This is a genomic window from Streptomyces solicavernae (genome assembly GCF_029968095.1).
Lineage (GTDB): Bacteria > Actinomycetota > Actinomycetes > Streptomycetales > Streptomycetaceae > Streptomyces > Streptomyces solicavernae.
On sequence record NZ_JASCIR010000005.1, the window covers coordinates 230,384 to 287,608 of the forward strand.

The 57,225-nt window shown below is 71.8% G+C and carries 49 protein-coding genes and 3 pseudogenes (2 of these 52 only partly in view); 28 read left to right on the top strand and 24 right to left on the bottom strand.

The genetic code is table 11. The annotated features are described in order from the left end of the window. From QIS99_RS09175 to miaA, 5 genes are all read right to left on the bottom strand, one after another. On the bottom strand, positions 1-1,394 hold the 5' portion of the coding sequence (locus QIS99_RS09175; protein WP_282512222.1) for a M1 family metallopeptidase. Its footprint begins 187 nt before the window's first position; the window shows 1,394 of its 1,581 coding nt (coding positions 1-1,394); its start codon is at positions 1,392-1,394; the stop codon falls past the left edge of the window. A 329-nt stretch (positions 1,395-1,723) separates the two neighbouring features. Then, complete coding sequence (locus QIS99_RS09180; RefSeq protein ID WP_282512224.1) at positions 1,724-3,913, bottom strand: RelA/SpoT family protein; 2,190 nt, start codon at positions 3,911-3,913, stop codon at positions 1,724-1,726. A 142-nt stretch (positions 3,914-4,055) separates the two neighbouring features. Beyond that, positions 4,056-4,940, bottom strand: coding sequence for a diaminopimelate epimerase (gene dapF, locus QIS99_RS09185; RefSeq protein WP_282512226.1), 885 nt, complete (start codon positions 4,938-4,940; stop codon positions 4,056-4,058). Positions 4,941-5,073: 133 nt separating this feature from the next. Further along, complete coding sequence (locus QIS99_RS09190; protein ID WP_408909510.1) at positions 5,074-5,697, bottom strand: hypothetical protein; 624 nt, start codon at positions 5,695-5,697, stop codon at positions 5,074-5,076. A 101-nt stretch (positions 5,698-5,798) separates the two neighbouring features. Next, entirely contained in the window at positions 5,799-6,737 is a 939-nt protein-coding gene (gene miaA / locus QIS99_RS09195) for a tRNA (adenosine(37)-N6)-dimethylallyltransferase MiaA (protein ID WP_282512228.1), read from the bottom strand. 133 nt (positions 6,738-6,870) lie between these two features. On the opposite strand from miaA, the gene QIS99_RS09200 reads away from it, so the two are divergent. After that, entirely contained in the window at positions 6,871-7,188 is a 318-nt protein-coding gene (locus QIS99_RS09200) for an antitoxin (protein WP_282512230.1), read from the top strand. 16 nt (positions 7,189-7,204) lie between these two features. Here QIS99_RS09200 and QIS99_RS09205 read toward each other — a convergent pair whose 3' ends face one another. Both QIS99_RS09205 and miaB read right to left on the bottom strand, forming a co-directional pair. Then, positions 7,205-7,924 carry a class III extradiol dioxygenase subunit B-like domain-containing protein gene (locus QIS99_RS09205; RefSeq protein ID WP_282512231.1) on the bottom strand — a complete coding sequence of 240 codons (720 nt, stop codon included), beginning with the start codon at positions 7,922-7,924 and terminating at the stop codon, positions 7,205-7,207. A gap of 223 nt (positions 7,925-8,147) precedes the next feature. Further along, a complete protein-coding gene (gene miaB, locus QIS99_RS09210) occupies positions 8,148-9,665 on the bottom strand; it encodes a tRNA (N6-isopentenyl adenosine(37)-C2)-methylthiotransferase MiaB (RefSeq protein ID WP_408909513.1) in 1,518 nt (505 codons plus the stop codon). A 140-nt stretch (positions 9,666-9,805) separates the two neighbouring features. On the opposite strand from miaB, the gene QIS99_RS09215 reads away from it, so the two are divergent. Next, positions 9,806-10,801 carry a TAXI family TRAP transporter solute-binding subunit gene (locus QIS99_RS09215; protein WP_282512233.1) on the top strand — a complete coding sequence of 332 codons (996 nt, stop codon included), beginning with the start codon at positions 9,806-9,808 and terminating at the stop codon, positions 10,799-10,801. 29 nt (positions 10,802-10,830) lie between these two features. On the opposite strand, the gene QIS99_RS09220 is transcribed toward QIS99_RS09215, so the two are convergent. Continuing rightward, positions 10,831-11,859, bottom strand: coding sequence for a LacI family DNA-binding transcriptional regulator (locus QIS99_RS09220; protein WP_282512235.1), 1,029 nt, complete (start codon positions 11,857-11,859; stop codon positions 10,831-10,833). A gap of 209 nt (positions 11,860-12,068) precedes the next feature. Between QIS99_RS09220 and QIS99_RS09225 the strand changes: the two genes are divergently transcribed. From QIS99_RS09225 to QIS99_RS09250, 6 genes are all read left to right on the top strand, one after another. Further along, positions 12,069-13,475 (top strand): ABC transporter substrate-binding protein, encoded by a 1,407-nt coding sequence (locus QIS99_RS09225; RefSeq protein ID WP_282512237.1) that lies wholly within the window; start codon positions 12,069-12,071, stop codon positions 13,473-13,475. 20 nt (positions 13,476-13,495) lie between these two features. Continuing rightward, positions 13,496-14,491, top strand: coding sequence for a carbohydrate ABC transporter permease (locus QIS99_RS09230; protein ID WP_282512239.1), 996 nt, complete (start codon positions 13,496-13,498; stop codon positions 14,489-14,491). Next, positions 14,488-15,435 (top strand): carbohydrate ABC transporter permease, encoded by a 948-nt coding sequence (locus QIS99_RS09235; protein WP_282512241.1) that lies wholly within the window; start codon positions 14,488-14,490, stop codon positions 15,433-15,435. Before QIS99_RS09230 ends, QIS99_RS09235 begins: the two co-directional genes overlap by 4 nt. A gap of 66 nt (positions 15,436-15,501) precedes the next feature. Then, the gene (locus QIS99_RS09240) at positions 15,502-16,755 is read left to right on the top strand and encodes a glycoside hydrolase 5 family protein (protein ID WP_282512243.1); all 1,254 of its coding nucleotides are present in this window, start codon (positions 15,502-15,504) and stop codon (positions 16,753-16,755) included. A 27-nt stretch (positions 16,756-16,782) separates the two neighbouring features. Then, positions 16,783-18,804 carry an endo-beta-N-acetylglucosaminidase gene (locus QIS99_RS09245; protein WP_282512245.1) on the top strand — a complete coding sequence of 674 codons (2,022 nt, stop codon included), beginning with the start codon at positions 16,783-16,785 and terminating at the stop codon, positions 18,802-18,804. Positions 18,805-18,899: 95 nt separating this feature from the next. After that, positions 18,900-21,920, top strand: coding sequence for an alpha-mannosidase (locus tag QIS99_RS09250; RefSeq protein ID WP_282512247.1), 3,021 nt, complete (start codon positions 18,900-18,902; stop codon positions 21,918-21,920). Between the two features lie 75 nt (positions 21,921-21,995). On the opposite strand, the gene QIS99_RS09255 is transcribed toward QIS99_RS09250, so the two are convergent. Then, positions 21,996-23,396 (bottom strand): sensor histidine kinase, encoded by a 1,401-nt coding sequence (locus QIS99_RS09255; RefSeq protein ID WP_282512249.1) that lies wholly within the window; start codon positions 23,394-23,396, stop codon positions 21,996-21,998. A gap of 8 nt (positions 23,397-23,404) precedes the next feature. Then, positions 23,405-24,130 carry a response regulator transcription factor gene (locus QIS99_RS09260; RefSeq protein WP_282512251.1) on the bottom strand — a complete coding sequence of 242 codons (726 nt, stop codon included), beginning with the start codon at positions 24,128-24,130 and terminating at the stop codon, positions 23,405-23,407. Positions 24,131-24,472: 342 nt separating this feature from the next. Between QIS99_RS09260 and QIS99_RS09265 the strand changes: the two genes are divergently transcribed. The 8 genes and pseudogenes from QIS99_RS09265 to QIS99_RS09295 form a co-directional block, all read left to right on the top strand. Continuing rightward, the gene (locus QIS99_RS09265) at positions 24,473-25,249 is read left to right on the top strand and encodes an amino acid ABC transporter ATP-binding protein (RefSeq protein ID WP_282512253.1); all 777 of its coding nucleotides are present in this window, start codon (positions 24,473-24,475) and stop codon (positions 25,247-25,249) included. Between the two features lie 127 nt (positions 25,250-25,376). Beyond that, a complete protein-coding gene (locus QIS99_RS09270; RefSeq protein WP_282512255.1) occupies positions 25,377-26,297 on the top strand; it encodes a glutamate ABC transporter substrate-binding protein in 921 nt (306 codons plus the stop codon). Between the two features lie 166 nt (positions 26,298-26,463). Beyond that, complete coding sequence (locus QIS99_RS09275) at positions 26,464-27,111, top strand: amino acid ABC transporter permease (protein ID WP_282512257.1); 648 nt, start codon at positions 26,464-26,466, stop codon at positions 27,109-27,111. Then, on the top strand, positions 27,108-28,043 hold the full coding sequence (locus QIS99_RS09280; RefSeq protein ID WP_282512259.1) for an amino acid ABC transporter permease: 936 nt from the start codon (positions 27,108-27,110) through the stop codon (positions 28,041-28,043). Before QIS99_RS09275 ends, QIS99_RS09280 begins: the two co-directional genes overlap by 4 nt. A 197-nt stretch (positions 28,044-28,240) precedes the next feature. Then, positions 28,241-29,821, top strand: a pseudogene (locus tag QIS99_RS09285) (FAD-dependent monooxygenase); the annotation flags it as partial. Between the two features lie 403 nt (positions 29,822-30,224). After that, positions 30,225-30,308: a putative leader peptide gene (locus tag QIS99_RS32160; RefSeq protein ID WP_349017285.1), complete on the top strand. Its 84-nt coding sequence runs from the start codon at positions 30,225-30,227 to the stop codon at positions 30,306-30,308. A gap of 155 nt (positions 30,309-30,463) precedes the next feature. Next, a complete protein-coding gene (locus QIS99_RS09290; protein WP_282512339.1) occupies positions 30,464-31,000 on the top strand; it encodes a cupin domain-containing protein in 537 nt (178 codons plus the stop codon). A gap of 107 nt (positions 31,001-31,107) precedes the next feature. Beyond that, a pseudogene (locus tag QIS99_RS09295) lies at positions 31,108-31,476 on the top strand (rhodanese-like domain-containing protein); the annotation flags it as partial. Positions 31,477-31,664: 188 nt separating this feature from the next. Here QIS99_RS09295 and recX read toward each other — a convergent pair. Both recX and recA read right to left on the bottom strand, forming a co-directional pair. Then, positions 31,665-32,549, bottom strand: a complete 885-nt coding sequence (gene recX, locus QIS99_RS09300; protein WP_408909511.1) for a recombination regulator RecX — start codon at positions 32,547-32,549, stop codon at positions 31,665-31,667. Positions 32,550-32,552: 3 nt separating this feature from the next. Further along, the gene (recA, locus tag QIS99_RS09305) at positions 32,553-33,695 is read right to left on the bottom strand and encodes a recombinase RecA (protein WP_282512263.1); all 1,143 of its coding nucleotides are present in this window, start codon (positions 33,693-33,695) and stop codon (positions 32,553-32,555) included. Positions 33,696-34,177: 482 nt separating this feature from the next. Between recA and QIS99_RS09310 the strand changes: the two genes are divergently transcribed. The 8 genes from QIS99_RS09310 (at position 34,178) to QIS99_RS09345 (ending at position 40,519) form a co-directional block, all read left to right on the top strand. Further along, the gene (locus tag QIS99_RS09310) at positions 34,178-34,327 is read left to right on the top strand and encodes a hypothetical protein (RefSeq protein ID WP_282512265.1); all 150 of its coding nucleotides are present in this window, start codon (positions 34,178-34,180) and stop codon (positions 34,325-34,327) included. Positions 34,328-34,347: 20 nt separating this feature from the next. Further along, a complete protein-coding gene (locus QIS99_RS09315) occupies positions 34,348-34,986 on the top strand; it encodes a LysE family translocator (protein ID WP_282512267.1) in 639 nt (212 codons plus the stop codon). 215 nt (positions 34,987-35,201) lie between these two features. Beyond that, positions 35,202-35,684 (top strand): carboxymuconolactone decarboxylase family protein, encoded by a 483-nt coding sequence (locus QIS99_RS09320; RefSeq protein WP_282512269.1) that lies wholly within the window; start codon positions 35,202-35,204, stop codon positions 35,682-35,684. A 353-nt stretch (positions 35,685-36,037) separates the two neighbouring features. After that, the gene (locus QIS99_RS09325) at positions 36,038-37,267 is read left to right on the top strand and encodes a sensor histidine kinase (protein ID WP_282512271.1); all 1,230 of its coding nucleotides are present in this window, start codon (positions 36,038-36,040) and stop codon (positions 37,265-37,267) included. Continuing rightward, a complete protein-coding gene (locus tag QIS99_RS09330) occupies positions 37,264-37,983 on the top strand; it encodes a response regulator (RefSeq protein ID WP_282512273.1) in 720 nt (239 codons plus the stop codon). Before QIS99_RS09325 ends, QIS99_RS09330 begins: the two co-directional genes overlap by 4 nt. A gap of 125 nt (positions 37,984-38,108) precedes the next feature. After that, on the top strand, positions 38,109-39,416 hold the full coding sequence (locus QIS99_RS09335; RefSeq protein WP_282512275.1) for a cytochrome ubiquinol oxidase subunit I: 1,308 nt from the start codon (positions 38,109-38,111) through the stop codon (positions 39,414-39,416). 8 nt (positions 39,417-39,424) lie between these two features. Next, positions 39,425-40,219 carry a cytochrome d ubiquinol oxidase subunit II gene (locus tag QIS99_RS09340; RefSeq protein ID WP_282512276.1) on the top strand — a complete coding sequence of 265 codons (795 nt, stop codon included), beginning with the start codon at positions 39,425-39,427 and terminating at the stop codon, positions 40,217-40,219. A gap of 60 nt (positions 40,220-40,279) precedes the next feature. Then, positions 40,280-40,519, top strand: coding sequence for a DUF5957 family protein (locus QIS99_RS09345; protein WP_282512278.1), 240 nt, complete (start codon positions 40,280-40,282; stop codon positions 40,517-40,519). Positions 40,520-40,551: 32 nt separating this feature from the next. Here the strand turns inward: QIS99_RS09345 and QIS99_RS09350 are convergent, their stop codons facing one another. Then, positions 40,552-41,718 carry an AI-2E family transporter gene (locus tag QIS99_RS09350; RefSeq protein WP_349017286.1) on the bottom strand — a complete coding sequence of 389 codons (1,167 nt, stop codon included), beginning with the start codon at positions 41,716-41,718 and terminating at the stop codon, positions 40,552-40,554. 317 nt (positions 41,719-42,035) lie between these two features. Continuing rightward, on the bottom strand, positions 42,036-42,254 hold the full coding sequence (locus QIS99_RS09355) for a DUF3046 domain-containing protein (protein WP_282512282.1): 219 nt from the start codon (positions 42,252-42,254) through the stop codon (positions 42,036-42,038). An 80-nt stretch (positions 42,255-42,334) separates the two neighbouring features. Here QIS99_RS09355 and QIS99_RS09360 point away from each other — a divergent pair, with 80 nt between their 5' ends. After that, entirely contained in the window at positions 42,335-43,303 is a 969-nt protein-coding gene (locus QIS99_RS09360) for a hypothetical protein (protein ID WP_282512286.1), read from the top strand. 94 nt (positions 43,304-43,397) lie between these two features. On the opposite strand, the gene QIS99_RS09365 is transcribed toward QIS99_RS09360, so the two are convergent. From QIS99_RS09365 to QIS99_RS09375, 3 genes are read right to left on the bottom strand one after another with little or no spacing between them, the layout of a single operon-like run. After that, positions 43,398-43,703, bottom strand: a complete 306-nt coding sequence (locus QIS99_RS09365) for an AzlD domain-containing protein (RefSeq protein ID WP_282512288.1) — start codon at positions 43,701-43,703, stop codon at positions 43,398-43,400. Beyond that, complete coding sequence (locus QIS99_RS09370; RefSeq protein ID WP_408909514.1) at positions 43,700-44,446, bottom strand: AzlC family ABC transporter permease; 747 nt, start codon at positions 44,444-44,446, stop codon at positions 43,700-43,702. Before QIS99_RS09370 ends, QIS99_RS09365 begins: the two co-directional genes overlap by 4 nt. Positions 44,447-44,475: 29 nt before the next feature. Next, a complete protein-coding gene (locus QIS99_RS09375) occupies positions 44,476-45,435 on the bottom strand; it encodes an AraC family transcriptional regulator (protein ID WP_282512290.1) in 960 nt (319 codons plus the stop codon). 149 nt (positions 45,436-45,584) lie between these two features. Between QIS99_RS09375 and QIS99_RS09380 the strand changes: the two genes are divergently transcribed. The 3 genes from QIS99_RS09380 to QIS99_RS09390 all read left to right on the top strand — a co-directional run bounded on the left by QIS99_RS09380 (position 45,585) and on the right by QIS99_RS09390 (position 52,307). Beyond that, the gene (locus QIS99_RS09380) at positions 45,585-50,243 is read left to right on the top strand and encodes an ATP-dependent helicase (protein ID WP_282512292.1); all 4,659 of its coding nucleotides are present in this window, start codon (positions 45,585-45,587) and stop codon (positions 50,241-50,243) included. Positions 50,244-50,511: 268 nt separating this feature from the next. Continuing rightward, entirely contained in the window at positions 50,512-51,351 is an 840-nt protein-coding gene (locus tag QIS99_RS09385) for an Fpg/Nei family DNA glycosylase (protein ID WP_282512294.1), read from the top strand. An 86-nt stretch (positions 51,352-51,437) separates the two neighbouring features. Then, on the top strand, positions 51,438-52,307 hold the full coding sequence (locus QIS99_RS09390; RefSeq protein WP_282512297.1) for an SDR family NAD(P)-dependent oxidoreductase: 870 nt from the start codon (positions 51,438-51,440) through the stop codon (positions 52,305-52,307). Here the strand turns inward: QIS99_RS09390 and QIS99_RS09395 are convergent. The 7 genes and pseudogenes from QIS99_RS09395 to QIS99_RS09425 form a co-directional block, all read right to left on the bottom strand. Next, positions 52,255-52,623, bottom strand: a complete 369-nt coding sequence (locus tag QIS99_RS09395; protein ID WP_282512299.1) for a hypothetical protein — start codon at positions 52,621-52,623, stop codon at positions 52,255-52,257. The genes QIS99_RS09390 and QIS99_RS09395 overlap by 53 nt on opposite strands. Positions 52,624-52,831: 208 nt before the next feature. Continuing rightward, positions 52,832-53,107: pseudogene (locus tag QIS99_RS09400) on the bottom strand (Dps family protein); the annotation flags it as partial. A gap of 348 nt (positions 53,108-53,455) precedes the next feature. Continuing rightward, entirely contained in the window at positions 53,456-53,884 is a 429-nt protein-coding gene (locus QIS99_RS09405; protein WP_282512301.1) for a helix-turn-helix domain-containing protein, read from the bottom strand. 109 nt (positions 53,885-53,993) lie between these two features. Next, the gene (locus tag QIS99_RS09410) at positions 53,994-54,548 is read right to left on the bottom strand and encodes a CinA family protein (protein WP_282512303.1); all 555 of its coding nucleotides are present in this window, start codon (positions 54,546-54,548) and stop codon (positions 53,994-53,996) included. Then, positions 54,545-55,210, bottom strand: coding sequence for a CDP-diacylglycerol--glycerol-3-phosphate 3-phosphatidyltransferase (pgsA, locus tag QIS99_RS09415; RefSeq protein ID WP_282512305.1), 666 nt, complete (start codon positions 55,208-55,210; stop codon positions 54,545-54,547). Before pgsA ends, QIS99_RS09410 begins: the two co-directional genes overlap by 4 nt. After that, positions 55,207-56,706, bottom strand: coding sequence for a 30S ribosomal protein S12 methylthiotransferase RimO (gene rimO / locus QIS99_RS09420; RefSeq protein WP_282512307.1), 1,500 nt, complete (start codon positions 56,704-56,706; stop codon positions 55,207-55,209). The genes pgsA and rimO overlap by 4 nt, the downstream gene beginning before the upstream one ends. A gap of 148 nt (positions 56,707-56,854) precedes the next feature. Then, a protein-coding gene (locus QIS99_RS09425; RefSeq protein ID WP_408909512.1) for a helix-turn-helix domain-containing protein crosses the window boundary here: on the bottom strand, positions 56,855-57,225 show its 3' portion. The gene runs 520 nt beyond the window's last position; only the last 371 of its 891 coding nucleotides appear in the window; its start codon lies off the right edge, out of view; the stop codon is at positions 56,855-56,857.

Here is a 57,225-nt window from a genome sequence, read left to right on the forward strand (position 1 = left end):
CAGGCCTTGAGGAAGCCGCTCAGGTCGCGGCCGGCGATCGCCGAGGCGAGGCGGGTGAAGTCCGCGGTGGTCGCGGTGGAGTCCGCGTGCCGCCGGACCCAGGCGCGCTCCAGGCGCTCGAAGGCGGCGTGCCCGATCTCCTGGCGCAGCGCGTACAGGACGAGGGCGCTGCCGTCGTAGACGACCGGGCGGAACAGGCTGATCTTCTTGCCGGGTTCGGGGGCCTTGGGCCGGGCGGGCGGGCCGCCGGCGGCGCGCCAGCCGTCGGAGAGGCGGTAGGCCTCCTTCATCCGCTTCGCCATCGGGTGCTTGCCCTTGCCGTGCTGCTCCGCGTACAGCGCCTCGTACCAGGTCGCGTGCCCCTCGTTGAGCCACAGGTCGGACCAGGTGCGGGGGCTGACGCTGTTGCCGAACCACTGGTGGGCCAGTTCGTGGACCATGATCGCGTCGACGTACCAGCTCGGGTACTCGGGCCGGGTGAAGAGCCGGCGCTCGAACAGCGACAGGGTCTGGGTCTCCAGCTCGAAGCCCGTGGTGGCGTCGGCGACCAGCACCCCGTACGTGTCGAAGGGGTAGCGGCCGACCTTCTTCTCCATCCAGGCGATCTGGCCGGGGGTCTTCTTCAGCCACGGTTCGAGCTTCTTGCGGTCCTTGCTCGGCACGACGTCCCGCACCGGCAGCCCGTGTGGGCCCCTGCGGTGCAGGACGGCCGAGCGGCCGATGCTGACCTGTGCGAGTTCGGTGGCCATCGGATGGGTGGTGCGGTACGTCCAGGTGGTGCTCCGCGCGCCCGCGCGGCGTCCGGTCGGCAGGCCGTTGGCGACGGCGGTCAGATGTTTGGGCGCGGTGATCCGGAAGGTGAAGTACGCCTTGTCGGAGGGGTGGTCGTTGCCGGGGAAGACGCGGTGGGCGGCGTCGGCCTGGTTGGCCATGGCGAGCCCGTCGCTCGTACGTACCCAGCCGCCGTCGGACTTGCCCGTCGGGTCGCTGGTGTGCCGCACGGTGATCCGCAGCGGGCTGCCCTGGACGACGGGGCGGGCGGGTGTGACGACGAGGTCCTCGCCGCTGCTCGCGTACTGTGCGCGGGCCCCGTTGACCTCGACGGAGCGGACCTTGCCCTGGGTGAAGTCGAGGTTGATCTGCTTCAGGTGGTCCGTGGCCCGCGCCTTCACGACGGTGACGGCGTCCAACGGCTCGCTGTTGTCGCCCCGGTAGACGAAGGAGATCTTGTACGCGGTGACGTCGTACCCGGGGTTGCCGAGGTGCGGGAAGAGGCGGTCGCCGATGCCGCGCGGGGCGGCGGGCGAGGGCGCGCTCGCTGCAAGCAGCGAGAGGGACACGGCGGTTGTGGTGGTGGCGAGGAGTGCGGCCCTGATGCGGCGCGAGAGCAACATGAACCACCGCTATCAGCACGGGCCTTGGTTCCCGTGCCGACGCGCGACCGGCCCACCCGAACGAGGTGTTCCGCCATCGGCCGCCGCGGCCGGGAGGCGGCGGCCGTGCTCGGCAGGTGGCGACGACGCTCAGGAAGCGGCCGCCGTGCTCAGGAGGCGCCCGGCGCGCTCAGGACGTGGCTGCCGTGCTCAGGAGGTGGCTGCCGTGCTCAGGAGGTGCCCGGCGCGTTCGGGACGTGGCTGCCGTGCTCAGGAGGCGCCCGGCGCGTTCGGGACGTGGCTGCCGTGCTCAGGAGGCGCCCGGCGCGTTCGGGACGTGGCTGCCGTGCTCAGGACGTGGCTGCCGCCGGCTCCTTGCCGCGCCCCACGTCGTACACCCCGGGCACCTTGCGCATGGCCCGCATCAGGCCGGGGAGCTGGGCGGCGTCGGGGAGTTGGAGCGTGTACGAGTGCCGGACGCGGCCCTGGACCGGGGGCTCGACAGTGGCCGAGATGATCGCGGCGCCCTCCAGGGCGATGGCCTCGGTGAGGTCGGCCAGCAGATGCGGGCGGCCGAAGGACTCGGCGATCAGCGTGACCCGGTACTCGGCGCTCTCGTCCGGCTGTGCCCAGTGCACCGGGACCGGCGCGCGCCCCGCGGCCGACATCCGCTCGACCGCCGGACACTCCGCGCGGTGCACGGTGACGGCGCCGCCGCGCACGGTGAAGCCGGTGACGGCGTCGGGCGGGACCGGTGTGCAGCAGCCGGCGAGACGGACCGTGGCGTTCGGCAGGTCGACCACGGCGTTGGCGGCGCCGGGACGCATCGCCTCCACGGTGAGCTGCGGCCGGGGCGCGGCGGCCGCGACCACCGGGCCCTCGGGGTGCGAGCTGAGCCAGCGCCCGATGGCGATGCGCGCGGCGGGCGTACGGGTGTGGTCCAGCCACTCCGCGTCGGGGCCGGAGCCGGTCTCGGCGGGTGCGAGCAGCACATGCACGGTGTCGCCGTCCCGCAGGACCGTACTGAGCGTCACCAGGCGGCCGTTGACCCGGGCGCCGATGCAGGCGTGGGCCTCCTCGCCGTACTGCGCGTAGGCGGCGTCGACGCAGCTGGCGCCGGCCGGGAGGCTGAGCGTGCCGCCACCCGTGCGGTAGACGGTGATCTCGCGGTCCTGGGACAGCTCTTCGCGCAGCGAGCTCCAGAAGGTGTCCGGGTCGGGGGCGGAGCGCTGCCAGTCGAGGAGGCGGGAGAGCCAGCCGGGGCGGGTGGGGTCGACGCGCTCGCCCTCGCCGCCGTCCTCGTCCGTGCCCGTGCCCGCGTCGTAGGGGTTGCCGAGGGCGACGACTCCGGCCTCGGCGACCTTGTGCATCTGGTGGGTGCGGATGAGGACTTCGGCGACCTCGCCGTCCCGGCGGGTGACCGCGGTGTGCAGCGATTGGTAGAGGTTGAACTTCGGGGTGGCGATGAAGTCCTTGAACTCGGAGATCACCGGGGTGAAGCAGGTGTGCAGTTCGCCCAGGACGCCGTAGCAGTCCGCGTCCTCGGTAACGAGGACCAGGAGGCGGCCGAAATCGGCGCCGCGCAGCTCGCCGCGTTTGATGCGCGAGCGGTGCACGGAGACGAAGTGCCGTGGCCTGATGTGGACTTCGGCGGCGATACCGGCCTCGCGGAGCACGCCGCGGAACTCCTCGGCGAACTCCCCGAGCGGGTCTCCGGCGGCGGCGTTCTCGGCGATGAGGGTGCGGGTCCGCGCGTACTCCTCGGGGTGGAGGATCGCGAAGACCAGGTCCTCCAGCTCGGACTTGAGGGCCTGGACGCCGAGGCGTTCGGCGAGCGGGATGAGGACGTCCCGGGTGACCTTGGCGATGCGGGCCTGTTTCTCGGGGCGCATCACGCCGAGCGTGCGCATGTTGTGCAGGCGGTCGGCGAGCTTGATGGACATCACGCGGACGTCGTTGCCGGTGGCGACGAGCATCTTGCGGAAGGTCTCCGGCTCGGCCGCCGCGCCGTAGTCCACCTTCTCCAGTTTGGTGACGCCGTCGACGATGAAGCAGACCTCCTGGCCGAACTCCTCGCGTACCTGATCGAGTGTCACCTCGGTGTCCTCGACGGTGTCGTGGAGCAGCGAGGCCGTCAACGTCGTTGTCTCGGCGCCGAGTTCGGCGAGGATCAGGGTCACGGCGAGGGGGTGCGTGATGTAGGGCTCGCCGCTCTTGCGCATCTGGCCGCGGTGCGAGGACTCGGCGAGGAGGTAGGCCCGGCGCAGCGGCTCCAGGTCGGCCTCGGGGTGGTGGGCGCGGTGGGCTTCGGCCACATGGCCGATCGCGTCCGGGAGGCGGCCGCGGGAGGGCGAGCCGAGGAGGGCGGCCAGACCGAGGCGGCGCAGGTCGATGCGCGCGCGGCCGCGCCTGCGGGGGTTCGCCGGGGGCGTGGAGGCCGCCGGGGCGGGCGTGGGCGGCTCCGCGGTGACGTGCTCGTGCACGGCCTCGCCGCTGTCCGGGGCGGTACGCGCCGCAGTCCTCGATCCGTCCGCACTCATGGGAACCTCCGGCAGCTCGACCGGCGGTCGGGGGCGGGGCGGCGGGTCCCCCCGTTGCCGGTGCTTGATGCTATCGAGCCCATCACGGCCCGCTCACCCCCTCTCGCCCAGAGTGAAACGGATCACCCATTCGAGCGAACGTTCACGCAATTCGGGTTTTGATCCACTCGGCGGTGATCTCGCCTTCGGCGACGATCACGGCTGGTCCTGTCATCTCGATCCCTCCGTCGGTCCGCTCGGTGATCACGAGGGTGCCGCCGGGCAGATCCACCGTGTACGTCGCGGGCTCGCCGGTGTCCGACGGGTTCAGGCCGTCCCGCCGGGCGGCGGCCACGGCGACCGCGCAGGCGCCGGTGCCGCAGGAGCGGGTCTCCCCCGAGCCGCGCTCGTGCACGCGCATGGCGACGTGGCGGGGGCCCCGGTCGACCACGAACTCCACGTTCACCCCCTCCGGGTAGACCGTGGCGGGGCTGGTGGGCGGGGCGGCGAAGAGGTTCCCCGCGTGTGCCAGGTCGGCCACGAAAGCCACGGCGTGCGGGTTGCCCATGTTCACGTTCACCGTGGGCCAGCTGCGCTCGCCGACGGTGACCGTGGCCTGCTCGGCGGGGAGCTCGGCGCGGCCCATGGAGACGGTGACGGCGCCCTCGCCGTGCGCGTCGGCCTTGGCGATGTGCACCTTCTTCACCCCGCCCCGGGTGGCGACGGCGAGGTCACCGGCCTTGATGTGACCGGCGTACTGGAGATAGCGGGCGAAGACGCGGACGCCGTTGCCGCACATCTCGGCGACGGAGCCGTCGCCGTTGCGGTAGTCCATGAACCACTCGGCCTCGTCCGCCAGGTGCCGGGCCTCGGGGTGGGCGGCGGAGCGCACGACGTGCAGCAGGCCGTCCCCGCCGATCCCCGCGCGCCGGTCGCACAGCGCGGCGACGGCCGTGGGGGTCAGCTCTACGGCGTTGTCCGGGTCGGGCACGATCACGAAGTCGTTCTCGGTGCCGTGGCCCTTGAGGAAGGCGGTCCGCGTGCTCATTCCTCGATGTTACGGCCTGCCGGACCAAGCCCTCGCCCGGCCTGTGGATAACTCTCATTCCGCTTCCGCCGCGGGTACGGACGGAGGGCTCGCGCGCACGGACGGCGTCGAGGCCGGAACCCGTACGCGCAGGTCAGCGCAGCCGGGCCACGCGCCACACGGCGAGCACCGCGAGACCGGCGACGACCACGGCGTACAGGGCGATCACGCGCCAGTCGGGGCGGCGGCCGGAGCCGCGGGCGGGCAGGCCGGGCCAGGTGTAGCCGACGCGGCGGGCGGCCATCGTGCCCCAGCCCGCGGCGCAGCTGCACAGCAGCAGCCCGAGCATCGCGACGACCGGGCCGCCCTCGCCGAACTCGAAGGCGAGCGGGAAGGCGAACATCAGGGAGCCGGTGGCGGCGAGGATCACGACGGGGGCGATCTGCCAGATCCGCAGCAGGCGCCGGGGCCGCAGCTCGACCTCGACTTCGGAGCCGGTCAGGCCGTCCGGTGCGTGCTCGTCCAGCTCGTCGGGGCCGTCCGCGACGACGCCGTCCGGGGTCGTGCGGAGGCTGTCGTCACGGGGACCGTCGTCATGGGGACCGTAATCACGGGGACCGTCGTCATGGGGACCGTAATCACGGGGACCGTCGTCATGGGGACCGTGGTCATGGTCATGGGGACCGTCGACGGGCGTGCGGGCAGCGTCAGGACCGTCGGAACCGAGCTGTCCCGGTTCCCCGTGTGCGGTGTTGCGAGGGCCGGCCTCCATCGCCACGCGCCCTCCCAACTCGGCTCCACTGGCTCGATCGAAGCTTGATGATGGCACGCCCCCGGGAGCCTGGATGACCGCCGGAGCGTCCCGATGCCATCACGTGATCAGGCTGTAACCGCTCGTTCGACCAACGCCAGGGCACGGGCCGGGAGTTCCCCGCGGTCCGCGGACGCGCCGCTGAGCCAGTGCACCCGCGGGTCCCGGCGGAACCAGGAGTCCTGGCGGCGCGCGAAGCGCTTGGTGGCGCGCACCGTCTCGGCGCGCGCCTCGTCCTCGGTGCACTCCCCCGCGAGCGCCGCGAGCACCTGCTGGTAGCCGAGCGCGCGGGAGGCCGTACGCCCCTCGCGCAGGCCCTGGCCCTCAAGGGTGCGCACCTCGTCGACGAGGCCGTCCGCCCACATCCGGTCGACGCGCGCGGCGATCCGCTCGTCCAGCTCGGGCCGCACCACGTCGACGCCGATCTGCACGGTGTCGTAGACGGAGTCGTGGCCGGGGAGGTTGGCGGTGAAGGGGCGGCCGGTGATCTCGATGACCTCCAGGGCGCGGACGATGCGGCGGCCGTTGCTCGGCAGGATCGCCCGGGCGGCCTCCGGGTCGGCGGCGGCGAGCCGCGCGTGCAGGGCGCCGGAGCCGCGCAGGGTCAGCTCGTACTCCAGGGCGGCGCGGACCTCCGGGTCGGTGCCGGGGAACTCCAACTGATCGACGGCGCCGCGGACGTAGAGCCCCGAGCCGCCGACGAGGACCGGCCAGCGGCCCGCGGCGAGCAGCCGGTCGATCTCCGCGCGGGCGAGCTTCTGGTACTCGGCGACGCTGGCCGCGACCGTGACGTCCCAGATGTCGAGCAGATGGTGCGGGATCCCGCCGCGCTCCTCGGGGGTGAGCTTGGCGGTGCCGATGTCCATGCCCCGGTACAGCTGCATCGAGTCGGCGTTGACGACCTCGCCGCCCAGTCGCTGGGCGAGGAAGACGCCGAGATCGGACTTGCCGGCCGCGGTGGGGCCGACGACGGCGATGACGCGGGGGGTGGTTGCTGCGCTGCTCACCGCCCCAGTCTCCCAAACCCGCGCGTGTGCTGGTTCCACGGGCGAAGCAATCCGCCGCTCCGGCCTACGCGCGTTTTCACCGGTACGGGTAGTTTGGAGGGGTTGGGCCGGTTATGGCGTGAGAGGTGAACCCATGAGCTTCCTGAACAAACTGAAGGACAGGCTCGCCCCGGCCAGGGACAAGGCCGCGGGCCTCGCCAAGGAGCACGGGGACAGGATCGACCACGGCCTGGACAAGGTCGCGCGGACGGTCGACCAGCGGACCAAGGGCAAGTACAGCGACAAGATCCAGTCCGGTACGGGCAAGGCCAAGGAGGGCCTGCACAAGTTCGCCGACAAGGGCGACGGGCCGGGCAGCGGGCCGGGCAGCGGGCCGGGCAGCAGTCCGGGCAGCGGGCCGGGCGACGGCACACCGGGGCCGGACGGCACCGGCACGCCTCCCAGGGGCTGAGAGTTCCGGCCCCTCCTTACGACCAGGCGGCCGCCAAGTACCCCACCCCGTAAGGCGCTTCGTCGTAAAGGAGCTCTCCGGTGAGACCGGCGCCCTCGGCCGCGCCCGCGAGGACCTGCCAGGGGGCGCGCCCCGCCGCCTTCAGCTCGTACGCGAGTTCCGGGTCGAGAGACGTCAGGGCGGCGACGTCGGCGGCGCCGAGTGCGCGGGCGGCCTCGGTGTCGAAGGCGGCCGCGCGTTCGTCGAGGTAGCCGGGGGCCTTGAGGGTGCGGCAGGCGCTGGCGTCGCCCATGACGAGGAGGGCCACACGCGCGCCCTGTGCGGCGAGTTCGCGTCCCGCCTCGACGCAGCGCTCGGTCGGCAGGGACACGCCCACGCCGAGCCCGGTGACGGGCGCGGACGACCAGGCGGCGCGCTCCAGAAGCCAGGCCCCGACGGCCAGGGACGCCGGGAGTTCCCGGTCGACGGGAGCGTCGGCGTCCCGGACGGGCCCCAGGTGGACGTCCAGGTCCACGCCGAAGCCGCGGAAGCTGCCGCGGGCGCCTTGCGGGTGCGTGCCGCGTCGGCTCTGCTCGGCCGGGCCGACGACGATCAGCCGGTCCGGACGGGCGGCGGCCAGTACGGCGACCGCGTCGGCACAGGCGGCACGGGCCTCGGCCAGTTCACCGGCGGCGCCCGCGGCGACCTCCGGCACTAGGAGCGGTGGACAGGGGCAGACGGCTGCGGCAACGAGCATGATCGGCAGGGTAGCTGGCGCGGTGTGCCGCCGCCCTTACCGGGAGACCGGTTCGTACGCATACCGGGAGACCTGTCCGTACGGATGCCGGGAGACCGGTTCGTACGCATACCGGGAGACCTGTCCGTACGGATGCCGGGAGACCGGTTCGTACGCATACCGGGAGACCTGTCCGTACGGATGCCGGAGACCAGTCCGTACGACGGCGGGGCTCCCGGGCCCGTCAGTCGCAGCCGCAGCCCGAAGGGGCCGGGGTGGCCTGCGGGGCGGGGGCGCCGATGGTCGGCAGGCCCAGCAGCACGCCCGCGGGCTTGGCGGCCGGGGCGGCGTTGCGCTTCTCCCAGGCGTCGCCCGCGCGCGTGCGGCGCACGTCGAGGACGGGGCCCTCGGCGAGCAGGTGGTGCGGGGCGGCGTAGGTGATCTCGACCGTGACGACGTCGCCGGGGCGGACCTCGGCGTCCGGCTTGGTGAAGTGCACCAGGCGGTTGTCGGGGGCGCGGCCGGAGAGGCGGTGCGTGGTGCCGTCCTTGCGGCCCTCGCCCTCGGCGACCATCAGCTCCAGCGTGCGGCCGACCTGCTTCTTGTTCTCCGACCAGGAGATCTCGTCCTGGAGGGCGACCAGTCGCTCGTACCGCTTCTGCACGGCCTCCTTGGGGATCTGGTCGTCCATCTCGGCGGCGGGCGTGCCCGGGCGCTTGGAGTACTGGAAGGTGAAGGCGTTCGCGAAGCGGGCCTCGCGGACGACGTGCATGGTCTGCTCGAAGTCCTCCTCGGTCTCGCCGGGGAAGCCCACGATGATGTCGGTGGAGATCGCCGCTTCCGGCATGGCGGCGCGGACCTTCTCGATGATGCCGAGGAAGCGCTCCTGGCGGTACGAGCGGCGCATCGCCTTGAGGACCGGGTCGGATCCGGACTGCAGCGGCATGTGCAGCTGGGGCATCACGTTCGGCGTCTCGGCCATCGCCGCGATCACGTCGTCGGTGAAGTCGCGCGGGTGCGGGGAGGTGAAGCGGACCCGCTCCAGGCCCTCGATCTGCCCGCACGCGCGGAGCAGCTTGCTGAACGCCTCGCGGTCGCCGATGTCCGAGCCGTACGCGTTGACGTTCTGGCCGAGCAGGGTGATCTCGGAGACGCCCTCGGCGACCAGGGCCTCGATCTCGGCGAGGATGTCGCCGGTCCTGCGGTCCTTCTCCTTGCCGCGCAGCGCGGGCACGATGCAGAAGGTGCAGGTGTTGTTGCAGCCCACGGAGATCGACACCCAGGCGGCGTACGCGCTCTCGCGCCGCGTCGGCAGCGTGGACGGGAAGGCCTCCAGGGACTCGGCGATCTCGACCTGCGCCTCGTCCTGGACGCGGGCGCGCTCCAGGAGGACGGGGAGCTTGCCGATGTTGTGCGTGCCGAAGACGACGTCGACCCAGGGGGCCTTCTTGACGATGGTCTCGCGGTCCTTCTGCGCGAGGCAGCCGCCGACGGCGATCTGCATCCCCGGGCGCTTGGTCTTCATCGGGGCGAGCCGGCCGAGGTTGCCGTAGAGCCGGTTGTCGGCGTTCTCGCGCACCGCGCAGGTGTTGAACACCACGACGTCGGCCTCGCCCTCGGCGGTGCCCTCGGGCGCCCTCACGTACCCGGCGTCCTCGAGCAGACCGGAGAGCCGCTCCGAGTCGTGGACGTTCATCTGGCACCCGTAGGTACGCACTTCGTACGTCTTCAGATCGCCCACTGCTCCACCTGCTGCCTCGATACCGCTCACCCGACCAGGGTAAGGGGTGCGCTCGCGGGACCGGGACGGCGAGCGGGCGGGCGGGCCGGCGGGAGCGCGCGGATCTGCTGAGAGCAGAGGACTCTGGTCGGCGTGCGGGGTCAGCTGGCAGGATCGCGGACATGTCGCAGGCACTCTCCCGGATCAGCAGGCGCCGCGCCCTTCAGGGGTCCGCGGCCGCCCTCGTGGTCTTCGGGCTGCTGGTGTGGTGGCTGCTGCCGCTCGGCGAGGGGTCGCCGGGCGGGAAGGTGGTGTTCAGCACGGGCGTGGAATCGGGCGTCTACCAGCGGTACGGACAACTGCTGCAGGCGGCGGCCGCCGACGACCTGCCCGACCTGGACATCGAGCTCAAGCAGAGCGAGGGCTCGCAGACGAACGTGGCGCGCGTCGCCACGGGCAGGGCCGACTACACGATCGCGGCGGCCGACGCGGTGGAGAAGTACCGCCTGGAGAAGCGCCCCGGCTGGCAGCGGCTGCGCGGCTGCGCGCGGCTGTACGACGACTACGTCCAGCTGGTCGTGCAGCACGACTCGACCGTGACGCGCGCCGCCGACCTGCGCGGCAAGCGGGTCGCCGTCGGCCAGGAGGGCTCGGGCGTACGGCTGATCGCGGAGCGCGTCCTGAAGGCGGCCGGGCTCGACCCGGAGAAGGACGTGGAAGCCAGGCCCAGCGGCATAGACAAGGCTCCGCAGCAGCTGGAGAAGGGGGAGATCGACGCGTTCTTCTGGTCCGGCGGACTGCCCACGACCATCGTGCGGGAGCTTTCGGAGCGCGCGGACATACGCCTCGTACGCCTCGACGACCTCGTCAAGGAGCTGCACCGGCAGGGCGGCGCCTCGCGCTTCTACCGGGCCGCGGTGATGCCCGCCGACGCCTACCCGGACATGCGCGAGAACACCGCGGTGCCGACGATCGCGGTGGCCAATCTGCTGGTCACCACGGACCGGGCGGACGCGGCGCTGGCCGAGCGGCTGACCCGTACCGTGATCGACAGCCGCGATCACATCGGCTCGAAGGTGCACGCCGCGCAGCTGGTCGACCTGCGTACGGCGATATACACCGACCCGCTGTCGCTGCACGAGGGGGCTCGGCGCTACTACCGGTCCGTCAAGCCGTAGCCACGGGCGGGCCACGGGCGCGGGTGCCCTCACCCCGGCCGGCGGCCCGTGCTCTCCCTCGGTTCCAGGTGGGGGAGTTCGGCCTGGATGTCGCGGACGGGCGCGCCGTCGAGTCGGTCGAGGAGCTCCTGCGCGGCGAGCCGTCCGAAACCCGAGGTGTCCCGGACGAGGGCCGTCAGGCGGGGGTGCGTGACCCGGCACAGGGCTGAGTCGTCCCAGGCCACGATGGACAGTTCGGCCGGTACGGCGATGCCGCGCTCGGCGGCGACGGAGGCGCCGGCGACGGCCATCACGTCGTTGTCGTAGATGATCGCGGTCGGCGGCTCGGGCCCGTCGAGGATGCGCCGGGTGGCCTCGGCGCCCTCCGCGTCGGAGTAGTCGGTGGTCACCGAGCGGGCCCCGTCGAGGCCGAGCCGGGCGGCCTCGGTGCGCAGGGAGCTGATCCGGCGCTCGGTGTGGGCGAGCCCCGGCAGTCCGGCGACATGCACGACGCGGCGGTGGCCGAGCCCGTGCAGATGCGCGAGTACGGAGGCCATCGCGGCGGAGTCGTCGGCCCACACCGTGGACAGGGCGGCGGCCTCCTCGCCGGCGGCGGGCGCGCCGATGACGACGGCCGGCAGGCCGAGCGAGGAGAGCAGCGCGGGCCGCGGGTCGTGCGCGCGCGGGTCCACGACGAGGACGCCGTCGACCCGCTTCTCGGCCCACCAGCGGCGGTGCAGTGCGCACTCGGCGTCGATGTCCTCGACCACCTGGAACAGGAGTGCCACCTTCCGGGAGGCGAGCACTTCCTGTACGCCGGAGACGAGTTGGAGGAAGAACGACTCGACGCCCAGGGTGTGTGCGGGCCGCGCGAGGACCAGGCCGACACAGCCCGCGCGTTCGCCGGACAGGGCGCGGGCGGCGCTGTTGGGCTGCCAGCCGAGCTGCTCGGCGACGCGGTGGACGCGGTCCCGGGTGCCCTGCGAGACGCCCGGCCTGCCGTTGAGCGCGAAGGAGACGGCGCTCTCCGAGACCCCCGCACGGCGCGCGATGTCCTTGATGGTGGGGCGACGCGTCATGTTGTGTGCTCCTCGGGCGGCTCTGCGTGTACGGGCTATTTAAGCTAAACCGCATTAGGTCCTCAAGCCCTGCCCAGCCTGAGACCGGTCAACGGCCTGTGAAGAAGCGGCGGTCGAGCCAGAACCATTGACACCGCTAAACCGCATTAGTAGAACTTCGGTTGCGCGCATCAGAGTTGTTTCCGGTCCGAGCAGAGGAGCCGCAAGCCATGCGCATATCCCGTCGAGCAGACCGCCGAGGAGAGCGCCGATCGGCCAGCCGAGGAGACCGTCGAGGAGAGCGCCGATCGGCCAGCCGAGGAGACCGTCGAGGAGAGCGGCGCCGCACAGCCCCCCGCGCCGCCACCACGACCGCGATCGCCACGGCCTGCGCCGCCCTCACCCTGACGGCCTGCGGGGCGCCCGACGGATCCGCCCCGGACAGCGCGTCCGGCAAGGTCGAGGGCACGGTCAGGTTCCAGACCTGGAACCTGCGGACCAACTTCAAGCCGTACTTCGAGGGATTGATCGCCGACTTCGAGAAGAAGTACCCGGGCACGAAGGTCGAGTGGATCGACCAGCCCGCCGAGAACTACGCGGACAAGCTCAGCGCCGACGCCGCCGGCGGCACCCTGCCCGACGTCGTGAACGTCTCCCCCGACCTCGCCGTCCCGCTCGCGAAGGCCGGCCTCGCCCTTGACCTGGACAAGGCGGCGGCCGAGTACGAGGACGAATATCTCGACGGCGCCTGGAAGAGCCATCGGATTCCGGGCATGGAGGGCACGTACGCCTTCCCCTGGTATCTGAACACCGGCCCGATGTTCTACAACAAGAGGCTTTTCGAGGAAGCGGGCCTCGACGCCGAGAAGCCGCCGAAGACGTACGACCAGCTCTTCGCCGACGCCAAGAGGATGGCGGAGCAGAGCGACGGGAGGATCGCGATGCTCGGCAACGCCCCCGCGATCGAGGACTTCGGCCGGTACGGCGTACCGCTCATGGACGAGAAGGGCACGGAGTTCACCTTCGACGACGCCAAGGGCGTGGAACTCCTCAAGGAATACAAGGAGTTGTACCGTGCGGGCGCCCTCGATTCGCAGGCGCTGACCAACGAGGCCGAGGCGACGGGCCGGAAGTTCCAGCAGCAGTCCATCGCCATGAACCCGGGCAGCGCCCTCGACCTGGGCAAATTCAAGAAGGAGGCGCCGAGCCTCTACAAGAACATCGGCATCACGCCCGCCGTCACCAACACCGGCAAGGACAACATGTACGTCCAGGGCGTCATGGTGAACGCGCAGAGCGACGTCAAGCCTGCGGCCGTCGCGTTCGCGCACTTCGTGACCAACGCCGAGAACCAGATGGAGTTCGCGCACGAGGTCACCGTCTTCCCGTCCACGAAAGGCAGTCTCGACGACCCGTTCTTCACCGAGGAGGACGGCACGGACGAGACGCGGGTGCGGGTCGCGGCGGCCAAGTCCCTGAAGACCGCGGTGAATTACACGCCGGTGCTGTTCAGCGACCAGATGAAGACAGTCCTGCGCAATGAGGTCGCCAAGGCCATGCAGGGCGACAAGTCCCCGCGGCAGGCGCTCGCGGACGCCGCCGCGGAGTGCAACCGCCTGCTGAAGGCCGCGGGCTGAGGCGCCGGGACGTACCGCACATGAAACCCACCCGCTCCTTGAAACCCACCCACCCCACGAAACACACCCTCTCCACGAAACCCACCCGCTCCTTGAAACCCACCCACCCCACGAAACGCCCCCTCTCCACGAATCCCACCCGCCCGATCCGCGCCCACCTCCCCACCAGCCCCTGGCTGTTCCTCGCCCCCGGTCTCCTGATCGTCGGCGGCTTCTCTCTCTACCCGTTCGTCTCGACGGTGATCCACTCCTTCACCGACCGGCGGACGCTGGTCGACGGCCGGTACGTGGGCGGCGCCAACTACCAGGAGCTGATCCACGACGACATGTTCTGGACGGGGCTGCGCAATAGCGTCCTGTACGTCCTGGGCGTCGTGCCGCTCCTGGTGGTGCTGCCGCTGCTGCTCGCGCTGCTCGTACAGCGGCAGTTGCCGGGCATCACGTTCTTCCGGTCGGCGTTCTACACGCCGGTGGTCGCCTCCGTGGTGGTCGTCGGCCTGATCTGGGTGTGGATGCTCGACGACCGCGGACTCGTCAACTCCGTGCTCGGGGCGCTCGGCGTGGGCAAGGTGCCGTTCCTCAGCGACCAGTGGCTGCTGCTGCTCAGCGCGATGCTGGTGACGGTCTGGAAGGGCCTCGGCTACTACATGATCATTTACTTGGCGGCACTCGCCAACGTGCCCCGCGAACTGCACGAGGCCTGTTCCGTGGACGGCGCCGGGGCGGTTCGCCGCTTCCTCACCGTGACCGTCCCTGCGGTCCGCTCGACGATGGTGCTGGTCGCCGCGCTCTCCTCGGTCAGCGCCTTCAAGGTCTTCTCCGAGGTCTATCTGATGGCGGGCTCGGGCGGCGGTCCCGGCGGCGCGGACACCACGCTGGTGATGCTGGTCAAGCAGGTCGGCACCGGGCTCAGCGGGCGGGTCGGGTACGCCTCGGCGATCTCCGTGGTGATCTTCGTGATCACCCTCGGCCTGATGCTCCTGGTACTGCGCGCGGGCCGCAAGGAGGACGCATGAGGACGATCACCGCACCTCGGCCCCCGGCGCGCCGCGCGGAACAGCCCCCGACGCGCCGCGCGGAACGCCGCCGCGAACGGATCGCCGAGCAGCGCGAAACGCGGCGGCAGGGCGGACGCCGGCTGCCGGTATGGCAGTGGGTCCTGCGGTACGCGCTGCTCCTCGCGGTCCTCGCCGTGATGATCGGCCCGTTCCTGTGGCAGCTGTCGACCTCCCTGAAGGGACCGACCGAGGACCTCTACAGCTATCCGCCGAAGCTGCTGCCCGGCGACCCCACCCTCGGCAACTACGCGAAGGTCGCCGACCTCATCCCCGTTTGGGACTTCGCCCTGAACTCCCTGAAGGTGGCCACGGCCAACGTCCTCACCAACTGCGCGGGCGCGGCGCTCGCCGGGTACGCCCTGGCCAGGATGCGCTTTGGGGGCCGTAAGGCGGCGCTCGTGGTCTTTGTGACGGCGATGCTGGTGCCGGTCGAGTCGATCATCATCGCCCAGTTCATGACGATGCGGGAGCTGCAGCTCAACAACACCCTGATCGGCGTGGTGCTGCCCGGCTGCATCGGCGCGATGAACGTCCTGCTGATGCGGAACGCCTTCGCCAACCTGCCGTACGAGGTCGAGGAGGCCGCGTACGTGGACGGCGCCGACGCGTGGCAGCGGTTCTGGCGGATCGCGCTGCCCTCGGTGAAGGGGACGCTCGCGGTCGTCGCGATCTTCGCGTTCATGGGGGCCTGGGACGACTTCCTGTGGCCGCTGATCGTGCTGAGCGACCAGGCGAACTTCACCCTCACCATCGGCCTGAACTATCTGCACGGCACGTTCGCGAACGACCAGCGCCTGGTCGCGGCCGGCACGATCATCGCCGTGCTGCCGCTGATCGTGATGTTCGCGTGCCTGCAGCGGTTCTTCTTCCGGGGGGTCGGCGAGGGGGCGGTCAAGGGGTAGCCGCTCGGCGATTTCAGCGCACCGTCGTCCACCGCACCATCGATCGCCCCTCTGGGATTGGACCCCATGTCGTACGTGACCTCCCCCCGCTTCGGCGCCAACTACACGCCCACACGCGGCTGGTTCCACCACTGGCTCGACTTCGATCTGGACGCCGTACGGGCCGACCTCGACTCGATCGCGCAGCTCGGGCTCGACCACATCCGCGTCTTCCCGCTCTGGCCGCTGTTCCAGCCGAACCGCGCCCTGATCCGCCCCCGCGCCGTCGAGCAGCTGGTCGCGCTGGCCGACGCGGCCGCCGAGCGCGGGCTCGACGTGAACGTCGACGGGCTCCAGGGCCACCTGTCCAGCTTCGACTTCCTGCCCGCCTGGACCCGGACCTGGCACCGGCGGAACCTGTTCACGGACGAGGAGGTCGTCGCCGGGCAGGAGGAGTACCTGCGGACCCTCGCCGCCGCGCTCGCCGACCGGCCGAACTTCCTCGGCATGACCGTCGGCAACGAGATCAACCAGTTCTCGTACGACCCGCACCCCGACCCGGACCGCATCACGCACGAGCAGGCAGCGGCGTGGCTGGAGCGGATGCTGGCCGCGTGCGAGGCGGGGGCGCCCGGCGGGTTCCATCTGCACGCCGAGTACGACGCCGCCTGGTACCAGGACGGCCACCCCTTCACGCCCGCCCAGGCCGCCCGGCTCGGCGCCGCGACGGCCGTGCACTCCTGGGTGTTCAACGGCACCGCGCAGCGCCACGGCCGCACCGGCACCGCCACCGAGCACCACGCCGCGTACCTGATCGAGCTGGCCAGGGCCTGGCACACCGACCCGCGGCGGCCGGTGTGGCTGCAGGAGGTCGGGGCGCCCGCGCCGCACATCCCGGCCGGGCACGCCGCGCGCTTCACCGAGGCGACGGTCGCGAACGCCCTGGACTGCGCGCACGTGTGGGGCGTCACCTGGTGGTGCTCGCACGACGTCTCGCGCGAGCTGGCCGACTTCCCCGAACTGGAGTATTCGCTCGGCCTGTTGACGAACGACCGCGCCGTGAAACCGGCGGGCAAGGCCATCGCCGGGATCGTCGAGGAGTGGCGCGGCCGGGCGCACCGGCCCGCTCCCCGTACGACCGCACTCGTCCTGGACACCGGCCCGGTGACCGCGCCCGACCGTTCGGTGTGCGCGCCCGGCGGTGCGTTCTTCGAGGCCTGGGCCGCGCTGACCGCGCAGGGCGTACGGCCCGCCGTGGTCCTCGCCGAGTCCGCGTACGACAAGGACCATCTGGCCGCGCGCGGCATCACCGCGACGGTCACCCCCGAAGAGGTCGACTGACCCTCCCCACCGAGGAGCCCGACAGCCGTGACCCATCACCCCACGCGCCGCACCGTCGTCCTGACCCCGGCCGCCGCTGCCGCGGCCCTGCTCACCCCCGCGACCCGGGCGACGGCCGCCCCGGCGCAGGACGACGACCTGCAGCCGTACGCGTCCTACTGGTTCCCCGACTCGCTCCCGTCCGGCACCCCGGGCGAGGGTGTCGTCTGGCGCTCCCTGCTCGGCTGGACGCCGGAGGGCGACCCGGACCTGGCGTTCAACCGCTCCACCACGCCGCTCGCGGAACGTTTCACCCCGGTCCCGGTGAACGCCTCGGCGCGCGCCGACCGGGCCCGGATCGCCTCCCTGGTGTCGTTCCACCCGACCGCGGGCAACCCGTCGCAGGGCGCCGCCACCGCCGACCACTACGCCCTGACCCACTGGGCGTACCTCGACGAGCTGGTGTTCTGGGGCGGCTCCTCCGGCGAGGGCATCGTGCTCGCCCCGAACGCCCCGGTCGTGGACGCCGCCCACCGCAACGGCGTCCCGGTCCTCGGCAACGTCTTCCTGCCGCCGGCCGCGTACGGCGGTCAGCTGCGGTGGACCCGCGACCTGGTGCAGCGGGACGCGCGGGGCGGCTTCCCGGTCGCCGAGAAGCTGGTGCAGGTCGCGACCGCGTACGGCTTCGACGGCTGGTTCGTGAACGCGGAGACCGACGGCGGGGATCCGGAACTCGGCGCTCATATGCTCGCCTTCGTAGAGGAGTTGAAGCGGCTCGGCGCACCGCACGGGCTGCGTGTCACCTGGTACGACGCGATGACGGCGAACGGCTCCGTCGACTGGCAGAACGAGCTGAACGCCGCCAACCAGGACTTCTTCCTCGCCTCGGACACGATGTTCGTCAACTTCGACTGGAACACCGCGAAGCTCGCCGCCTCCGCGCGGCTCGCCCAGGACCTGGACCGCGGCCGGTACGAGCTGTGGGCGGGCGTCGACGTCGAGTCCGAGGGCCTGCACACCCCCGTGGACTGGGACGCTGTCCTGCCCGCCGGCGCCGACCCGGTCGTGTCGTACGGCTTCTACCGGCCCGAGTGGACCCTGGGCCATCTGCCCGAGGGCCGCACGCCCGGGCAGTTCCACGCCGCCGACGACCGCTTCTGGACCGGCGAGTCCCTCGACCCGGCCCGCCCGGGCGGCAGTTGGCGCGCCCCCGCGTCCGCCGTCGCCGACCGCTCGACCGTGACGGATCTGCCGTTCGCCTGCGCGTTCAACACCGGCCACGGCCTCAAGTGGTACGAGGACGGCCGGGTCCGTTCGGACGCCGCCTGGAACCAGCTCGGCCTGCAGGACCGGCTCCCCGGACGCCGCTGGGTGGTCCGCACCGAGGGCGCCCGCCCGCAGGTCGCCCTGGACTTCGCGGATGCCTGGCGCGGCGGCTCCAGCCTGCTCGTCGACGGCGCCCCGGACGCGCCCGTCACCGTGGAACTGCACGCCGTCCGGCTGCCGTTGAGCACCGCCACGGTCGTCCGGCTCGCGCAGCGCGTGGTCTCCGGCGGGCCGGTGCGCGTCGAGCTCGGCGTGGCCCTGCGGGAGCCGGACCAGGCCGGGGATCCGCAGGCGTACGCGTTCCTGCCCGTGGGGAAGGCAGGCGCCGGGGGCTGGTCCGAGGCGGAGGTGCGGCTCGCCTCGCTCGGCGGCAGCGGCACGGTTCACGGCCTGGCGGTACGGCTCACCGCCTCCGGGCCCGTGCGGTGGCGGCTCGGCGCGCTGGCGGTGCGGGACGCGGAGGAGCAGATCGCGGCGCCCTCGGGTCTACGGGTCGACAAGTCGTCCGGCGATGGACAGTTCCGCCTGTCCTGGCGGCCGTCGCCCACCGCCCCGCGCCACTACGAGCTGCACCGCGTCCTGCCCGACGGCACGCGCCGCTTCCTCACGGGCACCTGCGCGCGGGCCGCGTATGTGAAGGGCCTCGCGGCCGAGCCGGGCGAGAAGGCCGTGACCTTTGAACTGCGTGCGGTGGGCGAGCTCTTCACACCCTCGGAGCCGATTGCCGTCACCCACCCCTGGTAACGCCTACCTGTACGTCCGAAGAGCAGCCGAAAAGCAGCCGAAAAGCAGCCGAAGAGCAGCCGAAGCTCAGCTGAAGCACAGATACGGAGCCCCTCATGCATGACGACCGCGCCCTCGTGGAGGCCCGCCTCAAGCGTGTGCTCGACGAGCGCATCCGTCCCGCCGTGTACCCCGAGTCGGTGCCGCTCACGGTCGAGGCCTGGGTCGCACCCGGTGAGCCGGTGCCGGTGGCCGAGGGCCTGGCGGCCCCGCACACGCCGGTGGAGGTCGGCACGCGGTGGGGGGCTCCGTGGGCGACGACCTGGTTCCGGGTGATGGGCGAAGTCCCCGCCGAGTGGGCCGGGAGGACCGTGGAGGCGGTGCTCGACCTGGGCTTCGACGAGCGGATGCCCGGCTTCCAGTGCGAGGCGCTGGTCTACACGCCGGACGGCGAGCCGGTGAAGGCGGTCAACCCGCGCAACCAGTGGGTGCGCGTCGGCGCCCCGGTGGCGGGCGGCGAGAGCGTCGAGTGGCGGCTTGAGGCGGCGTCCAACCCGGTGCTGCTTGGCGACGACCCGTTCCGTCCCACCGACCTCGGCGACCGGGAGACGGCGGGGGACGAGCCGCAGTACGTCCTGACGCGGATGGACCTCGCGGTCTTCGACGCGGAGGTGTGGGAGCTGGTCCAGGACCTGGAGGTCGTCGGCGAGCTGATGCAGGAGCTGCCGGTCGAGAACGCGCGGCGCTGGGAACTCCTGCGCGCGGTCGGCCGTTGTCTGGATGCGATCGACCTCCAGGATGTGAACGGCACCGCGGCCGCCGCCCGTTCGCACCTCCTGGACGTCCTGGCGTCGCCCGCTGACGCCTCAGCCCACCGCATCAGCGCGGTCGGCCACGCCCACATCGACTCGGCGTGGCTGTGGCCGCTGCGCGAGACGGTCCGCAAGGTCGCGCGTACGACGTCGAATATGACGAATCTCCTGGAGACCGAGGAGGAGTTCGTCTTCGCCATGTCCCAGGCCCAGCAGTTCGCCTGGATCAAGGAACACCGGCCGGAGGTCTATGCGAAAGTCAAGAAGGCCGTCGCCGAGGGCCGCTTCGTACCGGCCGGCGGCATGTGGGTGGAGTCGGACACGAACATGCCGGGTTCGGAGGCGATGGCCCGGCAGTTCGTGCACGGCAAGCGGTTCTTCATCGAGGAGTTCGGCGTCGAGAACGACGAGGCGTGGCTCCCCGACACCTTCGGCTTCGCCGCCGGGCTGCCGCAGATCATCAAGGCGGCCGGTGCCAAGTGGCTGCTCACCCAGAAGATCTCCTGGTCGCAGATCAACAAGTTCCCGCACCACACGTTCCACTGGGAGGGCATCGACGGCACCCGGATCTTCACGCACTTCCCGCCCGTCGACACGTACAACTGCTCCATGCTGGGCCGCGAGATCGCCCACGCGGCACGGAACTTCAGGGACAAGGGCGTCGCGAAGCACTCGCTCGCGCCGACCGGCTGGGGGGACGGCGGGGGCGGCACGACCCGCGAGATGATCGCCAAGTCCCGCCGTCTGAGGTCGCTCGAAGGCTCGGCAACCGTCGAGTGGGAGAAGCCGGCCGAGTTCTTCGCCAAAGCGGAGGCGGAGTACCCGGATCCGCCGGTCTGGGTCGGCGAGCTGTACCTGGAGCTGCACCGCGCCACGCTCACCAGCCAGGCCAGGACCAAGCAGGGCAACCGCCGCAGCGAGCACCTGCTGCGCGAGGCGGAGCTGTGGGCGGCGACGGCGTCCGTCCGCACCACATTCGTTTACCCCTACGAGCAGTTGGACCGCATCTGGAAGACAGTCCTCCTCCACCAGTTCCACGACATCCTGCCCGGCTCATCCATCGCCTGGGTGCACCGCGAGGCGGAGCAGACGTACGCGGCGGTCGCCGACGAGCTGACCGGGATCGTCGAGGCGGCCCAGCGCGCGCTGGCCGGGGACGGCGACACCGAGCTGGTCTTCAACGCGGCGGCGCACGCGCGCGGCGGGGTGGCCTCCGGCGCGGCGGGCCCTCGCGAGCAGACCGGCCAGGTCACCGTGAGCGCCCGCCCGGACGGCGGGCACGTCCTGGACAACGGTCTGCTGCGGGTCGAGATCGACGGGCGCGGACTGGTCGTGTCGGCGTACGACATCGCGGCCGACCGCGAGACGGTCGCGCCGGGCGGGGCGGCCAACCTGCTGCAGCTCCACCCGGACTTCCCGAACATGTGGGACGCCTGGGACGTCGACGCGTTCTACCGGAACGTGGTCACGGACCTGACGCAGGTCGACTCCCTCACAGTGGACGGCGGCGGCGGTTCGGTCACGGTGACGCGCGGCTTCGGCGCGAGCCGGGTCACGCAGACCCTGACGCTGCCGCCCGGCGCGAAGCGCCTGGACATCGACACCGAGGTCGACTGGCGCGAGACGGAGAAGTTCCTCAAGGCGGCCTTTCCGCTGGATGTGCACGCGGAGCGGTACGCGGCGGAGACGCAGTTCGGGCACCTCTACCGCCCCACGCACACCAACACCAGCTGGGACGCGGCCAAGTTCGAGGCGTGCAACCACCGCTTCGTGCACGTGGCGGAGCCCGACTGGGGCGTGGCCCTGGTCAACGACTCGACGTACGGCCACGACGTGACGCGGACGGTCCGCCCGGCGGCTTCCGGGGCGGGCACGACCACCACGGTCCGGCTCTCCCTCCTGCGCGCCCCGCGCTTCCCCGACCCGCACACCGACCAGGGCGTCCACCGCTTCCGCTACGCGCTCGCCCCGGGCGCGACGGTCACGGACGCGGTCCGCGAGGGGTACGCGATCAATCTCCCGGAACGCCGGGTGCCCGGCTCGGCGCCGGTCGAGCCGCTGGTGTCGGTGGACCTCGACTCGGTGGTGGTCAGCGCGGTCAAGCTGGCGGATGACGGGTCGGGGGATGTGGTGGTGCGGCTGTACGAGGCGGGCGGTGGGCGCGCCCGGGCCCGCTTGCGGCTCGGGTTCCCTTCGACTTCGGTCGCAGCGACGGACTTGTTGGAACGCCCCCTCGCGGAGGCACCGGCGTACGAGGTCGACGGCGGTCAAGTGGCCTTGTCCTTGCGGCCGTTCGAGCTGGTGACACTCAGGTTCGTTTGCTGAGTTTCCCTCGCCGGAGGGGCTGAATCTCAGCCTCTCCGGCGTTTGCGGAGCGGGGGTCCGGGGGCGGAGCCCCAGTTACCCACCGGTGCGCGGCACCGTCACCGTCACCCGCAGCCCGCGCGGCTCATTCGGTGCGTACGCGATGGACCCCCCGCCCGCCGCCAGCAACGCCCGCGTGATGGACAGCCCAAGGCCCGACCCCTGCACATTCTGATGCCGCCCGCTGCGCCAGAACCGGTCCCCGATCCGCTCCAGCTCGTCCTCCGTCAGCCCGGGCCCCGCGTCGGCCACGACCACCGTCGCGGACTCGCCGTTCGACGCCACGGTGACCGTGACCGCCTCGCCCGCCGGCGTGAACTTCAGGGCGTTGTCGACCACCGCGTCAAGGGCGCTGGAGAGCGCCACCGGGTCGGCCCACGCGGTCGCCGCCGACAGGCCCTCGCAGCGCAGCTCCACCCCGCGACCCGCCGCCAACGGCCGCCATGCGTCGACCCGTTCGGCCGCCAGCTCCCCGATGTCGGTGAGCCTCAGATCCGCGGGCGCGTGCTCGGCGAGCGCCAGGCCGAGGAGGTCGTCCAGGACCTGCGCCAGCCGCTTGCCCTCGGTGCGTACGGACGCGATCTCCTCGTTGCCGTCCGGGAGTTCGAGCGCGAGCAGTTCGATGCGCAGGAGCAGCGCGGCGAGCGGGTTGCGCAGCTGGTGCGAGGCGTCCGCGACGAACGCCCGCTGCTGTTCGAGGACGTCCTCCACGTGGTCGGCCATCTCGTTGAACGACCGGGCGAGGCGCCGCAGTTCGGGCGGTCCGCCGGCCTCCGCGACCCGGGACTTCAGGCGTCCGGTGGCGATGTCGTGCGTCGTCGCGTCGAGGACCCGTACCGGCTTCAGGACCCAGCCGGTGAGCCGCAGCGCCGCGCCGATCGCGAGCAGCATCGCCGCGGCCTCGCCCGCGATGATGACCCACCAGCCGCGCAGCGTCTCCGAGCGCATCGTGCCGGTGGGCGAGTCGGTGACGACGACCGCGACGACGTCCCCGTCCCGGATCACCGAGGACGCCACGTACAGGCGACGGTCCTGCCAGGGCCAGACCTGCTTCGGGTCGTGGCTGCCGCGCCCGGTGAGCGCCTCCCGGAACGCCTCGTCGCCCTCGCCGCCCTCCGGCACCTGGAAGTTGTCGGCGGTGGCCATGACGTCGCCGTCGCGGTAGAAGACGCCGGCCCTGATGCCGTACACGTCGTGGTACCGGGTCAACTGCTGCTCCAGCGTGACCAGCCGCTCGTCCTTGTGCACCCGCCGCGATCCGGACGGGCGCTCGGTGACGTACTGCGCGAGTCCGGCGAAGCGGGCGGTGTCGTCGATACGGTCGATGACGACCTTCTGCTGCTGGGCCGCGGCGATGCTGACCGCCAGCGGGAAGCCGAGCGCGAGCAGCACACCCGCCATGAGGACGATGAGCAGCGGGAGAAGACGGGTCCGCACGGGGCGGCCTAGCCCTGGGTCGGGGCGACGAGGCGGTAGCCGACTCCGCGCACCGTCTCGATCAGCGCGGGGCTGCGCAGCTTGGAGCGGAGCGAGGCCACATGGACCTCCAGGGTCCGGCCGGTGCCCTCCCAACTCGTGCGCCACACCTCGCTGATGATCTGCTCCCGGCGGAACACCACGCCGGGCCGCTGCGCGAGCAGCGCGAGCAGGTCGAACTCCTTGCGGGTCAGCTGGACGCTCCGCCCGGCCACGCTCACCTGCCGGGTGGGCAGTTCGATGCGTACGGGGCCGAGGTGCAGCGAGTCCTCGCCGGTCCCGGTGGCCTCCTCGGGCACGGTGCGCCGGCTGACGGCGTGGATCCTGGCGAGCAGCTCGCCGGTGTCGTACGGCTTGACCACGTAGTCGTCGGCGCCGAGGTTCAGGCCGTGTATGCGGGAGCGGACGTCGGAGCGGGCGGTGACCATGATGACGGGGGTCGCGGTGCGCTTGCGGATCTTGCCGCAGACCTCGTAGCCGTCCTGGTCGGGCAGGCCGAGGTCCAGCAATACCACCCCGAAGCCGGACTTGGCTGACCTTCCGGGCTTATCGGGATCGTTCCCCTCCGGCGGGAGCAGCGCCCGCAGCGCCTCCTCGCCGTTCCGTGCGTGCACGACCTCGAATCCGTGCCGGGCGAGCACCGCGGAGAGCGCGGCGGCGACATGATCGTCGTCCTCGACGAGCAACAGCCGCATTCCGGCTCCCTTCGGTTCACTCTTCGTTCGGCGGGTTCAGGGACTCTGCGTGCGTGGTCCGCGCGCGCCCCGCAGGAGGCAGGCGCGCTGCATGCGCGCGCCCGCGCGACGCACCAAGGCAGTCACGCCGATGAACGCGCGCCCCGTCAAGGCTGTTCGGGTCACGGCCGGGTTCCGTTATGCAGCCGGTACGGAGCGGGGCGAAGCCGTGGCGTCCCGTTCACGCGGAGTGTCCGGTTGCGGCCGGATCGTTATGCTCAATTTCCCCTCAGATGTAATGACGCTGGTCGTACGGCATTACTACTGTCCTCCTCAACCGAGGAGGATGGAGCCAGAACCCCCATGGCCGAAGTATCAGTGACCAAGGACGCCGCGCCCGCGGCGGACGAGCTGGTCGCGCTGAAGAATGTCAACAAGCACTTCGGCGCGCTGCACGTGCTCCAGGACATCGACCTGACCATCGCCGCGGGCGAGGTCGTCGTCGTCATCGGGCCGTCCGGTTCCGGCAAGTCCACGCTGTGCCGCGCGATCAACCGCCTGGAGACCGTCGAGTCCGGAACCATCACCATCGACGGCAAGCCGCTGCCCCAGGAGGGCAAGGAACTGGCCAGGCTGCGCGCCGACGTCGGCATGGTCTTCCAGTCCTTCAACCTCTTCGCGCACAAGACGGTGCTAGAGAACGTGATGCTGGGCCAGGTCAAGGTCCGCAAGGTGGAGAAGGCGGCGGCCGCGCAGAAGGCGCGCGCCCTGCTCGACCGCGTCGGCGTCGGCACCCAGGCCGACAAGTACCCGGCGCAGCTCTCCGGCGGCCAGCAGCAGCGCGTCGCCATCGCGCGTGCCCTGGCGATGGACCCGAAGGTCATGCTCTTCGACGAGCCGACCTCGGCGCTCGACCCGGAAATGATCAACGAGGTGCTTGAGGTGATGCAGCAGCTCGCCCGGGACGGCATGACGATGATCGTGGTCACCCACGAGATGGGCTTCGCCCGCTCCGCCGCGAACCGCGTGGTCTTCATGGCCGACGGCCGCATCGTCGAACAGGCCACGCCCGACGAGTTCTTCAACAACCCGCGCAGCGACCGGGCCAAGGACTTCCTGTCGAAGATCCTGCACCACTGACGGCCCCGCGGGCGCCCGGGTTCCAGGCCCGCCGCACCCGCAGACGTCCCTGCGCCGGGCCCTCCGCCTGGACGGCCCCCGTCCGCACACGTCTTCTCAGCACCTGACGACACGAAGGATGTGCACCATGAAGCTTCGCAAGTCCGCAGCCACCGCGGCCGTCGTGGCCGCGCTCGCCCTGACGGCCACCGCCTGTGGCGGCAAGCAGGGCTCCGCCGGCGACAAGCCGAAGGGTCCGGACACCTCGGACACCAAGGCCCTCTCGTACGAGGTGAAGAAGAACGTCGAGGTCGACTCCCCGGTCTTCAAGGCGGCCAAGAAGCGCGGCAAGCTGATCATCGGCGCCAAGGCCGACCAGCCGTACCTCGGCTTCGAGGACCAGTCGACCAAGGAGCGCTCCGGCTTCGACATCGAGATCGCCAAGATGGTCGCGGCGGACCTCGGCTTCTCCCCGAAGCAGATCGAGTGGAAGACGGTCGACTCCGGCGCCCGCGAGACCACCGTAGCCAAGGGCGACGTCGACCTGATGATCGGCACGTACACGATCAACGAGGAGCGCAAGAAGCAGGTCGACTTCGTCGGCCCGTACTTCCAGGCCGGCGCCTCCCTCCTGGTCCGCAAGGACGAGAAGGAGATCAAGGGCCCCGAGACCGTGCGCGGCAAGAAGGTCTGCTCGATCGTCGGCTCCACGCCGCTGCAGAACATCAAGAAGCCCAAGTACGGCGCCGAGGTGACCGAGCTGTCCAAGTACTCCGAGTGCGTGGCCCAGCTCCTGCAGAAGCAGGTCGACGCCGTCACCACCGACGACGCGATCCTGATGGGCTACGCCGCGCAGAACGAGGGCAAGCTCAAGGTCGTCGGTGAGACGTTCTCGGACGAGCCGTACGGCATCGGCCTGAAGAAGGGCGACAAGGCGCTGCAGAAGGCCGTCGCGGACGCCCTCACCGCGCACATCGACAACGGCGACTACAAGAAGGCCTTCGAGGCCACCCTCGGCAAGTCCGGCTCCGAGTACAAGGACCCGCCGGCCTTCACCGACCCGAAGTAATGCTCCCCGCCCCGCTCCGTACGCACCCTCGGGCGCTGCGGGGCGGGGCGATCCATGTGCGCCTCGCTGCCGGATCCGTCCCTGTCCGTGTCCCTCGCCCTGTCCCGGGACACCTGGGCCCCGTCGCGAAGACCTGCGACCGTCGCGAACCCCTCGCGGAGAATTCATGAACGTACTGCTCGACAACCTGTCGCTGTTCCGCGAGGGGTTCATCGGGACCCTGGAGTTGACCGGGGCCAGCGCCCTGGTGGCGATGGTGCTCGGCGTGATCATCGCCGGGTTCCGGGTCTCGCCCGTGCCGCCGCTGCGGATATTCGGGGCCCTCTGGGTCACCCTCCTCCGGAACACCCCGCTGACGCTGCTGTTCCTGGTGGCGTTCTTCGTGGTGCCGAAGGTCCTCTTCCCCGACCTCGACTCCTTCCTGCTCGCCGTCTGCGCCTGCGGCTTCTACACCTCCGCGTTCGTCGCCGAGGCGGTGCGCTCCGGCATCAACACGGTGCCGCTCGGCCAGGCCGAGGCCGCCCGCTCCATCGGCATGACGTTCACCCAGACCATGAGCCTGGTCGTGCTCCCGCAGGCCACCCGCACCGTGGTGCCGCCGCTTTCGAGCATCTTCATCGCCCTGACGAAGAACACCGCGATCGCCGGCGCCTTCAACAACGTCGACCTGTTCAACGTCTCCAAGACGCTGAGCAACGACGGCTACGACATCGCGGTGATCTTCCTCTGGATCACTCTCGCGTATCTGATCGTCACGTACGCCATCAACGGTCTCTTCCGGCTGTTGGAGCACCGCCTGGAGGTCGCCCGATGAGCGCGAGCGTTCTCTTCGACGCCCCCGGCCCCAAGGCCAGGGTCCGCAACACCATCTACACCGTCGCCGGCTCGGCGGCCCTCGTCGGCGGCATCGTCTGGGTACTGCTGCGCCTGAACGAGAAGGGCGAGTTCGACCCCGCCCTGTGGGACATCTTCAACTACGCGGGCATCCGCCAGAACATCCTCGAAGCGCTCCTCGCCACCCTGAAGGTGTTCGCGCTCGCCGGTGTCTTCTCGCTGGCCTTCGCGGTCCTGATGTGCGTGGCGCGGCTCTCCGACCACCGGCCGGTGCGCTGGTTCGCGGTCGTCTTCATCGACCTGTTCCGCTCGATCCCGCTGCTGATCACGATCTTCGCCCTGTGGGTGGGCATCCTCGGCACGATGTCCCCGTTCTGGGCGCTCGTCGTCGGTCTGACCATCTACAACGGCTGTGTCCAGGCGGAGGTCCTGCGCGCCGGCATCAACGCCGTCCCGAAGGGCCAGAAGGAAGCGGCGTACGCGATCGGCCTGCGCAAGTACCAGGTCATGACGCTGGTGCTGTTCCCGCAGGCGATCCGCTCGATGCTGCCGACGATCATCAGCCAGCTCGTGGTGACCCTCAAGGACACCTCGCTCGGCTTCATGATCCTCTACCCGGAGCTGCTGCACTCGGCCCGCCTGATCGCCAACAACACGCCCGTCAACGGCGTGTACCCGTTCGTCCAGACGGTCGCCGTCTTCGGCGCGATCTACATCGGGCTGTGCCTGGTCCTCTCGTGGCTGGCCACGTGGATCGAGAAGCGGGGGCGGAAGGCGAAGTCCGGCATCACGGTCGCCTCGGCCAAGGAGCCGGCCGCGTCCGAGGTGGCCCCGGCGCCCGGAGCACCCGTCGCCGCCGACCCGCTGGACGAGACCGTCGTCGTCGACAAGGCGCAGGACAAGGACAACTGACGGACCGTCGGAGATCCTGAACCACCGGAGGCAGCGGCGTCACGTCGCTGCCTCCGTCACTTGACGCAAGCACCGGCAATGGGTTGCATACGTTCTGTGATCGCGCACCCTGCCCCAACTGCCAGTCCCAGCATGCCCTTCAAGGCCTCTCCCCAGGCCACTCCCGAGGTCCTCTCCCTGGCAGGAGGCGCCGCGCCGTGGACCCGGTGATCGTCGTCGGAGCGGGACCCGTAGGGCTCACCCTCTCCCTCGCACTCGCCCACGCGGGCGTCCCCTCGGTCGTCCTGGACGAGAGCCCCGGCAACGACGAACAGCGCCCGGCCCGTACGGCGGTACTCCGCGAGGACACCGCCGACCTGGCCGCCCGGCTCACGGGACGCGACTTCTCCGACGCCCGCTGGGCCGGCTGGCGCTCCTACCGCCGCAAGCAGGAGATGCGCCGGCACGTCTTCACCGTCGACGAGGTGAGCCCCGCCCCCGTCCACCTCGCGCAGCACACCCTCACCGCCGCGCTGCGCGAGGCCGTCGCCGACGAGCGGCTCGTCCGGTTCGCCCCGGGCAGCCGCCTGGACGCCGTCGAGCAGGACGCCCGCGGGGTGTCCGCCCACACCCGTGGCCCCAAGGACGCCTGGTGGCGCGGGAGTTACCTGGTCGGCTGCGACGGCCCCCGCTCGACCGTGCGCAAGCTCCTCGGTATCCGCTTCCCCGGCCGCACCTCCGTCGAACGGCACGCCGTCGCCGCCCTGCGCGCCGACCTGCCCTGGCCCGGCGAGGCCGTACTGCACCGCCTGCCGCCGTGGCCGGGCGCCGCCGCCGAGATCACCGCCCGCCCGCTGCCGGAGGGCGCCTGGCGGCTCGACTGGCTGCTGCCCGCCCGCAGCGAACTCGTCACTCCCGAAGTTCTGTTGTCAAAGATCCGTGACACTCTGGCCGGCTGGTGCGGTGGCAGCACCCCGCCGTACGACCTGCTCGACACCGGGGTCCACACCGTGCACCACCGTCTCGCCCGCAGCTGGCGCTCGCGCCGCTGTTTCCTCGCCGGGGACGCCGCCCATCTGCTCGGCGCCCTCGGCACCCAGGGCGTCGACGAGGGCCTGCGCGACGCCGACAACCTCGCCTGGAAGCTCGCCCAGTGCTGGCACGGGGCCGCGTCCGACGCCCTCCTCGACAGCTACCAGACCGAGCGCCGCAGCTCCGTCGCCGCCCGCCTGCGCGCCGCCGACCAGGCCCTGCCGATACTGCGCGGAGGCGGCGGCCTGCGCGCTTACGTCCCGGGCACCGCCCGCGGCCACGACGCCCTGCTCACCGACGGCCACGTGGGCCGTGGCCCCCTCGGCACTCCTCCTTCGTACGCCAACTCCCCTCTGTCGCCCGACACTCCACCGCCGTCCGCGGTCGGCACCGTCACACCGCCCGGCGCCCCGGTGGCCGATGTGCCGGTCACCGTGCCCGACGGCTCCACGGCCCGGCTCCGCGACCGGCTGGGCCGCGGCCGCTTCCTCGTCGTCCTCGTCGCCCCCGGCACCGGCGTATGGGAACGCCGGCACTGGATGTCCGCCGGAGTCATGCCCCGCCTGGCGGCCGCCGTGACCGCCCTGCCGGTACGCGGCGAACTCCTCGTCGCCGAGCACTATCCCGGCGCCGGTGCCCACACCGTCCTCCTCATCCGCCCCGACGGCCACCTGCTCACCGCCCTCACCGGGGTCCGCCCGGCCGAGCTGTACGCCGCGGCGGACACGGCGCGCGGCGGGTCGGCGGGGGGCGGGTCGGCAGGGGGCGGGTCGGCAGGGGGCGGGTCGGCAGGAGGCGGCGGTTCGGGTTCGGGCATCGATGTTGAGGGTGAAGCCGGGGTCGGGGTTGACGCCGGGGTTGAGGTAGACGTCGAGCCCGACGCGGGCAACGACGCTGGTACAGGTACGAGTACAGGTACGAGTACGAGTACGGGTACGGGTACGGGTACAGGTACGGGTACAGGTAGGGGTAGGGATACGGATACGGATACAGGTACGGGCACAGGGACAGGTACAGGTGCAGGTACAGGTGCAGGTACAGGTACCGGCAGAGGCGACGACCGCCGCTGACCTGCCGCGCGCGGGCGCCGGTCCTACCTCCGGCACCCGATCGCTCCCACTCACCGGACACCGTTTGACCCGGGCCGAGCCGCGTGCTGTACTCCGCCCCATGACCGACACCAGCCGAAGCCTCTGGCGACGGGTCCACATGGACCTCGTCCGCTACGCGGGCTGCGTCTGTCGCACGTCCTGATCTCGCCCTTCCTCTCGCGCACCCCGCCCCACGCACCAGCGGTCCACCTGCTGGCCGGCGGCGGCCTACCTGCGCGTCCCCCGCGACTTCTCAGGACGGCACCCGTGTCTTCGACGACCACTTCCGCAGCCCCGGCCGCGCATTCGGCTTCGACCATCCCCCCTCCCGGCTCTGCCCCCTCCGGAGAGCCCGCCGCCCCTGCTCCCACTCCGGCCCAGCTCCTCGACTTCGTGCGCCGCACCGCCGCCGACGCCGAGCTGATCGCCTCGCTCCCCCTCGACCCCGAGGGCCGCACCTGGGTACGGCTCGAAGGCCCCAGTGGCAGTGAGGCGTGGCTGATCGGCTGGCCGCCCGGCACCGGCACCGGCTGGCACGACCACGCCGAGTCGGTCGGCGCCTTCACCACGGCCCGGGGCGAGTTGACGGAGAACTCCCTCGCCGTCCGGCTGCCCAGTGAGGGCTGGAGGACCCTCGAACTCGCCGCCGACGTCGACCACCGGCGCGCCCTGCCCAACGGCCGGGGCCGCGCTTTCGGCACCCACCATGTGCACGAGGTCCTCAACGAGTCGACCACCGAGCACGCCGTCTCCGTACACGCCTACTATCCCCCTCTCCCCTTGATCCGCCGCTTCAGCCGTACCGGCACGGTGCTCAGGCTGGAGCAGGTCGAACAGCCGGAGGACTGGCAGTGACCACCCCTACCCCAGCGTCCGCGCCCACTCCCCCATCCGCGCCCACTCACACGCCCACTCCCGGGGGCGCCCCGGCCCGCGAGCCGGTCCGTGCCCAACCCCTTTCCATCGACGCCCACTTGGAGCGTGTCCGCGAGGGCCTCGACCGCATCGGCCCGCAGGCCGCGCACACCGTCGCCGAGGCCGGCGAGGCCCTGCTCGTGGACATCCGGTACGCCGAGCTCCGCGAGCGCGACGGCCTGATTCCCGGCGCCCTGGTCGTGGAGCGCAACGAGCTGGAGTGGCGCCTCGACCCGCAGGGCAGCCACCGCTTGCCGGAGGCGACCGGTCACGATGTGCACGTCGTGGTGGTCTGCAACGAGGGCTACGCGTCCAGCCTCGGCGCCGCCTCGCTCAAGCAGTTGGGTCTGTACCGCGCCACCGACCTGATCGGCGGCTTCCAGGCCTGGCGCGCGGCAGGCCTGCCGGTCAGTGCCCCTGCCTCTGCCACTGGTACCCCCTCTGCCACTGCCACTGGTACCCCCTCTGCCTCTGCTTCTGCCTCCGCCACCGCCCCTGGTGCCGCCTCTGTCTCTCCCCCTGTCTCTCCTCCTGCCCCTGCCCCTCCACCTGCACCTGCACCTGCCCCTGCCGACTCGGTCTGACCCCGGCCCCGGCCTCCGCCTCAGAACCCCCCGTACTCCAAGTCGGCTGTCTCTTCCCCCTCTTGTTCCAGTGCTTGACGCACCACGCGCAGGGCCATGCCCTCCGGGTAGCCCTTGCGGGCGAGCATTCCCGCGAGGCGGCGCAGGCGCTTGTCCCTGTCGAGGCCTCTGGTCGAGCGCAGTTTGCGGGCGACCAGGTCTCGCGCTGTGGCTTCCTCCTGTTCGGAGTCGAGCTGCTCCATGGCCTCGTCGATGGCCGTGGAGTCGACTCCCTTGGTGCGCAGTTCGCGTGCGAGTGCGCGGCGGGCCAGGCCTCGGCTGTGGTGCCGGGACTCCACCCAGGCTCCCGCGAACGCCGTGTCGTCGATGAGGCCGACCTCCTCGAATCGGGAGAGGACCTCCTCCGCGACATCGTCGGGGATCTCGCGTTTGCGCAGTGCGTCGGCGAGTTGCTTGCGGGTGCGCGGGGTGCCGGTGAGCAGGCGAAGGCAGATGTTCCGTGCCCGCTCCTCCGGTGGCAGGTCGCGCTCCCGTGTACGCGATTCCCCCTTCCCGGCCCTCGACGGGTCGGGGGAATCGCTGTCCTGTTGCCCGGCGTCGCTGCCGCTGCCGCCACTCCGGCCTCGGGCAGGGGAGCGCTCTCCGCGGCCGCCCCGACCGCCCCGGCCTCTCCTGCCGCTCGGGCCGCCTCTCCCCGCGCGACCACCGGAGCGGTCGGAGTCCTCGCCGGTGCCGAACTCCTGGGTGTGACGCCCCAACTCCTCGTCACCGCCGAAGAGTTCGCCGTCATCACCGTCACCGAAGGCGCGCCCCCGGAAGAGCTGCCCGCCCGGGCTCTGGCCGTCGCAGGGACCGTCGAGGTGCCCGTCGAGGGGCTCCTCCGGCCAGTCCGTTCGCCGTACCACGGCTCAGCTCTTGGCCGTGGCGGCCTTGGTCGGCTTGGCCTTGGTGGCCGGTGCGGGCACCGACTTGGCCGCGTCCTTCGTGTCCTTGGCGTCCTTGTCGGCTGCCGCGTCCACGGTCGCCGCGTCCGTGCCGGATTCGCCCTCGCCGGGCTTCACCCCGACGCCCAGCTTCTCCTTGATCTTCTTCTCGATCTCGTTGGCGAGATCCGGGTTGTCCTTGAGGAAGTTGCGGGCGTTCTCCTTGCCCTGACCGAGCTGGTCGCCCTCGTACGTGTACCAGGCGCCGGCCTTGCGGACGAAGCCGTGCTCCACGCCCATGTCGATCAGGCCGCCCTCGCGGCTGATGCCCTGGCCGTAGAGGATGTCGAACTCGGCCTGCTTGAAGGGCGGCGCCACCTTGTTCTTCACGACCTTGCAGCGGGTGCGGTTGCCGACCGCGTCCGTGCCGTCCTTGAGGGTCTCGATGCGGCGGATGTCGATGCGCACCGAGGCGTAGAACTTCAGGGCGCGGCCACCGGTCGTGGTCTCCGGCGAGCCGAACATCACGCCGATCTTCTCGCGGAGCTGGTTGATGAAGATCGCGGTGGTCTTGGACTGGTTCAGGGCGCTGGTGATCTTCCGCAGCGCCTGGCTCATCAGGCGAGCCTGCAGACCCACGTGCGAGTCGCCCATCTCACCCTCGATCTCCGCGCGCGGAACCAGGGCCGCCACGGAGTCGATGACGATCAGGTCGAGCGCGCCGGAGCGGACCAGCATGTCGACGATCTCAAGGGCCTGCTCACCGTTGTCCGGCTGGGACAGGATGAGGTTGTCGATGTCGACGCCGAGCTTCTTCGCGTACTCCGGGTCGAGGGCGTGCTCCGCGTCCACGAACGCCACTTGGCCGCCGGCCTTCTGCGCGTTGGCCACGGCGTGCAGCGTCAGCGTCGTCTTACCGGAGGACTCCGGTCCGTACACCTCCACCACACGGCCGCGCGGGATGCCGCCCACGCCGAGCGCGACGTCCAGCGCGGTCGATCCGGTGGGGATGACCTCGATGGGTTCGTTCGGCCGCTCGCCCATGCGCATCACGGCGCCCTTGCCGAATTGCCGTTCAATCTGTGCGAGCGCGGCGTCGAGCGCCTTCTCGCGGTCGGTTCCTGCCATGGGTTCCACCCGATTTGCTTGAGTCGATCGCTTCACGTCCAAGACGCTATCCCCTGCCACTGACAATGCGCCTCGACGTCGGCCCCGGCCTGTGGATAACTCACCGGAACCCCCGAGATTCCGGGGCTGGAGTGGTGCCGGAACCCCCCATAAGAATGGATGTTCGATTTACGTGTCAAGCGCACCACCCGGCCCACACGCGCCGCCGTCGACACTTGATCTCGGCGGGAAGCGCGATGGAACGCGATGGGAAGATGTGGCGCAGGTGTGGGACGAGGATGTCGGTCGCGATTCGGGATGCCGGACGCGATGCGGGATGTGCTGCGGCTCGTCTCCCGACTGGCCCGCGACCGTACACTGCCGCGCGGCACCCGCCGGTTGTTGTGGCTGCTGGCCGGCCGTCTGGCCTTCCCCCAGCGACCTCGTGCGCGACTTCGCCCCCCTTTCTCGGCTACGCGGACGACGCGCTCGCCATCGCCCTCGTGCTGCGCACCGTCATCCGCGAGGCCGGGCCCGAAGCGCTTGAGCGGCACTGGCCCAGCACTGAGGACGGCCTGAACGTGGTGCGCCGCCTGTGCCGGGTTCCGGCCACCCCGGCCGAGGGGCTGACGTCGCCTGCGGGCCGGAGCTGAGCGCCTGCGAGACTCGACCCATGTTCGTTCAGCTTCTCGCGGCCACGGGTGTGCTCACCGTCCTGACCATGGTGCCCGGCCCGGACATGGCGGTCGTGACGAAGCGGGCCATCGCGTCCGGCTGGCAGGACGGCCTGCGCACGGTCGGGGGGATCGCGGCGGGACTGCTCGTCTGGGGCGCCCTGACCGTGGCCGGCCTGGCCGCCGTCCTGGCCGCGTCGAGCACTGCCTACACGATCGTCAAGTTCGCGGGTGCCGCCTATCTCGCGTTCCTGGGCGTCCAGGCGTTGCTGCAGAGCCGGCGCAAGCGGTCGGCGGCCGCGGGAGACGGTGCCTCGCCCTCTCCGGCGCCCGCGCCCGCGTCGGGCAGTCCGTGGCGCACGGGGCTGGTCAGCAATGTCTTCAACCCGAAGATCGCGGTTTTCTACACCGGCCTCCTGCCCACGCTTGCGCCGAGCGACGTGGCGCCGCACTTGGGCATGACACTGCTGGTGCTCGTCCACGCGGCCCTCACGCTCGCCTGGCTCGGCGGCTACGTGCTGGTCCTGGCCAAGGCCCGCCCCTTCTTCGAGAGGCCTGTCGTACGACGCGCCATGGATCGCGTCACCGGGGTCGTCCTGATCGGTTTCGGGGTCAAGGTGGCCACCTCTCAGCCGTGAGCACCGGCACCTCCCAGCCATGAGCACCGTCAGGAGGCGGCTCTCCCCGAGGTGAGGCCGTGTCTGCTCGTCGACGGCGACATCCACGTTCCTCGCCGCGGGCCGAGTCGCGTGACCCACATCACACATGGGGATGTCACAACTCGCGGGCTGCCCAGCGTCGTACGGGTGCTGGCAAGCACCGACGAGGACAGACGAGGACACAGGAGTCCACCATGGAAGCTCGACTGAACGTCATGGCAAGCCCGGTCGCCGCCAAGGCCCTGAAGCATCTCATCGCCGCAGGCCAGGTGCTCAAGGAGTCGTCTCTTCCGTCGGCGACGCAGGAGCTGGTGAAGATCCGGGCCAGCCAGATCAACGGCTGTTCCGGCTGCCTGGACATGCACACCAAGGAGGCGGCTGCGGCCGGTGAGACGTCGCTGCGGCTGAACCTGATCGCGGCGTGGCGTGAGGCCACCGTGTTCACCGATGCCGAGCGTGCGGCGCTGGAGCTGACGGAGGAGGGCACCCGGATCGCGGACGGCGCCGGTGGCGTCCCGGACGCGGTGTGGGCGAACGCCGCCCAGCACTACGACGAGGACCAGCTTTCTGCTCTGGTGACCTTGATCCTCGTCATCAACGCCTTCAACCGCGGCAATGTCATCACCCAGCAGCCCGCGGGGAGTTACCAGGTCGGCCAGCTCGCCCCGGCCAGCTGACGAGGCGCCGTTCCGTCAGGCGAGGGCGAACACCGCCACGTCATAGCGCTCGTTCACCGCCTCCGGCCGGTCGCACCCATCCGTGCGACCGGCCGCCGGACCGGGCCCCACACGGCTACGGAGGACAGGGACGCCCCGGAGGTGCTGTTCCGGCGCACCGTGAGCCGGATACTGCCGGGACTGCTGGGCACCGGCCGACCGAAGCGCCCCTCGCCGCGAAGGGCCCCATCGCCCCGAAGGGACCCCTCGACCCGAAGGGACCCCTCGACCCGAAAGCGCCCCTTAAGGGGCTCGTTCAGGGGCCCGGCGTCTGAACGGGTCCCGGCTGCGCGAGCCGGAATATTCTTCCGGACATGGCACTCTCCCCGACCGGCCCGCCCGGACAGCGACTCTCCGCGCGTGCCAAGGATCTCGTGGTGACGCTGGCCGTCACGGCTGTCGTCATGGGCGGCACGGTCTGGGGGATGCGGAACGTGACCGAGAGCCTCTGGCAGGCCGTGACCGGCTGGTCGCTGCTCTCGGTCGCCTGCGGCGCGCTGTACTTCCGCCGTCATCGGCCGATCGGCGTCGCCCTGGTCACGCTGCTCGCGTGTGCCGTGTACTACCCGGTGAGCGCGAACGACGGCCCCGTGATGCTGGCGTTCGTCATCGCCCTCTACACGGCCGCCGTGGACGGCCGCTTCGCCGCGGCCGCGGCCCTGGGCGTCGTGGCGATGCTGCTCGTGGTGTACGGCGAGGTGTTGCAGGAGCCGGGTCAGCGCAAGGTCGACGACATGTCGATCATGATGCTGGCGGGCTGGCTGCTCAGCCTGCTCGTGCTCGCTCGCGCACAACGCACGCGTGCCGCCTATTTGGCCGAGGTGCGCGGACGTGCCCTGGCCGCCGAGCGGGAGCAGGAGGCCCGGGCCCAGCAGAGCGCGACCGAGGAGCGGCTGCGGATCGCGCGTGAAGTCCACGACGTACTGGGGCACAGCATTTCGCTGATCAACGTGCAGTCCAGCGCTGCCCTGCACCGGCTCTCCAAGCGTCAGCCCGGGCCCGCGGACGACGACACGCCCGCCGCCGATCTCGCGACCGCCCAGGAGGCGCTGGAGGCGGTCAAGACCACGAGCAAGGACGCGCTGGGCGAGCTCCGTGCCACCCTCGGGATGCTCCGCCAGGCCGACGAGAGCGCCCCCACGGCCCCCACAGCCGGCCTGGAGCAGCTGCCCGGCCTTCTGGCGGGGGCGCGTAGCACGGGGCTCGACGTCCGCACGGAGACGGTGGGCACGCCCTGCCCGCTGCCGCCGCCGCTCGATCTGGCGGCGTACCGGATCGTGCAGGAGTCGCTCACCAACGTGACCCGGCACGCGCGCGCGGGCCGCGCGACGGTCACCCTCACGTACTCCGCCGAGGACCTGCGGCTGCGCATCGACGACGACGGCAAGGGCTCGCCGGACGAGTCGGCGCGGGGCAGCGGAATCCGCGGAATGGCCGAGCGTGCCAAGGCGTTCGGCGGCGAACTGACCGCATGCAACACGGCGGACGGCTTCCGGGTGAGTGCCCGGCTGCCGCTGCGGCCGCCGTTCGAGGGGGAGCTGTGAAAGCCACACAAGGACCGACGGAATCCGGCTCCGGAACGGAGGGCGGGAAGACGGTCCGTGTCGTCCTCGCCGACGACCAGACTCTTGTAAGAGCCGGTTTTCGTTCCATCCTGGAGGACGAGGACGACATCGAGGTGGTCGGCGAGGCCGCGGACGGCGAGCAGGCGCTCGACCTGGCCCGCCGGCTGCTGCCCGACGTGGTTCTGATGGACATCCGGATGCCGGGCGTCGACGGCCTGGAGGCCACCCGCCGCATCACCGGGGACACGTCCCTGGACGGCGTGCGCGTCGTGATCCTCACGACGTTCGACGTGGACGACTACGTGTACGGAGCGCTGCGCGCGGGCGCCTCCGGGATCCTGGTCAAGGACACCGAGCCGATGGAGTTGCTGCACGGCGTGCGGGTCGTGGCGCGCGGTGACGCGCTGCTGGCGCCCGCCGTGACGCGTCGCCTCATCGCCGAGTTCGCGGGCCGCACCAGGCAGCCCGACCCGAGCCCCCGCCTGAACGCGCTGACGGAGCGCGAGCGGGAGGTGATGGGCCTGGTCGGCGCCGGGCTGTCCAACGACGAGATCGCCCGGCGCCTGGTCCTCTCGCCCGCCACGGCCAAGACGCACGTGAGCCGGATCATGACCAAGCTGGACGTGCGCGACCGGGCCCAACTGGTCATCCTCGCCTACGAGTCCGGGATGATCACCCCGGGCTGGCTGGCCTGACCCGCCACCGCGCGTGCCCGCAACTCCTGGGGTACGCCGACGCCCGCACCCACAACTGAGGGTGTACGCCCACTGTCCACCGGAGGCCGACGCCTGCACCGGAGCCGTACGCGGACGCTGTCGGGGTGGACCCATCCCTGACCTTTGCGGGCGCCCCGCCGGCCCCGGAGACCCTCGACCTGGCGCGGCTGCAGTTCGCCCTCACCGCGGGCGGCCACTTCCTGTTCGTGGCCCTCACGCTCGGCCTCGCGACCCTGGTGGCCTGTCTGCAGACCCGGGCGACGCTGAGCGGCACCGTGCTGCACGCGCGCATGGTGCGGTTCTGGGGGCAGCTGTACGTCATCAACTACGCGGTCGGGATCGTCACCGGCATCGTCATGGAGTTTCAGTTCGGGCTGAGCTGGAGCGGGCTCACGCACTACGCAGGGGACGTTTTCGGTGCCTCCATGGCGCTGGAGACGGTGGTCGCCTTCTTTGTGGAGTCGACTTTCCTCGGCCTGTGGATCTTCGGCTGGCACCGGTTCAACCGCTGGGTGCACCTGACGCTGATCTGGGTCGTCACCCTCACCGCGTACGCCTCCGCGTACTGGATCCTCGTCGCGAACGGCTTCCTCAACAACCCCGTGGGGCACCGGGAGTCGGGCGGCAGGCTGGTCTTCGGGGACGCGGCGGCGGTGTTCACCAACCCGAGCACGCTGCTGGCGTTCGGGCACATCGTGGCGGGTGCGCTGCTCACCGCGGGGTTCTTCATGGCAGGGGTGAGCGCGTACCACCTGTTCAAGCGCTCCCCGGAGTGGGAGTTCTTCGGGCGGAGCCTGCGCGTCGGGGTGTTCGTGTCGCTGCCGGCCCTCTTTGTTGCGGCTGCTTTCGGCGGGGTTCAGTTCGCCGTGATGCAGCCCATGAAGGAGGCGGTTTTCAGCGCCAAGGCGGCCGAAGTGGCCCGGCTTCAGGCCGAGATGGCGGCTCGTTTCGGGCCCGGTGACTACGTCCCTTCGGAAGCGTTGACGCGCGGTGCCGGAATTCTGATGCTGCTCGCCTTCGCGCTGATGATGTACCTGTGCATCGGTGGTTTCGTGCTCGCCTGCTTCAAGAGGACCGTTTTCCGCTTCCGCCTCTGGCACGTGGTGCTCATGGCGGCGGTTCCGCTGCCGTACGTGGCGATGATCAGCGGCTGGGTGTTCCGTGAGGCGGGGCGTCAGCCCTGGGTCGTGTACGGCCTGTTGCGGACCGAGGACGCGGTGTCCTCGGTGTCGCCCGGGGCGATGCGCACCTCGTTGATCGTGTTCACCTCTCTGTTCGCGCTGCTCGCCGCCGTCAATGTGTGGCTGCTCGTGCGGCACGCGCGCGTGGGGCCCGTCGACCGCGGGCTCGGGCACGACGAGCGGGCCGCCGAACGGGACCCTGCCGACTCTCTCGCCGCCGCGAGTTACTGAGGAGCGCCATGGACGCCTCGACCCTCGAAACGCTCGCTGTCGGCCTGCTGGCGCTCTTCACGGCCGGCTGGTTCGTGCTCGGCGGCGCCGACATCGGCACCGGCATGATCGCGCCCTACCTGGGGCGCGGTGACGCCGAACGGCGCCTGGTACTGACGTCGTTCGCCCCGTTCTTCCTCGGCAACGAGGTGTGGCTGGTCGCCGCCGCGGGCCTGCTCATCGGCTGCTTCCCCGACCTGGAGGGCGAGTTGCTGAGCGGCCAGTTCGCCGTGGTGGTGCCGCTGCTCGCGGGCTGGGTGGTGCGCGACGCGGGGCTGTGGCTGCGCGGTCGTACGGGCGGCTCCCGGTGGCGTGCCGGGTGCGACGCGGCAGTGGTGTGCGGGAGCTGGACCGTCGCCCTGGCCTGGGGCTGGCTGCTCGCCGCGCTCTTCACCGGCTCCGTGGGCGCTCCGGCGGGCGGTCCGGTGGCGGTGCTCACGGCGCTCGCCGTCGCCGCGCTGTTCGCAGCCCACGGTCTCGGCTTCGCCGCCCTGCGCCTGACCGGAGATCCGTACGCACGCGCGCGCGTGCTGGTGGGACGCGGCGGACGGCCCTGGCAGACGTTCGCCCTGACCGGCTTCCTGATGGCCGCGCTTCCGGTGGCGGCGGGCCTCGGGCTGCCGCTCAGGGAGTCGGCCGCGGACGGCACCACGCTCGCGTTCCTCGTCCCCGCCCTGCTCGTCGTGACGCCGTTGCTGCTGGCCGTGCAGGCGTGGATGTGGCGCACGTTCCGGCACCGCGTGACCAGGCCCTCGTACATCTGAGCGCTCGCATCCGCCGTCGTACTGCGGAATCCCGTCAACCCCCGATCCCTTGGAGCTCCCGTGAAATACGCACTAGGCGTCCTCGGAGGCCTCTTCGGCGGCTTCTTCGCCGGTGAGCTGGTGGCTGTCGTCATCGGAGCCGCGGCCCATCTCGTCTTCGACGCGGACCTGCCGTTCGCCCTCAAGCTGATGCCGCTCTACCTGGCCGTGGCGGGCGCGATCGGCACTCCGCTGGTGCTGTCCCGCCGTGCGGGCGCCTCTCGGCCCGGCCGGGCGCCGGGCTCCCCTTACGGGGAGTGACGCGGCACGACGCGGTCTGCGGGCGGCACGGCTCAGGTGTCCCGGTCCGGTGGCTCAGCCGTGCGCTGGTGCGGCGGCGGGGGAGCGTCGCTGCGCGTGCTCAGGGCCTGTCTCAGGCGGACGAGCGGCGGGCCGACGTCGCGCTTGCGGTGGCCGTGCACGCGCGGGTCGTCCGTCACGTCGTACCGCTTCACATAGGCGCCGAGGAACGCCTGGAGCGTGGCCACCGCCGGGATGGCGATCAGGGCGCCGACCGCGCCCAGGAGGGCCGTGCCCACGATGACCGAGCCGAAGGCGACAGCCGGGTGGATGTCGACGGTCTTGGCGGTCAGCTTGGGCTGCAGCATGTAGTTCTCGAACTGCTGGTAGACCACCACGAAGATCAGCACCCACAGCGCGTACCAGGGGTCGACCGTGAACGCGATCAGCATCGGCAGTGCGCCCGCCAGATAGGTGCCGATCGTGGGCAGGAACTGCGAGACCAGACCGACCCACACCGCGAGCGCGGGCGCGTACGAGACGTCGAGCGCCGCCAGCAGGATGTAGTGGGCGATGCCGGAGATCAGGGCCATCAGACCGCGCGAGTACAGATAGCCGCCCGTCTTGTCGACGGCGATCTCCCAGGCGCGCAGCACCTCGGCCTGCTTGGCGGGCGGCAGCACGGAGCACAGCGCACGGCGCAGGCGCGGCCCGTCCGCCGCGAAGTAGAACGAGAAGAGCAGGATCGTCAGGAGCTGGAAGAGCCCGCCCAGGACCTGCGCCGACACGTCCAGGACGCCCGTCGCACTGTTCTGCACGTACTTCTGCAGCCAGTCCGAGTGCACCAGGCTGTCCTGCAGCTCGACCCGGGACAGCTCCGTGTGGAACGTGGTGTTGATCCAGCTGATCACCGAGTCGAGGTACTGCGGGAAGTCCTCGACCATGTCCACGATCTGGCCGGCGAGCATCGAGCCCAGCATGGCGACGAAGCCCGCCCCGGCGAAGATCACGCCGAGGAACACCAGCGCGGTGGCCAGGCCACGGCGCATTCCGTGGTGCGCCATCCTGCTCACCGCGGGCTCCACGGCGAGCGCGAGGAAGAACGCGATCAGGATGTTGATCAACAGGCCGGTCAGCTGGTGGAAGGCCCAGCTGCCCAGCTGGAAACAGGCGAACAGCGCCAGCGCGAGCACCATGGCGCGCGGGAGCCAGCGGGGCATGCGCTGTCCCGGCCACGCCGCGGCGGGCCCGTCCGGGGGCGTCGTCGAGGGCGGGCCGCTTTCCTGCGCGACGGTCTCACTGGATGCTTTGCTGGCTGCCACGGGGACCAGTCTCGCGTACGCCACTGACAATCCGGCGGCCGTCCCGGCGTGACGCACCTCATCCGGGCGCGGCCGCCCGTCGAGGCGCGTCTCGCGGCTTGCCCAAGGCGCCTTTCGTGGCTCACCCAGACCTCTGCCGGGGCCCGCCCAGGCGTCTGGCGTGGCTCACTCAGGCCTCTGGCGTGGCTCGCTCAGGCGTCTGCCAGCGGCCCGCGTCAGCGCTTGTCGTCCGGCAGGGTGCCCCGTCTGTCGGCCGGGAGGCCCATGGCGCCGCACACCGCGCGCCAGACGTCCTTCGTCTCCCAGCCGGCGTCCAGCGCCTGGTGCACCGTCCGCCCGCCGAGCTCGGACATCACATGATCGCGCGCGAACGAATCGGCGTACGAAGCACCGAAGTGCTCCTCCATCCGCTGCCAGAAGACCGTCAACCGCATGAACCCAGTATCCCGCCCCTGAGAGTGGGCCGTGGCCGGAGCGGCTGCCGGGCGCCGTCTGCCGCCCTACGGTTCGGAGCATGGCTGAATCCGTAGCATCCGGTACGCCCGAGGCGGCCGCGCGGCTGCCGCGTCCCACGGCCGCTCGGCCCTGTCGGCTCGCCCGTGCCGAGCGCTTCGTGTGGCTCACCGCGCGTGTGCTCGAACAGCGCAGGTTCGCCCACCACTTCCTCGGCGCTTCCGCCGATGCCGTCGAGGAGGCGCTCGCCGCGTACCGCACCCAGGACGGCGGATACGGGCACGCTCTTGAGCCCGATCTGCGGGGCCCGGTGAGCCAGCCGCTGCACACCGCGCACGCGCTGCGCGTGCTCGACTCGATCGGGCGCTGCGGCGGGCAGCGCGTGGAGCGGGTGTGCCGCCACCTCTCGGAGCTGTCGACGCCGGACGGAGCGCTGCCCGCGATCCATCCCAGCCAGCGCGGCTACCCCGTCGCGCCGTTCGTGCCGGTCGTGGACGACCCGCCCAGCGACCTGCTCGCCACCGGCCCCGTGGTGGGCCTGCTGCACCGCAACCAGGTGTGGCACGCCTGGCTGTTCCGCGCCACGGACTACTGCTGGCAGGCCGTGGAGTCGCTCACCACGTCCCACCCGTACGAGATCCAGGCCGCGGTGGCCTTCCTCGACGGGGCGCCGGACCGCTCCCGTGCCCGGGCCGCCGCGGACCGTCTCGGCCGGCTGGTGAGGGAGCAGCGGCTCGTCGTGCTGGATCCCCGGCGGCGGGACACGTACCCGGTGGCGCCGGGCTACGCGCCGGGCGAGCACCACTTCCCGCACGACTACGCGCGCGTGCCGGAGTCCTTGGCCCGTTCCTGGTTCACGGACGAGGAGCTGGCGCGGTCCCTGGACCACCTGGAGGGCGAACAGCAGGACGACGGCGGCTGGCCGGTCAACTGGCCTCTGTGGGCTCCCGGTTCGGCACTTGAGTGGCGTCCGGTCGTGACGATCGACGCCTTGCGCACACTGCGTGCGTACGGCCGCAAGCCGGGCTGACGGCCAAGGGGCGCCCCTTCGGGGTGCGTCAGGTCCGCCAGCGCGTGGAATCGGGAACCACGCGTGTGTGGTCCCCGATTCGACGCGCACCGCTTCAGCCGAGCGCGCGCACCCCCGCGGTGACGGCCACGGCGGCCGTGATGATCACCAGGAACGGCGCCCGCAGCAGGAAGGCCACGCCCGCCGCAGCGAGGCCGGCCGCCTTGGCGTCGAGGACGAGGTGCTGCCCCTCCGCGAAGGTCTGCTGCGCCGTGAGGGCCGCCAGGAGCGCCACGGGCAGCAGCGCGGCGAGGCGCTGGACGAGCGGCCGCTCAAGGACTCCGGCGGGCACCAGCAGGCCGAGCAGCTTGACGGCGTAGCAGCCGGCGGCGGTCAGGGCGATGGCGAGCCAGATGTTCAACGGTCTTTCCTCTCACGGGCACGGATCTTGCGGCCCTCCACGAAGAGCACGAGCGGCGCGGCGAGCGCGGCCACCAGGACGGGCACGCCCGCGGGCAGCACCGGGAGCAGCGCGAGGCCGAGGACGACGGCGAGAAGCGCCACCGCGCGTTCCGTCGTCGTACGCAGCATCGGTGCGAGCAGCGCGAGGAACGTGGCGGGTGCCGCCGCGTCCAGGCCCCACGCGTCGGTGTCACCAACGGCTGAGGCGCCGAGACCGCCGAGCAGGGTGGTGACGTTCCACAGCACATAGAGGGCGAGTCCCGTGACGGTGAAACCGATGCGGCGGGCGCGCCTCGTGGGCTGGGCGAGCGTCACGGCGGTGGTCTCGTCGATCACCCAGTGCGCGGCGAGCGGCTGCACAAGGCGCGGGAGTTGCAGGAGCTGTGAAAGCCGCAACCCGTAGAACGCGTTGCGCACCCCGAGGAAGAAGGCCCCCGCCGCGGCCGTCACCGGATTGCCGCCGCCGGCCAGGGCTCCGACGAGCGCGAACTGGGAGGCGCCGGTGAAGACCAGGAGGCTCAGGGCGCAGGTCTGCAGGAGGCTGAGGCCGTTGCCGACGGAGGTCACGCCGAAGGCGAAGCCGGAGAGGCCGACGGCCACGCCCACGCCGAGCGCGTCCCGGACGACCGCGGAGTCGGCCTTTTCGGCGCCCTGCGCGGACGGCACGCCCCGGTCGTGGACGGGATCGTCTTCGGCGCGTATAGCTGCGGATGCTGTCTGTTCTGCCACGCCTAGGAACGTACGGTGAACGGCTCCGCCCGGTCTTGTACGTTCTTGCGCGCTGCGCGGCGGGGTGCGGCCGCGTACCGGGGCTCGGGTGCGCCCCCGCGTTCCCGGGGTTGCTCACGGCGCGCGTGTTCCGTGCTTTCCCCGCGCTCGCGCTGGTACGCCCCCGGCGGCACGCCGACGATGCGCGTGAAGTGCCGGTTCAGGTGCGGCTGGTCGGTGAAGCCCACAGCGGCAGCCGCGTCGGCGGGAGCGGTGCCGATGTCGAGGAGCGTGCGGGCCCTTCGCACGCGCGCGTTGGTGAGCCAGCTGTGCGGCGGCATCCCGTACTCCCGCTTGAAGGCGCGCAGGAGCGCGAACGGGCTGGTGCCGAGTTCCGCGGCGAGCTCCTCCAGGGAGGGCGGCGCCGCCATGCGGGTCTCAAGCACGTCACGCGCCCGTACGGCGTCGCGGCAGCCCGCGGAGCGCGGCGTGCGGGCGGGCAGCGAGCCGCCGTACCGGCTCAGCAGCCTGGCCACCAGGATCCGCAGCACGCTGTCGGCCGCGAGTGCGTTGCCCTCCTCCGCGGCCCGGTGCACCTCCCTGATCATCCGCGCGCCCTGCGGATCGGTCACGTCGACCTCGGCGAAGCCGACAGTGCCGCGCAGGGCGGACGTCTCGGCGGCGATCTCGGCGACGACCTCGGCAGCGGGGTACAGCGTGTGGTAGGCCCAGCCCTCGGGGACCCCGGCGTGCGCCGAGTGCGGCACCTCGGGGTTGATCATCACGAGGCTGCCGGGGGCCGCGTGCACGGTGCGGTCGGGCAGCACGACGTCCTCGACGCCGCCGCTGACCGCCCCGAAGACATACCCCTCGTGGCTGTGCCGCGGGAAGGAATGCCGGACGTACCGGGCGCGGAGCAGGTCGATGCCCGGCAGCTGTTCGTGCTGCCAGTACCGCGCCCACTCGTCCTCGCCCTTGCCCACACCGGCATTCTCGCAAAGCGGCGGCGAGCCCTCGACGCGCCGCTTCACGGCCCCTCCGACGGCCGCGCCACCGGGCGGGCAGGCCACCCGCCGGCCCTCGTTTGCCCAGGTCGGGGCGATTGTCAGTGGGGCGGTGCACGATGGGGACCATGGCACGGACAGCGCTCGACTCGTTCTCACCCGCGACCCGCAGCTGGTTCACGGGAGCCTTCTCCGCGCCCACATCCGCCCAGGAGGGCGCATGGCGGGCGACCGGCGAGGGCTCGGACGTGCTGGTCGTCGCGCCCACCGGCTCCGGCAAGACCCTGGCCGCGTTCCTGTCCGCGCTCGACGGCCTCGCGAGCACGCCGCCGCCCGCCGACCCGAAACAGCGCTGCCGCGTCCTGTACGTATCACCGCTCAAGGCCCTCGCGGTGGACGTGGAGCGCAACCTCCGCTCGCCCCTGACCGGCATCCGGCAGGAGTCGGTGCGCCTCGGCCTGCCCGAGCCCGAGGTGAAGGTCGGCATCCGCTCGGGTGACACCCCGGCCGCCGAGCGCCGCTCCCTCGCCACGAAGCCGCCGGACATCCTCATCACCACGCCCGAGTCGCTGTTCCTGATGCTGACGTCGTCCACCCGCGAGGCCCTGGCCGGCGTCGAGACGGTGATCCTGGACGAGGTGCACGCGGTGGCGGGCACCAAGCGCGGCGCGCACCTGGCGCTGTCCCTGGAGCGGCTGGACGAGCTGCTGCCGCGCCCTGCCCGCCGTATCGGCCTGTCCGCGACGGTGCGCCCCGTGGACGAGATCGCGCGCTATCTGTCGCCGCAGCGCCGGGTGGAGATCGTGCAGCCGCCGTCGGGCAAGGAGTTCGACCTGTCGGTAGTCGTGCCCGTCGAGGATCTGGCCGAGTTGGGCGGCTCCCCGGCGAGCGACGCCGACGACGCACAGGGGGAGCGCCCCTCGATCTGGCCGCATGTGGAGGAGCGCATCGCGGACCTGGTGCAGGCGCACCGCTCGACGATCGTGTTCGCCAACTCCCGCCGCCTGGCGGAGCGCCTGTGCAACCGCCTCAATGAGATCGCGTACGAGCGGGCGACCGGCGAGCCCCTGCCCGAGGACCACTCGCCCGCCGAGCTGATGGCCGAGTCCGGTGCGGCCAAGGGTGCACCGCCGGTCCTCGCGCGCGCCCACCACGGTTCGGTCTCCAAGGAGCAGCGCGCCCTCGTCGAGGAGGACCTCAAGGCGGGCCGGCTCCCCGCCGTGGTCGCCACGTCGAGCCTGGAGCTGGGCATCGACATGGGCGCGGTCGACCTGGTCGTGCAGGTCGAGTCGCCGCCCTCGGTCGCCTCGGGGCTGCAGCGGGTGGGCCGCGCCGGCCACCAGGTGGGGGCGGTCTCCACGGGCGTGGTCTTCCCGAAGTACCGGGGCGATCTCGTGCAGTCCGCGGTCGTCACCGAGCGGATGCGGTCCGGCGCCATCGAGTCGCTGCGGGTCCCGGCCAATCCGCTGGACGTGCTGGCCCAACAGCTCGTCGCCATGGTCGCGTTGGACACCTGGCAGGTGGACGACCTGCTGGCGGTCGTGCGCCGCGCGGCGCCGTTCGCGGCCCTGCCGGAGTCGGCGTTCACGGCCGTCCTGGACATGCTCGCCGGGCGCTATCCCTCGGACGCGTTCGCCGAGCTTCGCCCGCGCGTGGTGTGGGACCGGGTGGCGGGCACGGTCACGGGCCGCCCGGGAGCGCAGCGTCTGGCCGTCACTTCTGGGGGCACGATTCCGGACCGCGGCCTGTTCGGAGTGTTCCTCGCGGGTTCCGACCCGAAGAAGGGCGGCGGGCGCGTCGGCGAGCTGGACGAGGAGATGGTGTACGAGTCCCGCGTCGGGGACGTCTTCACCCTCGGCACCAGCTCCTGGCGCATCGAGGACATCACCCGGGACCGCGTCCTGGTCTCCCCCGCCCCCGGAGTCCCCGGCCGACTGCCGTTCTGGAAGGGCGACCAACTGGGCCGTCCGCTCGAACTGGGCCGTGCGCTGGGCGCGTTCCTGCGCGAGATCGGCGGCCTGAGCGAGGCGGACGCCCACCACCGCCTCGCCGCGGCGGGCCTCGACCGGTGGGCCGCCGAGAACGTCCTGTCGTACCTCGACGAGCAGCGCAAGGCCTGCGGCCACGTGCCCGACGACCGCACGATCGTGGTGGAGCGCTTCCGCGACGAGCTGGGCGACTGGCGGATCGTCGTCCACTCCCCCTTCGGCGCCCAGGTGCACGCCCCGTGGGCGCTCGCCCTCGGCGCCAAGCTCAGCGAACGCTTCGGCATGGACGCCCAGGCGATGCACGCCGACGACGGCCTGGTCCTGCGCCTGCCCGACGCCGGCCTGATGGGCCTCGACCTGCTCGATCAGGACCCGGCCAAACCCGGCCTTGAGTACGACGACGAGCAGGCGCCGGTGGGCGCGGCGGACGTCGCCTTCGACAAGGGCGAGATCGACCGGGTCGTCACGGACCAGGTGGGCGGCTCCGCCCTGTTCGCCTCCCGGTTCCGCGAATGCGCGGCCCGCGCGCTGCTGCTGCCGCGCCGCAACCCCGGCAAGCGCACTCCGCTGTGGCAGCAGCGCCAGCGCGCCGCCCAGCTTCTGGAGGTCGCGAGCGAGTTCGGCTCCTTCCCGATCGTCCTCGAAGCGGTCCGCGAATGCCTCCAGGACGTCTTCGACGTACCGGGCCTGGTCGAGCTGATGGGCGACATCGACTCCCGCCGCGTCCGCCTGGTCGAGGTCACCACGCCGGAGCCGTCCCCGTTCGCCCGCTCCCTGCTGTTCGGGTACGTGGCGCAGTTCCTGTACGAGGGCGACTCCCCGCTCGCCGAGCGCCGCGCGGCCGCCCTGTCCCTGGACTCCCGGCTGCTGGCCGAACTGCTGGGCCAGGCGGAGCTGCGCGAACTGCTCGACGCGGACGTCCTGACCGAGCTGGAGCGCGAGCTGCAGTGGCTCACCGACGACCGCCGCGTCAAGGACGCCGAAGGCGTCGCCGACCTGCTGCGCGTCCTCGGCCCGCTCACCGGCGCGGAGTTGGCGCTGCGCGGCGCCGAACCGCACTGGGCCGAGGAGCTGGCCGGGGCCCGCCGCGCCATCCGGGTCCGTATCGCGGGCGCCGACCACTGGGCGGCGATCGAGGACGCCGGCCGGCTGCGCGACGCGCTCGGCACGGCCCTGCCGGTCGGCGTACCGGAGGCGTTCACCGAACCGGTCAAGGACCCCCTGGGCGACCTCCTCGCGCGGTACGCGCGCACGCACGGCCCGTTCACCTCTGCCACGGCAGCCGCCCGCTTCGGCCTCGGCACCGCCGTCACGGACGGCGCGCTGCACCGGCTCGCGGCCAACGGCCGGGTCGTACAAGGCGAGTTCCACCCGGCCGGGATCGGTCAGGAGTGGTGCGACGCCACGGTGCTGCGCCGGCTCCGCCGCCGCTCCCTCGCCGCACTCCGGCACGAACTGGAACCGGTGCCGCCGGCCGCGCTCGCCGGTTTCCTCCCCCAGTGGCAGCACGTGGGCAACCACGGCCTGCGGGGCATCGACGGCCTGGTGCGCGCCATCGAGCAACTGCAGGGCGCGTCCGTGCCCGCGTCCGCGCTGGAGAAACTGATCCTTCCGTCCCGCGTGCGCGACTACACCCCGGCGCTGCTCGACGAACTCACCACCACCGGCGAGGTGCTGTGGGCCGGCGCGGGCGCCCTGCCCGGCAAGGACGGCTGGGTCTCCCTCTACCTCGCCGACACCGCGCCCCTGCTGCTCCCCGAGCCCCACCCTCTGGAGATCACGGCCCTGCAGGAGTCCGTCCTGACCGCACTCTCGGGCGGGTACGGACTGTTCTTCCGTCAGATCGCCGACCAGGTCCGCGCCACCACCCACCCGGAGGCCACCGACCCGGAACTCGCGGACGCGCTCTGGGAGCTCGCCTGGTCCGGGCGGCTCACCAACGACACCCTCGCCCCCATGCGCGCCCTCCTCGGCTCCGGCCGCACCGCGGGCTCCACGGCCCACCGCGCCAGACGCAACGTCCCGCGCGGGCGGTACGGCTCACTCACGGCCGCCGCGCGCACCGGCGCCCGCCCGGTCTCCCGTACGGGACCGCCCACGGTCGCCGGCCGCTGGTCGCTGCTCCCCGGCCACGAGCCCGACGCGACCCGGCGCGCGCACGCTCTGGCCCGCACCCTCCTGGACCGGCACGGCGTGGTGACGCGCGGCGCGGTGGGCGCCGAGGGCGTGGAGGGCGGCTTCTCGGCGACGTACCGCGTCCTGTCCGCCTTCGAGGACAGCGGGCAGGCGCGCCGCGGGTACGTGGTGGAGGGCCTGGGCGCCGCTCAGTTCGCGATGGACGGCGCGGTGGACCGGCTGCGGGCCGCTGCCAACGCACGCGACCGCGGGGAGGCCCCGGCAGGCGCCGAGCGCGCGGTCGTCCTGGCCGCAGCGGACCCGGCGAACGCCTACGGCGCGGCCCTGCCCTGGCCCGAGCCGCCCACGGGAGCGGGCCACAAACCGGGCCGCAAGGCCGGCTCCCTGGTCGTCCTGGTGGACGGCGAACTCGCCCTGTACATGGAGCGCGGCGGCAAGACCCTGCTCGCCTGGCCGACCGACCCGGACGACCCGACGTCCCCGGACGACACCCGCCTCCACACGGCAGCCGAAGCACTCGCCTCGGCCGCACGCGCGGGCGCACTGGGCACGGTCACCGTGGAGCGGATCAACGGCACGGCGGCGCTCACCTCGCCCCACGGCGCCCTGCTGGAAGGAGCAGGTTTCATCGCCACCCCAAGAGGCCTCCGCCTCCGCGCCTGACGGACAGACCCCACCCACCAGCGCCACCGGCGGCACCACCGCCCCACCGACCCACCGCCCCACCCACCGAATCCACCGAATCCACCGACCCACAGGTCCGCCGACCGCCACACCGCCCCCAACCCGCACCGTCGCCAACGGCCACCGCCACCCCCACCGTCCCCACCGTCCCCAACGGCCACCGCCACCGCCACCGCCACCGCCACCGAAAGGCCGCCCCACCACCAACACACCCGGCAACTCACCCGACCCCCAGGATGATGACCCCATGCCCGAAGGAGACACCGTCCACCAGGCGGCCCGCCGGCTGCACAACGCGCTGGCCGACGACGTCCTCACCCGCTCCGACCTGCGCGTGCCGAAATACGCCACCGCGGACCTCACCGGCCGGGCCGTCCTGGATGTCACCCCGCGAGGCAAGCACCTGCTGACCCGCGTGGAGGGCGGCCTGACCCTGCACACCCACTTGGGCATGGACGGCTCATGGAAGGTGTACGCGCCGGGCGAGCGCTGGCGCGGCGGCCCCGCCCACCAGATCCGCGTGATCCTCGGCACCGCCCGCCACGCGGCCGTCGGGTACCGGCTCCCCGTACTGGAACTGCTGCGCACCGCGGACGAGGACCGCGCCGTCGGCCACCTCGGCCCCGACCTGCTCGGCCCCGACTGGGACCCGGACCAGGCCGTGCGCAACCTCCTCGCGGACCCCGCCCGCCCCCTCGGCGAGGCCCTGCTCGACCAGCGCAACCTCGCGGGCATCGGCAACATCTACAAGTCGGAGCTGTGCTTCCTGGCCCGCGCCACGCCCTGGCTCCCGGTCGGCGAGCTGCCCGAGGACGTGCCCGTACGCCTGGTCGCGGCGGCGAAGCGGATCCTGGAGGCCAACCGCGACCGCCCGGACCGCTCCACGACGGGCCGCCGCGACCAGCGGCTGTACGTGTACGGCCGCGCCCCACGCCCCTGCCTGCGCTGCGGCACCCCGGTGCGCTCGGCGGAACAGGGCGGCGAGGCCGAGAACCGGGGCCGCGTCACGTACTGGTGCCCCAGCTGCCAGCAGGGCCCGGCAGCACCCTCGCGAACTCCGAACACGAGTCACCACCCCACCAATTGACACCCTCAGCCGCCAACTGAACCCCCGCCCCCAGCCATCCCCCCTCATCAATTGACGCCCCGTCAGATAATTCGTACCGTCCGACCATGCCGGCATCCACCTCACATACCGCCCACACCACCCACACCACCCACACCACCCACACCACCCACACCGATCAAAACCCCCGCACCACCCAAACCCCCCACTCCGCCCAAGACCTGACCGCCCGTACCGCGTTCGTCACCGGTGCCGCGAGCGGGATCGGGCGGGCGACCGCCGTGCTGTTCGCCGAAGCAGGCGCCGTAGTGCACTGCGCGGACCGCGACGCCCAAGGGCTGCACGACACGGCGAGCGTCATAGAGAGCGCGGGCGGCACCGCCCGTACGCACACGCTGGACGTCTCAGACCGGGCACAGGTGGAGAACGCGATCCGCGCCGCACAACGGGAGGACGGCCTGGACGCGCTGGCGGCCGTGGCCGGCGTCATGCACAGCAGCCCCGTCCTCGAAACCACCGACGAGGACCTGGACCGCGTCCTGGCGATCAACTTCAAGGGCGTTCTGTACGCCTGCCAGGCCGCGGCCCGGGCGATGATCGGCGCGGGCCGCCCCGGCTCGATCGTCACGATGGCCTCGGGCGCCGTCGACACGGGCGGCCCCGGACTCCTCTGTTACGGAGCCGCGAAGGCCGCGGTCGTCCAGCTGACCAAGACCCTGGCCACCGAGGTCGGGCCGCACGGCATCCGCGTCAACGCGGTCGCGCCGGGCTGGATCCGTACCCCCATGACCGAGCGGCGCAACAACGACGAAGTGCAGGTGCACACCGCGGACTTGATGTCCCGGATGTCGCCGCTCGGCCGGGTCGGGACGCCCGAGGACGTGGCGCACGCGGTGCTGCATCTGGCCTCGGACGCGGCGGCGTTCACGACGGGCCAGATCCTCCGCCCCAACGGCGGCGTCGCCATGCCCTGGTGACCGCACGTGCGCCGGCGCGCCGCAACCGTCCCGCCCCGGCGCGCCAGCGCGCGGCCTCGGCCCGCCAGCGCGCCGCTTCCTGCCGCGCCCGCCGGCGCGCGCTCACCGCGTGCGCGAAGGGCACACAGTGCACCGGCAGCACGCTCAGCCCCCAGCCCCCGGCGAAGACCGCGCCCTCCACGACGCCCGTACGGCCCGGCACGAGCGCGAGCCGCAACGCGGCCCACCACCACGCCGCCCCGAGCACCAGCGCCCCGACCGCGAGGACCACACCCCGCAGCGAGCCCGCTCCCGCTTCCCGCCCGAGCCACGTCATGGCAGCCTCCTCCGGCCGACGCCGCACCCACGGCGCGATCACCCGACGGGCGGGCGGCGCACAGGCGACATCAGATGCATCAGAAGCATCAGAAGTACATCAACCCCCCACCTGCACAACGGCGTTCAGCGAGCGGAACCGCCCAGCGGTCTCAACCGTTCGCCGCCTGGACGCGGACGCCATGCAGACGCTCGTGGACGCGCGCCCCGCCGAACCCGCCGCTCCGCGCGACCGCCGCCGACCTGCCGTCCGGCGAACTCCCGAGCGTGGCGGCCCGCTCCGCGACGGTGTCGGAGTGCAGCCGCGCAGGGTCGACCACCTCGTCGAGCTGCAGGTGCACGGAGCGGAACCGGGGGCCGACGGCGTTCCAGTGCACCTGCTTGGCGACCAGCGACAGATCCACGAGGTCGACCAGGGCGCCCTGCAAGGCCTCGCCGACCGTCTGCGGGTCGGCGTCGGACAACGGGCTCTTCACGACGTACATACGAGTTCTCCCAGACGCACGGATGGGATGGACGGCCGGCGACCGCCCCCTCGACCGGCCGCTCCCTCGACCGACCGCTCCGTCAACCATCCCACAGAGCCCTAAAACCGGGCACTTCGAGCGACCCGGCGACCACCCTCCGCAACAGTCAGCCCACAGCGCGGACTCCACACGCCACCGCCACACCAGCACCACACCACCGACCACACCACCGCCACCCAAAGCCAAAGGCCCCGACCGGAAACCCGGTCGGGGCCCGGTCGGGGCCTTCGAAAACCCAAGCGCCAAGCAGATCGCGGAGCCAGGCGTCAGGCGTCAGGAGCCAGGCAAGCACGCGCCTCGGCCGGCTCAGGCCGCTACGACATCCACCGCTTCCGCGGGGGCCTTGATCGTCACGCGCTCGGGTGGCACACCCGTCACGGACACCGAATTCAGCATGGGACGACGCACTCCGGCAGACACAGGCACCCCGGGCACACCCGGCACCGCAGGCACCGGCTCGCGGACCGGCGCGGTATCGCCCGCGGCGGCCGACTCGGCCAGCTCGGCGAGCGCGAGCTCATCGCTCACTTCCCGCATGAGCTCGGACATCCGTACGTCAAGCGCGTCGCAGATCGCGGAGAGCAGTTCGGAGGACGCCTCCTTCTGCCCCCGCTCCACCTCGGAGAGATAGCCGAGCGAGACTCGGGCGGACGAGGAGACTTCGCGCAGAGTACGGCCCTGGCGCTGGCGCTGCCGACGCAGCACGTCACCCAGCAGGCGACGGAGCAGAATCATCGGTGGCTCCCTCCTCGGACCGCGTAGCCGCATCCTTCACGCCCCACCGTACCGCCTTGCGCGACGGCCGTGCGGGGAGCGATGTCGTGTTCACTCAGGGCTGCAAACATCAATTCCCCCCGTTCTGTTCCGTATCCTGTGCCCGACCCTGTGCCAGATCGTTCGCCTGTCCGTCGGCGAGGAGTTGGTCTGCGAGCAGGTCGAGCACGCTCCGTACACTCTCCCTACGGATTTCCGAACGATCGCCGTTCAACCGCAGTGCGACGACTTTGACAAGTCCGTCGCCGCCCCGGTGGCTGGGACCGGCCACTGCGACGTACACGGTTCCGACGGGCTTGCCGTCCTGCGGTTCGGGTCCCGCGACGCCCGTGGTGGCGATCCCCCAGTCCGCGCCGAGCGTCGCGCGCACTCCTCGTGCCATCTGTCGCGCGACATCGGAGTCGACCGCTCCGCGCTTCTCCAGGAGGGTCCCGTCGACGCCGAGCAGCCGCTGCTTGAGCTCCGTCGCGTACGCGGTCACCGAGCCGCGGAAGGAGGCCGATGCGCCGGGCACGGAGGTCAGCTCCGCGGCGACGAGTCCGCCGGTCAGGGACTCGGCGACCGCCAGGGTCCGGCCGTGCCGGGCGAGCAGCCCCAGCACTTCGGCCGCCCTGGAGGAGGTCACGCCGAGCGCTCCCCGGCGGCCTCCGCGGCCCGCCCCTGGCGGCGCAGCACGATCGCCTGGCGGACGTAGTCGAGGCCGGTGGCGACCGTCAGGAGGACCGCGAGGGCCATCACCCAGAACCGCAGCGTGGCGAGCGGCCCGGTCAGCGCGAGGACGTACATCCCGACGGCGATGCCCTGCGAGAGCGTCTTCAGCTTGCCGCCGCGACTGGCCGGAATCACGCCGTAGCGGATCACCCAGAAACGCAGCAGCGTGATCCCGAGCTCGCGGCCGAGGATCACCCCGGTCACCCACCACGGCAGGTCACCGAGCGAGGAGAGACAGATCAGGGCGGCGCCCATGATCGCCTTGTCCGCGATCGGGTCGGCGATCTTCCCGAAGTCGGTGACCAGGTTGTACGTACGCGCCAGATGGCCGTCGAAGACGTCGGTGATCATGGCGACGGCGAAGGCGGCCCAGGCGAGCGAGCGCCAGGCCGGGTCGTACCCGCCCTCGGCGAGCATGAGCGCGACGAAGACCGGCACGAGCACGAGCCGCACCATCGTCAGGATGTTCGCGATGTTCCACAGGCTGGCCTGGTTGACGGCCGCAGCGCCCAGCTTGCCGCCGGGTGCCGGCTGCCGGCCGGTGCCACCCGCCGCCGATGCCGGGACTCCGGTCATCTGCCCGCCTCCTCAGAAACCTGCTCGGAAACCTGCTCCACCACCAGGTCGACACCCAGGGTTCCGACGACCTTCGCCTCGACCATACGACCGACAGTCAAGCCCGCACCGTCCGCGAACACCACCTGGCCGTCCGTCTCGGGCGCCTGGTGCGCGGCCCGGCCGAAGGCGCCGTCCTCGCCGTCGAGCGACTCGACCAGGACGTGCAGCGTCTGCCCGATGCGCTCCTCGGCACGCTGCGCGGTCAGCTCCTCGGCCAGCCGCGAGATCCGCGCGAGGCGCTCGGCGACGACGTCCTCGTCCAGCTTGTTCCCGTACGTGGCGGCCTCGGTGCCGTCCTCGTCGGAGTACCCGAAGACGCCGATCGCGTCCAGGCGGGCCCCGCTCAGGAAGCGCTCCAGCTCGGCCACGTCCTCCTCGGTCTCGCCGGGGAAGCCGACGATGAAGTTGGACCGGGCGCCGGCCTGCGGGGCCTTGGCGCGGATCTGGTCGAGCAGCTCCAGGAACCGGTCGGTGTCGCCGAAGCGCCGCATCGCGCGCAGCACGCCGGGCGCGGAGTGCTGGAAGGACAGGTCGAAGTAGGGCGCGACCTTCGGCGTGGACGTCAGCACGTCGATGAGCCCGGGCCGCATCTCGGCGGGCTGGAGGTAGCTGACCCGCACCCGCTCGATCCCGTCGACCTCGGCGAGCTCGGGCAGCAGCGCCTCCAGAAGCCGGATGTCCCCGAGGTCCTTGCCGTACGAGGTGTTGTTCTCGGAGACCAGCATGACCTCCTTGACGCCCTGCTCGGCGAGCCAGCGGGTCTCGTTGAGTACGTCGCTGGGGCGGCGGGAGATGAACGAGCCGCGGAAGGAGGGGATGGCGCAGAAAGAGCAGCGGCGGTCGCAGCCCGAGGCCAGCTTCACGGAGGCCACCGGCGAGCTGCCCATGCGGCGGCGCAGCGGGGCGCGCGGCCCGGACGCCGGAGCCAGTCCTTCCGGCAGGTCGGCGGGCTGCTCCTCCGGGGCCGGCTCCTGCGGGGCCTGCGCATGGCCGGGCAGGGCCACGCCGTCCGCGCCGTCCTGCCGCTCGACGGGGCTGAGGGGCAGCAGCTTGCGGCGGTCGCGCGGGGCGTGCGCCTCCACGCTGCCGCCGCTGAGGATGGTGTTGAGGCGGCTGGAGATGTCGGTGTAGTCGTCGAAGCCGAGCACGCCGTCGGCCTCGGGCAGGGCGTCGGCCAGCTCCTTGCCGTACCGCTCGGCCATGCAGCCCACGGCGACGACGGCCTGGGTGCGGCCATGGTCCTTGAGGTCGTTGGCTTCGAGGAGGGCGTCGACGGAGTCCTTCTTGGCGGCGTCGACGAATCCGCAGGTGTTGACGACGGCTACATCGGCGTCCGAGGCTTCCTCGACGAGGTGCCAGCCGTCCGCCTCCAAGCGGCCTGCGAGCTCCTCCGAGTCCACCTCGTTACGGGCGCAGCCAAGAGTGACGAGAGCGACGGTACGGCGTTCGGGCATGGGGTCAAGCGTACTTCGTCCCCGCCGGCCCTCCTGCCGCGAGGTTCCCGGCGGTACGCGAGCGGCCCGGCGGCCGCCCGCTGAGGCCGTACGGCATGCCCGAGGCCCGGCCCCCGAAGGGAACCGGGCCTCTCGGCGGGGTGCGGGGTCAGCCGACCTCGGAGACTCCGCGGTTGTCGCCGCGGGTGTACGTCAGGCGCTCGACCTGGCCGGGCTGGAACTCGTCCTTGACCTCCCTGCCGTTGACGAAGAGCTTGATCGCTCCTGCGTCACCGAGCACGAGGTCGATCTTCTGCTTGTCCGTGAAGGACTTGGACTGCCCCTCTTCCAGGAGGCCGTCGAACATGATCGCGCCGTTGTGGTCCTTCGCCGAGATCCAGCTGCGGCCCTCGGTGGCGCTGACCATCACGGTGACCTTGTCCTTCGGGGCACCCGCGATCGCGCTGTCCGTCGGATCGGGCTTGGGGTCGGCCGGCTTGTTGGGGGCGGGCTTGGACTCGGTGTCGCCGCTCGACGGGG

Excerpts from the sequence above, each read along its gene's own strand:
- QIS99_RS09180 (WP_282512224.1), bottom strand. The coding sequence starts at position 3,913 with ATGAGTGCGGACGGATCGAGGACTGCGGCGCGTACCGCCCCGGACAGC.
- QIS99_RS09250 (WP_282512247.1), top strand. The coding sequence starts at position 18,900 with ATGCATGACGACCGCGCCCTCGTGGAGGCCCGCCTCAAGCGTGTGCTC.
- QIS99_RS09200 (WP_282512230.1), top strand. The coding sequence starts at position 6,871 with ATGAGCTTCCTGAACAAACTGAAGGACAGGCTCGCCCCGGCCAGGGAC.
- QIS99_RS09405 (WP_282512301.1), bottom strand. The coding sequence starts at position 53,884 with ATGATTCTGCTCCGTCGCCTGCTGGGTGACGTGCTGCGTCGGCAGCGC.
- QIS99_RS09270 (WP_282512255.1), top strand. The coding sequence starts at position 25,377 with ATGAAGCTTCGCAAGTCCGCAGCCACCGCGGCCGTCGTGGCCGCGCTC.
- QIS99_RS09315 (WP_282512267.1), top strand. The coding sequence starts at position 34,348 with ATGTTCGTTCAGCTTCTCGCGGCCACGGGTGTGCTCACCGTCCTGACC.
- pgsA (WP_282512305.1), bottom strand. The coding sequence starts at position 55,210 with ATGACCGGAGTCCCGGCATCGGCGGCGGGTGGCACCGGCCGGCAGCCG.
- QIS99_RS32160 (WP_349017285.1), top strand. The coding sequence starts at position 30,225 with ATGACCGACACCAGCCGAAGCCTCTGGCGACGGGTCCACATGGACCTC.
- QIS99_RS09265 (WP_282512253.1), top strand. The coding sequence starts at position 24,473 with ATGGCCGAAGTATCAGTGACCAAGGACGCCGCGCCCGCGGCGGACGAG.
- QIS99_RS09350 (WP_349017286.1), bottom strand. The coding sequence starts at position 41,718 with ATGCCCCGCTGGCTCCCGCGCGCCATGGTGCTCGCGCTGGCGCTGTTC.
- QIS99_RS09275 (WP_282512257.1), top strand. The coding sequence starts at position 26,464 with ATGAACGTACTGCTCGACAACCTGTCGCTGTTCCGCGAGGGGTTCATC.
- QIS99_RS09220 (WP_282512235.1), bottom strand. The coding sequence starts at position 11,859 with ATGACGCGTCGCCCCACCATCAAGGACATCGCGCGCCGTGCGGGGGTC.
- rimO (WP_282512307.1), bottom strand. The coding sequence starts at position 56,706 with ATGCCCGAACGCCGTACCGTCGCTCTCGTCACTCTTGGCTGCGCCCGT.
- recA (WP_282512263.1), bottom strand. The coding sequence starts at position 33,695 with ATGGCAGGAACCGACCGCGAGAAGGCGCTCGACGCCGCGCTCGCACAG.
- QIS99_RS09240 (WP_282512243.1), top strand. The coding sequence starts at position 15,502 with ATGTCGTACGTGACCTCCCCCCGCTTCGGCGCCAACTACACGCCCACA.
- QIS99_RS09320 (WP_282512269.1), top strand. The coding sequence starts at position 35,202 with ATGGAAGCTCGACTGAACGTCATGGCAAGCCCGGTCGCCGCCAAGGCC.
- QIS99_RS09395 (WP_282512299.1), bottom strand. The coding sequence starts at position 52,623 with ATGACGTGGCTCGGGCGGGAAGCGGGAGCGGGCTCGCTGCGGGGTGTG.
- QIS99_RS09205 (WP_282512231.1), bottom strand. The coding sequence starts at position 7,924 with ATGCTCGTTGCCGCAGCCGTCTGCCCCTGTCCACCGCTCCTAGTGCCG.
- QIS99_RS09215 (WP_282512233.1), top strand. The coding sequence starts at position 9,806 with ATGTCGCAGGCACTCTCCCGGATCAGCAGGCGCCGCGCCCTTCAGGGG.
- QIS99_RS09225 (WP_282512237.1), top strand. The coding sequence starts at position 12,069 with ATGCGCATATCCCGTCGAGCAGACCGCCGAGGAGAGCGCCGATCGGCC.
- QIS99_RS09235 (WP_282512241.1), top strand. The coding sequence starts at position 14,488 with ATGAGGACGATCACCGCACCTCGGCCCCCGGCGCGCCGCGCGGAACAG.
- QIS99_RS09380 (WP_282512292.1), top strand. The coding sequence starts at position 45,585 with ATGGCACGGACAGCGCTCGACTCGTTCTCACCCGCGACCCGCAGCTGG.
- QIS99_RS09390 (WP_282512297.1), top strand. The coding sequence starts at position 51,438 with ATGCCGGCATCCACCTCACATACCGCCCACACCACCCACACCACCCAC.
- QIS99_RS09325 (WP_282512271.1), top strand. The coding sequence starts at position 36,038 with ATGGCACTCTCCCCGACCGGCCCGCCCGGACAGCGACTCTCCGCGCGT.
- QIS99_RS09260 (WP_282512251.1), bottom strand. The coding sequence starts at position 24,130 with ATGCGGCTGTTGCTCGTCGAGGACGACGATCATGTCGCCGCCGCGCTC.
- QIS99_RS09230 (WP_282512239.1), top strand. The coding sequence starts at position 13,496 with ATGAAACCCACCCGCTCCTTGAAACCCACCCACCCCACGAAACACACC.
- dapF (WP_282512226.1), bottom strand. The coding sequence starts at position 4,940 with ATGAGCACGCGGACCGCCTTCCTCAAGGGCCACGGCACCGAGAACGAC.
- QIS99_RS09355 (WP_282512282.1), bottom strand. The coding sequence starts at position 42,254 with ATGCGGTTGACGGTCTTCTGGCAGCGGATGGAGGAGCACTTCGGTGCT.
- QIS99_RS09340 (WP_282512276.1), top strand. The coding sequence starts at position 39,425 with ATGGACGCCTCGACCCTCGAAACGCTCGCTGTCGGCCTGCTGGCGCTC.
- QIS99_RS09280 (WP_282512259.1), top strand. The coding sequence starts at position 27,108 with ATGAGCGCGAGCGTTCTCTTCGACGCCCCCGGCCCCAAGGCCAGGGTC.
- QIS99_RS09360 (WP_282512286.1), top strand. The coding sequence starts at position 42,335 with ATGGCTGAATCCGTAGCATCCGGTACGCCCGAGGCGGCCGCGCGGCTG.
- QIS99_RS09385 (WP_282512294.1), top strand. The coding sequence starts at position 50,512 with ATGCCCGAAGGAGACACCGTCCACCAGGCGGCCCGCCGGCTGCACAAC.